Below are 56,203 nucleotides of genomic sequence, written 5' to 3'. Positions count from 1 at the left end.
CGCGGGTCATCTCGAGCGCCACGTCGACGCTGGCGCCGTCCCGCCGGGCGAGACGCCGGGCGATGCGCGCGCCGGCCTGGTTCATGGGCTCGGCGAAGCCGAGCACGTGCCGGGCCGAGAAGAGCGGCGCCAGGGTGCGCCGCTGCAGCCGCCACTCGTCGCCCTCGGCCGTCAGCAGGCCGTTGCCCAGCCCGGGCGCCAGCACGCGGCGCTGGAGGTCATCCTTGCGGTAGTTGGCGGCGTTGTCGACGTAGAGGTAGCGGATGAGGGCGGGGTCGCTGACGACGGTCACGCGGCCGAGCGCGCCCTCGCCCGCCACCACGGGCTGGTGGAAATGCTCGTCGAGCCAGGTCGTGATCGGGTTGGCCCGCACCGCCTTGAGGAAGGCGAACAGGCCCGGCTGCACCCGCATCGGCGGCGGAACGGGGGGGCGGAAGCGCGGGGGCGCCAAGGGAGCAGTGAGTTCCGTCGGGTTCAGGGGCATCCCAATCTCAGCCGGCGCCGGATGGTGCACCGCATCGCGCACCATCGCGCTCGCGCGCCGCACGGGTTAAGTAGGGTCGGCAGACCCACGATCGAAGAGGCCACGATGTCGCCGCACGAGACCCAAGCCGAGACCGCCACCCGCACGGAATCGGACACCTTCGGTCCGATCGCGGTCCCGGCCCATCGCTACTGGGGGGCGCAGACGCAGCGCTCGATCCAGAACTTCCGCATCGGCACCGAGCGCATGCCGGCGCCGCTCGTCCACGCGCTCGGCCTCGTCAAGCAGGCGGCCGCCCTGGTGAACCAGGACCTCGGCGCCCTGGACGCCCGGGTCGCCCAGGCCATCGCCGAATCGGCCGCGGAGGTGGTGGCGGGCCGGCACGACGACGAGTTCCCCCTCGTGGTCTGGCAGACGGGCTCGGGCACACAATCGAACATGAACGCCAACGAGGTCATCGCCAGCCTCGCCAACGAGCGGCTCGGGGGCCAGCGCGGCGGCAAGTCGCCGGTCCATCCCAACGACCACGTCAACCGCGGCCAGTCCTCCAACGACGTCTTCCCCACCGCCATGCACATCGCCGTCGTCCGCGAGGTCCAGGGGCGCCTGATGCCGGCGCTGGCGCATCTCCACGACGCGCTCGACGCCAAGGCGAAGGCCTTCGCCGGAATCGTCAAGATCGGCCGGACGCACCTGCAGGACGCGACCCCGGTCACGCTGGGCCAGGAATTCTCCGGCTACGCCGCGCAGGTGCTGTTCGGACGCGCGCGGCTCATCGCGACGATGCCGGGCGTGCTGGCCCTGGCCCAGGGCGGCACGGCGGTCGGCACGGGCCTCAACGCGCACCCGGAATTCGCCGAGCGCTTCGCCGCGAAGGTCGCGGAGCTGACGGGCCTGCCCTTCACCTCGGCCGAGAACAAGTTCGAGGCGCTGGCCACCCACGACGCGCTCGTCTTCACGCAGGGCGCCCTGACGTCCATCGCCTCGGGCTTGTTCAAGATCGCCAACGACATCCGTCTGCTCGGCTCCGGGCCGCGCTCGGGCCTGGGCGAGCTCTCCCTGCCCGAGAACGAGCCCGGTTCCTCGATCATGCCGGGCAAGGTCAACCCGACCCAGGCCGAGGCGATGACCATGGTCTGCGCTCAAGTTGTCGGCAACGGCACCACCGTGAGCTTCGCCGGCAGCCAGGGGCATCTCGAGCTGAACGTCTACAAGCCGGTGATCGCCAACGCCGTGCTGCAATCGGTTCGGCTGCTCGCCGACGCGGCGGTGAGCTTCGCCGACAATTGCGTCGTCGGCATCAAGCCCAACGAGGATCGGATCGCCGACCTGATGAGCCGCTCGCTGATGCTGGTCACCGCGCTCGCGCCCTCGATCGGCTACGACAGGGCCGCCGAGATCGCCAAGACCGCGCACAAGAACGGCACCACCCTGAAGGAGGAGGCGCTGCGGCTCGGCTACGTCACCGCGGAGGAGTTCGACCGGGTGGTCCGGCCCGAGACCATGCTGGCGCCCGGCGAGGGTTGATCATGGCGGAGATCATCAACCTCCGGCAGGCCCGCAAGGCCAAGGCCCGCGGCGAGAAGGAGGCGCAGGCGGAGACGAACCGGGTCCTCTTCGGCCGGCCGAAGAAGGCGAAGACGTTGGCAGAGGCCAAAAGGGTGATCGAGGTCTCGCGGCACGAGGGGCACAAGCTTGTCGGGCCGGACGCGAAGGAATGAGGTTTGCCGCGCATCGCCCTCCCCCCTCCGCGGGGGAGGGACGCGCCGGCGATGACCAAGGGCATCACCAAGCGCTCGGTAATGATCGCCGGCCACCGCACCAGCGTTTCGCTTGAGGCGCCCTTCTGGGAGGCCCTGCGCGAGATCGCGGCGGCGCGCGGTCAGTCGGTCCAGGCGCTGATCGGCGCCATCGACGAAGGCCGGGGCGGGCAGAACCTGTCCTCCGCGATCCGGGTGTTCGTGTTGGCGGCGGTGCGGCGGCCCGTTGAGTGAACGCGAAATCTGTCGCGCTGTCTCCTACTCCGCCGCCGCCATCGCCCGACGCTCCGCCAGCCCCTCCAGCGCGGCCGGCTTCGGGCCGCCGGTCGCCCAATCCAGCAGCTCCGCCGTGTGGACGATCGGGATGGCCGTGCCCTTCCCGATCTGGGTGGCGCAGCCGATGTTGCCGGTGGCGATGAGGTCCGGCGCCATCCGCTGGATGTTGGCGACCTTGCGGTCGCGCAGGCGCGCCGCGATCTCGGGCTGGAGGATGTTGTAGGTGCCGGCCGAGCCGCAGCAGATATGGCCCTCCGGCACGTCCTTCACGGTGAAGCCCGCGGTCTTGAGCAGGTTCTTCGGCTCGGTGCGGATGCCCTGGCCGTGCTGCATCGAGCAGGCCGAGTGATAGGCGACGACGAGGTCCGTCTCGACCACCGGCGGCATCAGGCCGAGACCTGCCACGTATTCCGTAATGTCCTTAGCGATGCCTGAGACCCGCGCGGCCTTGTCCGCATAGGCGGGGTCGTCGCGGAACATGAAGCCGTAATCCTTGATCGTGGTGCCGCAGCCGGACGCCGTGACCACGATGGCGTCGAGGCCGGCGCCGTCCATCTCGGCGATCCAGGCGTCGATCGTGCGCCTGGCCTGGGCGTGGGACGTCTCGGCCTTGCCCATGTGGTGGGTGAGCGCGCCGCAGCAGCCCTCGCCCTGCGCCTGCACCACCTCGACGCCGTGGCGATTGAGAAGGCGGATCGCGGCCTCGTTGAAATCCGGCCGCAGCACGCTCTGGGCGCAGCCGCGCAAGAGCGCAACGCGGCCGGTGCGCCGCGCCGGCCCGCCCTGGAGCGCGGCGCTGGCCTCCAGCGCCCTTGTGTCGGCGGGGAAGGTGCCGGGCCGGTTGGTCGGGTTGCGGGCCGGCAGCGCGGCAGGGGCGAGGTCGAGCATCGCCGCGAGCCGGTTGCCGACCCGCGGCAGGCGGGCGACGAGCGGCCGGAACGGCTGACCGACCTTCGAGGCCAGCAGCGCCAGCCGGAAGCGGTTCGGATAGGGCAGGATCAGCGACAGCACGCTGCGGAGCACCCGGTCGCTCAGGGGCCGCCGGTAGGTCTCCTCGATATGGGTGCGGGCATGGTCGACGAGGTGCATGTAGTGCACGCCGGATGGACAGGTCGTCATGCAGGACAGGCAGGAGAGGCAGCGGTCGACGTGCTTGACCACCTCGGGCGTCGCCGGCTTGCCGCCCTCCAGCATGTCCTTGATCAGGTAGATGCGGCCGCGCGGGCTATCGAGCTCGTCGCCGAGCAGGAGGTAGGTCGGGCAGGTCGCCGTGCAGAACCCGCAATGCACGCAGGTCCGCAGGATCTTTTCCGAGGCCGCCATGGCGGGATCGGCGAGCTGGGCGGGAGCGAAATTGGTTTGCACGGACGTGCCTCGGCGTTCTTGTCTCGTCTCGTTCTAGGAAAGCCTCTTAGACCACATTCTGTGCCCGAAGGCGCGGCATGAAGGCATGCACCCGGCGGCACGACCGGCCCGACTGCGAGGAGGCCTCATGGGAAAGCAGTTCGATCGCATCGACGAGAACCACCGCGCCTTCATCGCGCGCCAGCGGATCTTCTTCACCGCCTCCGCGACGGCCGATGCCCGCGTGAACGTCTCGCCGCGCAGCACCGAGGCGTTCCGGATCCTCGGGCCGAATGCCTGCGCCTATCTCGACCGCACCGGCAGCGGCAACGAGACGGCGGCGCATCTCCTCGCCGACGGACGCCTCACGGTGATGTTCTGCGCCTTCGAGGGCGCGCCGAGGATCCTGAGGCTCTACGGGCGTGCGCAGATGCTCCCCCGCGGCTCCGCGCCCTACGATGCCCTCCTGGCGGAAGCCTTCGGCGGAACCGCGCCGCGGGGCGCGCGACAGATCCTCCGGCTCGCCGTCGATCTCGTTCAGACGTCCTGCGGATACGGCGTGCCGCTGTTCGACTACGTCGGCGAGCGCGACGGGCTCGAGCGCTGGGCGGAGACGAAGACCGACGCCGAGCTCGAAGCCTACCAGCGCCAGAAGAACAGCCGCAGCCTGGACGGGCTGCCGACCGGATTGTTCGAGGACGCCTGAGAGCTCCCGATCCGCGGGCGCGGTTCAGATCCCGGCATACATCCGTCCGGGATTGAACACGCCCGCGGGATCATGCGCCGCCTTGATCCCGGCGGTGACGCGCATCAGGGGCTCGGGCAGCGGCTCGAAGACCGGCACGGCCGCGCGCACGGCGTCCGGCGCCCGCACCAGCGTCGCGTGCCCGCCCTGCGCCCGCAAGGCCGCGCGCACGGTCGCCGCCCCCGCATCGCCCGCGGCATCGGTGGTAAGCCAGATCAGGCCGCCGCCCCAGTCGTAGTACCAGCGGGCCTCCCGTTCCGCCGTGATCGCGGCCGTCACGGTAGGCCCTCGGGTCGGCGCCGTGGAGAGGCGCCAGATCGCGGCCTCGCGCGGCTCGGCGAGCGGCGCGGCATCGCGGATGTCGGCCCAGAGCGCGGCCCCGGCCTCGCCCTCGACGATCTCGGGTTCGCCGTAGCGGCGCAGCAGGCGGCGCAGCTCCCCCAAACGGTAATCGATGGAATCCGAGAACCCCTCGACCCGCATCAACGTGCGCGCCTCGGGCCCACCGATCCCCGCAGGCAGATGGGCCGCGCCGGTGAGCTCGAAGGGCGAGCCGAGGCCCGCGCTCAGGGCCTCGACCGCGCGGGCATCGTCGAGGCCGGGGAAGGCCAGCGTGGCGACGCGCTCCTGCACCGGCAGGACCTTGAAGGTGACCTCGGTCAGAAGGCCGAGCGTCCCCCAGGAGCCGGCCATCAACTTCACGAGGTCGAGGCCGGTGACGTTCTTCATGACCCGGCCGCCGGACTTGATGGCCTCGCCCCGTCCGTTGACGAAGCGCACGCCGATCAGGCTGTCCCGGGCGGCGCCCGCATTGATCCGGCGGGGGCCGGCATTGTTGACCGCCGCCACCGCACCGAAGGTCGGCTCGCCGGCCGTCCCCATCAAGCGGCGGTGATCCACGGGCTCGAAGGGCAGCATCTGCCCGCGCTCGGCGAGCAGGGACTGGATCTCGGAGAGCGGCGTGCCGGCGCGGGCGGAGACGACCATCTCGGCCGGCTCGTAGAGGGTGAGGCCGCTCAAGCCTCGGGCGGAGAGGGTCGCCTCGTCCTGGGCCGGGCGGCCGATCCCGGCCTTGGTGCCGCCGCCAATGAGCCGCAGGCGCTCCGCGCGGCCGGCCGCCTCGCGCACGATCGCGGCCGCCTCGGCCTCGTCGTGAGGCTCGTATGAACGCATGTGTTTCCGCCCCATGGCGGAGGCTCGACCGGCCCCCTGCCGTCCATCTTGCGGGAATGGAACGGGTTTTCAAGCGCGGTCGGCCCGGACGGACGGGTTCCGCCCGATCCGGGCGGCGAGGAGACGGCGCAGGCCCGCGATGTCGAGACTCCAGGCGAAGACCCCGTAGACGAGGACCCCGAGGGGAAGGCAGATCGCCAGGGCCGCCGCCGGGTCGAGCCCTCGGAAGGGCCACAGGGCCAGGGTCATGGCGGCGCAGCCGAGCGTCGCGGCGGCGAGATCGCGCCAGGGCATCGCGACGCGCTCAGGCCCCGTCAGCGCGCGTAGCGCCAGGGCGAGGGTCGCGACGCTCAGCCCCAGCGTCTGCGCCATCGCGACGCCCGGGGGACCGACGAGGCCGGGCAGGATGACGAGGCCGAGCCCGTTCGCGGCGAGGCCGGCGAGTGCCGCGGCGATCACCGGCGCGGTCTTGCGGCGGATCTGGAAGACGGGGTTGAGGGCGAAGTTGAGGAGCGCGAGGCAGAACAGCCCCGGGATCAGCAGCCCCGCATAGAGCGCGAAGGGCCCGCGATAGGCCTCCGGCACGGCGAGCGCCTGGAGCGCCGGCAGCACCGCCCAGAAGCCCGCGGCGCAGGGCAGCATCAGGGCGAAGACCAATGCTGCGTTGCGCCCGATCTGCGTCTCCGCCGCGGCCCGGCCCTCGTGCTCCTCGGCCCGCACGGCGAGCTGGAACAGGAGGAGGTCGAGCGCCGTGCCGATGGTCCCGAGTGCCCGGGACGTGATGTCGGCCGCGAGCGCGAAGTAGCCGGCCTCCGCGAAGCCCGACTGCCCCGCGAGCACGGCCCGGTTCACGAAGGGCATCAGGCCGTAGATGGCGTTGGCCGCGATCAGCGGCAGCCCGTAGGCGAGGAAGAGCCGCCAGGTCTCGGTGAGGCGCACGCGCAGGACCGGCGCCGCCGGGTCGGAGAGGGGCCCGCGCATCGCGATCACGGCCAGGCCTTGCGCGGCGCCCGCCGCGATCAGCACCCAGATCGGCTGCGGCAGGGCCCATGCGGTGCCGGCCATGAGGATCACGGCCAGCGCGTTCTTCACGGCGACGAGGCGGAAGTAGAGCCCGCCGTCGAAGCGGGCGCGGGCGAGCGCCGCGTGGTAATCGAACAGACCGGTCCCCAGGGCCGCGAGCCCGGCGCCCGTGGCGAGCGCCGCCAGGCCGCCGGACCCGGGGTCGATCGTCAAGGCGCAGAGCGCGCCGACGATTGCGGCGGCGAAGAGGGCGAGCGCCACGCCGGCATAGGCCCGGTCGAGCCCGTGGCGGATCCAGGGTTCCTCCAGGCGGACCCGCCCCGAGTAGAACCGCGTCGCCGAGAGGCGCAGCCATTCGAAGAGCAGGGTGTTGAGCACCACGGCCCCGGCGGCCGCGAGCGCGAAGATCCCGAACGCCTCTGGCCCGAGCAGCCAGGCGATCAGCAGCCCCAGCACGAAGTTGAGGCCCGCGTTGAGGATGAAGGCGGCGATGACGGCCATGGACTCGCGGCGGCTGGATCGGGCGCTCCGGGCGCCCTGCGAGGCGGGTTCTAGCCGACCTGCGCGAAGATTCCCCTAAGCGGTGCCAGGTCCCAAGGGACGTTGCTGCCGGGACATCGGCGTGCCCAGCTCACGGCGATCCGACGGTTCGGATAAAGAGGTTCGTAGGCGGCTAAGTCACCAGGTTGGATGCTTAGGCAGGGAAGGCCCGCGGCAGCAATCCAGAGACGCAGTGGCCTCCGTCCCAGGCGTTAACCTTACTTATCCACTGTATAGCGAGGAAAACTGTGGCCTGAACCGAATCGCTAAACTTTTCACTATCAGCCGTCATTTACGATCGGTTAAGTCTCTCTCAAGCGGCCTGAGTGGAAGGGGCATATTGCACCTGACAGAGCCGTATAGAGTATTGGGGCTTGTTCCGTGAGTTCTACGACAGCACCGCGCGATGGTCTTCGCAGGGTTAAGTCTGCCAAGATCAAACAACTTGCACCACGTGTCTTCTCTGAAACTCCCCTGACCGGCCACGGACCTCGGAACACGCTGGAGATCGCGGTTCCCAGCGCCGAACATCTGCACCTGCAGAGCCAGGTCCACCAAGTTCTGAACCAGTCCGCCGAGCTCATCCAGGCGAAGGGCCACTCGGAGTTCTTCCGCAATCTCGGCGACACCCTCTCCACGCTGAAGTCGGGTGTGGATCAGGAGACGTGGAACACCGTCGTCGTTCCCGCCACCCGGGAGCATCCTCTCGCCGCCCTGATGCAGGAATGCCCGCTCACGAAGCACTCCTTCACGCGTCCGCGCGGCTATCCCGGTGATGCCGGCCTGCTCGACCTCATCTACCGGCACGACAGCGCCCAGGCGCAGGTCGAGGGTTCGACGGAGGCGGGGCGCACGGTCTTCGGCTTCACCGCCGAGGTCTCGGCCTGCGAGGCCGTCCGCCAGCGTCGGAAATGTCTCGCTCAGAAGATCGACCAGGTCGCCCGCGAACGCCCGGGCGCCGAAATGCTCGCGGTCGCCTGCGGGCACCTGCGCGAGGCCGAGCTGAGCCGGGAGCTGAAGCTCGGGCATGTCGGCCGCTTCGTGGCCACCGACCAGGACCCCGCGAGCCTCGACGTCGTGGAAATCTACGCGGGCTCCGTGTCGTCGGCGATCGAGACGCGCAAGCTCAGCGTCCGCGACTTCATCACCGCCAAGCACGGGCTGAACGGGTTCGATCTCGTCTATGCGGCAGGGCTCTATGACTACCTCGACGACCGCCTCGCCGCCCGCCTGACGCGCAAGCTCTTCTCGCTCCTGAAGCCCGGGGGACGCCTGCTCGTCGCCAACTTCCTGAACGGCATCTGGGAGCTGCCCTACATGGAGGCCTACATGGATTGGCACCTCCTGTACCGCTCCGAGGCGCAGATCCGGGCGTTCGCCGGCGAAATCTCCGAAGTGGACATCGCCAGCACGTCCTATTTCGAGGACGATGCGGCCTGCGTCGGCTACCTGGAACTGGTCCGGGCGTGAGAACCTGAGTAGCCGCCCTCGCGTCAGGCACCCACATGCCCGTGGGGGCCTGGAGCGACACGGCTTGAAGAAGCGATCGGGAGGAAAGCTCCTGACCGGCGCCCCGGCTTCGCGTGGAGATCTTTTCCCCATGCCGGTCGACGTACCGGTCGTGACGCGCAGCGGACAAGAAGTCTCCCCCGCGCAGGGGTGAGCGATCGCCGTCGGTGCAGGTCCTGGGCTCCACATCCTGGTTGGAGAAGGTCCGGTCGGTTTCATGCCTCCCCGACGGATCCCCCCGGATCCGCCGCGCCCCTTCAGGCCATCCGGTCAGGCGAGGTCCGCGCATAGCCCGGAAGCTCATGTCCTCCATCAAAGCGATGTAGCGTCGGCCAGTATTGATCCACCGATGTGAGGTCGCAGGCAGGCGTATCCGCTGCGCAGCCGAACACCTTCATGAAATATCAAGGCCTTGCTCCTCAACCTAGAGGTGCCTCCGCGGTCGGAGGGCGCCTGTGCCTGTATTGAAGGAAGCAGACGCGTGCGACCTACCCACGTTCTGTTTCTGCGCTCGGCCGTACATCCTCGTTCGACGACGGCCGAGGTCTTTATTCCCCGATCACACCGCGTCGGTCTGCCGAAGCCTCGATTGCAGCGCGAGAGATGAGATGCGGAGGATCTGGGCTCGACTGCGCCGGCACCGCAACGGCGGCTCCTCCTCCGGACCGGACGGCTCCGCTGACGCGGCCGAGAACCGCTACCGTGTCGAGACCCAGGCCGAGCTCCTCAACGAGACCCTGCAGCTCGCCAATTACTCGGCCGTCACCCATGTCGCCGTCGTCCTGGCGATCGCCTACATGTTCTGGGACAGCGCCTCGCGGGTCTACCTCGCCGGCCTGACCGGCATCGTCTCGCTCATCGTCGCCGCGACCCTCTACACGACCTGGTACTACCGGAACATTTTTCGCGACGCGGTCACCGAGGCGGCGGTTCGAAGCGGATTCTGGATCTCGAAGGGGCTTGCGCTGGCCCTGGGGCTCGCCTGGGCGACGATGCCTGCGCTCCTCATCGCACCCTCGGGCAGCGGCCATCGCATGGTGGCGGTGGCGACCACGGCGGGCCTGATCTCCGACGCCTACGTCGTCGGCCCCATCTTCTCGGTCTCGGTTCTGCTGGCGGCACCGATCGTCATCGGCGGCTTCATCGGCCTCTATGGCTGCGAGGCGCCCTTCGGGGCCTACGTCTCGGTCCTTCTTGGCGTCTACGGCCTGTTCGTGTGCTTCAGCCTCCGACGGATGAGCCTGCTGTCCTACCAGCGCATCCGGCATCGCGTCGTCGTCCAGGACCAGGGCGAGACCATCAACCTGCTTCTCAAGGATTTCGAGGCCGGATCGAGCGACTGGCTGTGGGAGACCGACCGGGACGGACGGTTGCGCCACGTGCCGCAGCATATGGCCGCTACCCTGGGCCGGGACCCCTCCGATCTCCAGGCGCTGAGCCTTGAGGAGCTGCTTCGCGAACACGCCCTCTCAGAGAGTGAGGACGAAGTGGGAGCGGTTCTCTCGGCCATGGCCGCGCGCATCCCCTTTCAGGATCAGGCCGTCCGGCTCGCCGCGCCGGGCGGTGCCTGCTGGTGGAGCCTCAACGGCAAGCCCGCCCATGACCGGCAAGGTAACTTTGCCGGCTATCGCGGTGTCGGCTCGGACACCACCCTGAGCCGGGACGCGCAGGCGCGCATCGCCTTCCTCGCGAGTCATGACACGCTGACCGGGCTGCCCAACCGCACGGCGTTCCAGGACGCGGTTCAGGCCGTCTGTCAGGACGCGCAGGGCGCGCAGGCTGAGACAGCGCTGCTCTGCCTCGACCTCGACGGCTTCAAGGCGGTCAACGACAGCCGGGGACATGCCATGGGCGATCAGCTGCTCCGCTGCGTCGCGCAGCGCCTGACGGCCCTTACCGGTCCGCACGGACGGGTCTTTCGGCTCGGCGGCGACGAGTTCGCCCTCCTCCATCGCACTGGGAGCGAAGAGGATGCCAGGCGGCTGGCCGAGAGCATCGTCACCGAATTGCGCCGGCCCTACCTCGTCGGCGATGCGCATCTCGAGATCAGCGCCAGCATCGGCCTCGCCTACGCGCCTCGGGACGCGCAGGACCCGGCGAGCCTCCTCAGCCGGGCCGACCTCGCCCTGTACAGCGCCAAAGCGGACGGCAAGTGCTGCGGGCGCAGCTTCGACACGTCCCTGGAGGTGCGCGCCCTGCGCCAGCGCCAGCTCGATGCGGACATGCGGATCGCGCTCGAAGCGGGCGAGCTGACGCTTCACTATCAACCGCTGGTCGACATCAGACGGGGGCGCGTCGTCGGTCTCGAAGCCCTGCTGCGCTGGCACAAGCCGGGACAGGGCTGGGTCTCGCCGGCCGAGATCATCCCCATCTCCGAGGCGACCGGCTTCATCGTCGAAATCGGGCGCTGGGCCCTGCGCCGGGCCTGCATGGATGCGCTCGCCTGGCCCGGCCTGTCGGTGGCCGTGAACATCTCCTCGATCCACGTCCGGATGCCAGGCTTCCACGATGAGGTTGCGGCGGTGCTGCGCGAGACCGGATTGGCGGCCGAGCGGCTGGAGATCGAGATCACCGAATCCGTTCTGCTGGATAGGGAGACGGGGGTCCTAGAGACCCTCAAGCGTCTGCGCGCTCTGGGCGTACGGATCGCGCTGGACGATTTCGGCACAGGCTATTCCAGCCTCAGCTATCTCACCGAATTCCCGTTCAATAAGGTCAAGGTCGACCGCTCCTTCGTGCGCGACCTGCAAGACCGCCCGGAGAAGATCGCCATCGTCGAGGCGATCACCACCATGGCGCGAGCCCTCGCGATGGAGGTGACGGTGGAGGGCGTCGAGACCCCGCAGCAATTGACGGTGCTGCGTCTCAAGTGCTGCGACATCGCGCAGGGCTACCTCTACAGCCCGGCGGGACCCGCCGCCGAGATCGCTGATCTCGTTCGAGGGCTGGACGAGGGCCTTGCCTCGGCGACGTCGGACGTGATCCTGCAGGCGGCCGAGTAGAGCAACCGGCCGAGGTAGCCTCCGCGCCTCACGCCGCGTCCGGCAGGCGGTCGAGGAGCTTGTCGAGGGTGATCGGGTAGTCGCGAACCCGCACGCCGGTGGCGTTGTAGACGGCGTTGGCGAGCGCCGCGCCGACGCCGCAGATGCCGAGCTCGCCCACGCCCTTGGCCTTCATCGGGGAGGACATCGGATCGACCTCGTCGAGGAAGATCACCTCCTGGTGCGGGATGTCGGCATGGACCGGCACCTCGTAAGTGGCCAGATCGTGGTTGACGAAGAAGCCGCGCTTCTTGTCGACGGCGAGCTCCTCCATCAGGGCGGAGCCGACGCCCATGGTCATCCCGCCGATGACCTGGCTGCGGGCGGATTTCGGGTTGAGGATGCGCCCCGCCGCGCAGACCGCCAGCATGCGCCGCACCCGGACCTCGGCCGTGTCGACGTCGACACCGACCTCCACGAAATGGCCGGCGAAGGTGGATTGCTGGTGCGACTTGGCGATGTCACCGTACTCGATGCCGTCCTCCGCCACGAGCTCGCCCGCGGCCGCCGCCTGCGCGAGCGGCGTGCCCCGGTTGCCCGCGCGGACCTCGCCGTCGGCGAAGGCCGCGTCCGCGGAGTTGACGCCGAGCCGCTGGGCCACGGCCTCGCGCAGCTTCACGCAGGCCGCGTAGACGCCCGCCGTCGCGTTGTTGGCGCCCCATTGCCCGCCCGATCCGGCCGAGGCCGGGAAGTCCGAGTCGCCGAGGCGCACGACCACCTGATCGAGGGACACGCCCATCATCTCGGCCACGGTCTGGGCGATGATGGTGTAGCTGCCCGTGCCGATGTCGGTCATGTCGGTCTCGACCGTGAGGATCCCGCGCCCATCCAGGCGGACGCGGGCGGCGGATTTCGTCAGGAGATTGTTGCGGAAGCCCGCGGCCACGCCGAGGCCGACGAGCCATTGGCCGTCGCGAACCTGGCCGGGCTTGGCGCTTCGCCGTGCCCAGCCGAACCGCTCCGCGCCGAGCCGCAGGCACCCGACGAGGTCGCGATGCGAGAAGCGCCGCTCCGGGTGGCCCGGATCGACCTGGGTGTCGTTCTTGACGCGGAAGGCGACGGGGTCGAGCCCGAGCCTCTCCGCCATCTCGTCCATGGCGACCTCGAGGGCCATGAGGCCGGGCGCCTCGCCGGGCGCCCGCATGGCGTTGCCCTCGGGCAGGTCGAGCCGGGCGAGGCGCATCGCGGTCAGCCGGTTGGCGCCGGCATAGAGGAGCTTGGTCTGGTCGACGGCGGTCTCGGGCCGGCCCTCGGGGAGGTTGCCCGAGGTGCTCTCGTGCGCGATGGCCGTGATGGTGCCGTCCCTCGTCGCGCCGATGCGGATGCGCTGGATCGTGGCCGGGCGGTGCGTGGTGTTGTTGGCGATGAGCGGACGGGTCAGCGCCAGCTTGACCGGCCGCCGCGCCGCCTTCGCCGCCAGGGCGGCGATCACGGCGTCGGCCCGCACGAACAGCTTGGCCCCGAAGCCGCCCCCGATATAGGGCGAGTCGACCCGGACGTTCTCGGGCGGGATGCCGAGGATCTTGGCGACGCTGCCCTTGCTCCAGGCGATCATCTGGTTGGAGGTCCAGAGCGTGAGCCGGTCGCCCTGCCAGGCCGCGATGGTCGCGTGCGGCTCCAGCATGGCGTGGGTCTCGTCGGGGGTCGTGTAGGTCTCGTCGAGCTTGACGGCCGCGGCCGCGAAGGCGCCCTCGAAATCGCCTACCCGATCCTCGGGCCCGCCGCCGCTGCCCTCCGCGCTGTCCGCGCCGACGGGCTTGGCGGACCGCGCCTCCGCGGCGAGGTCGAAGCGGCCGTCCTCGGGCGCGTAGTCCGGCCGGATCAGGAACGACGCCGCCCGGGCCTGCTCGAAGGTCTCCGCCACCACGACGGCGATCGCCTGATGGTAGTGCTGCACCTCCGCACCGCCGAACAGGTTCGCGGTGTTCATCTTGCCCAGGCCGAGCTTGGGGATGTCGAGGGTGGTCAGGACCGCGAGGACGCCGGGCGCCTTCCAGGCCGCCGCGACGTCCATGCCACGCAGGCGGCCCTTGGCGATGCCCGCGCCGAGCACGTAGCCGTAGGCCTGGTTCGGCACCACGTCGTGCCGCTCATAGGCGTAGGGCGCGGTGCCCGTCGTCTTGTACTTGCCGTCGATCCGGTCGGTGGACCGGCCCACGACCTTGAGCTGATCAATCGGGTTCTGCCCAGCGGGGGTCTCGAACTTCATGGTTCAGGCCCTCGCTTGGGTGAGCGCCGCTCCGAGCGTGCGCTCGGCCAGCTTCAGCTTGTAGGCGTTCTCGTGGGTCGGCTTGGCGCCGGCCAGCAGCCGCTCCGTCACCGCCCTGGCGCCGCGCGGCAGCTCGGCCTCCGCCGCCTCGAGGCGCCAGGGCTTGTGCGCCACGGCGCCCAGCGCGACGCGGCCCGTGCCGTCCGGCTGCACCACCACCGCGACCGAGACAAGGGCGTAGGCGTAGGAAGCGCGGTCGCGCACCTTGCGGTAGACCTGCGCCCCGCCCGGCGGCTTGGGCAGCGTGACCGCGGTGATGAGCTCGCCGGGCTTCAGGGCCGTCTCGATATGCGGCGTGTCGCCGGGCAGCCGGTGGAAATCGGCGATCGGGATCGTCCGCTGGGACCCTTCGGCATCAACGGTCTCCACCGTCGCGTCGAGGACGCGCATGGCCACCGCCATGTCGCCCGGATGGGTCGCGATGCAGGCGTCGCTCGTGCCGATGACGGCGAGCGTCCGGCTGACGCCGTCGATTGCCGAGCAGCCCGATCCGGGCTGGCGTTTGTTGCAGGGCTGCGCCGTGTCGTAGAAGTAGGGGCAGCGGGTTCGCTGCAGCAGGTTGCCGGCGGTGGTGGCCTGGTTGCGCAGCTGCCCCGAGGCGCCGGCCAGCAGCGCGCGGGCGAGCACGGCGTAGTCCCGCCGGACCCGCGCATCGGCGGCGAGGTCGGTGTTGCGCACCAGCGCACCGATGCGCAGGCCGCCCTCCGGGGTCGGCTCGATCCGGTCGAGGCCGAGCCCGTTCACGTCGACGAGGTGCGTCGGCGTCTCGATCTGCAGCTTCATCAGGTCGAGCAGGTTCGTGCCGCCGGCGATGAACTTGGCGCCGGGTCTGCGGGCGACGGCCGCTGCGGCCTCGGCGGGGGTGCCGGGGCGCTCGTAGGTGAAGGCCTTCATGCCTGCCTCCCGGCGATCTCGGTCATCGCCTCGACGATGTTGGAATAGGCGCCGCAGCGGCAGAGATTGCCGCTCATGCGCTCGCGGATCTCGGCGGGGGTGGCCTCCGGCCGGGCGTTCAGGTCGGCGCTGACATGGCTCGGGATGCCGGCCTTGATCTCGGCCAGCACCGCGACGCCGGAACAGATCTGGCCCGGCGTGCAGTAGCCGCACTGGTAGCCGTCGTGCTTGATGAAGGCCGCCTGCATCGGATGGAGGCCGCGCGGGTCGCCGAGTCCCTCGATCGTGACGACCTCGCTGTCCTGGTGCATGACGGCGAGCGTCAGGCAGGAATTGATGCGCCGCCCGTCGACGATCATCGTGCAGGCGCCGCACTGCCCGTGATCGCAGCCCTTCTTCGAGCCGGTGAGCCGCAGGTGCTCGCGCGCCGCGTCGAGGAGGCTCGTGCGGGTGTCGAGCTCGAGCTCGCGCCGCTCGCCGTTGACGGTCAGGGAGACCTTCGCCATCACCGGCCCCTCGGGTCCCGTCCCGGCGCGCGCTGACGATGGCACGCCGGTGGCCGCCGCGCAGGCCGCCGCACCGGCGACAACGTCGCGCCGGCTCAACTCGATCTCTCCGAAGTTCGGCATGGCGTGACCTGGACCTGTTGCAGGGGGCAAGACGGCAAGGGAAGGGCGTGAGGCTCGGGGGAACGCGCCAGGGCGGGAACTTGGTCCAAGCTTGAGGGGCGGGATCGCGTTCCTCTCGGTTCTTGTCGCACCCGGGCGACCTGAAAGGCCGAGACCGGGAAGGCTGCCGCCGGGCGATGACTGAGCGATCCGGTCGGTCTCCCCGCGCCAGATCAGGGCTTGTAGCGGTCCTCGAGCTTGGGACGGTCGGGATCCGGTTTTCCGCCTGCAGGGCGATCGGCCCCGGTGAGGCTGCGGTTGCTCCGGGTGCGGTCCCCGTCCTTGATGTGGTCCGGGCTGCTCTGGCTGGGATGCTCCGGGCTCGTGGCCACGCCGGCACCGGCGAAGCCTTCGGCGCGGTCCTCGCCCTTTCCGTCAGCGGTCATCGGGCACCTCTCGACACGTCCGCGCTGGACCTTGCAGGCAGCCTGCGTCGGGCATGGACGCCGCCCGATCTCTCCGGTCCTTCCACGAGAACCCGGCCGGGACCGGTGTGGTTCAGTGCCCGTCGCCATCGGTTTCGTAGCCTGGGCGATCCTCGTCGGAGGCGGTCAGGAATCATCGGGAGCCCCGGACCGGTGGGGAGCCTGCCGCGGCCCCGAGACCCAGAGCGTCAGGACGAGCAGCACGGCGCCGCTGCCGAGATGGAGCGCGATCTGCCAGGGGGCTGCCCCCGACGACCAGACGAGGATCGTGTCGCAGACCGGGATGACGAGGCTCGATCCCAGGACGATCGAGACGGACCGGCGCGACGCGAGGAAGGCCAGCCCGGCGAGGTAGAGCGCCAGGGCAAGGTCCCGGAACCCGATCGCGCGCAGGTAGCCGTCCGCGAGGCCGCCGGGCGCAGGCAGGCCGAAGATCGCGGCACCCGCCGAGGGCGACAGGACGAAGAGCGCGCCGAGCCCCAGGAAGACGGCCGCGAGGGCGAGGACGGCCCAGAGCCGCGGGTCCGCCTTGGTCAGGCGCCGCGCGCCGAGATCGTGGGGGTGCTCGGTCATCCGGCCTCGATGGTGATGCGTCAGCTCGGGGCCGCGCCCTGGACATTGACCTGCAGCCGGTAGAGCGACCGCGTCGCCGTCATGAACAGGATGTTCCGGCGCGGCCCCCCGAAGCTGACATTCGCGCAGACCTCCGGCAGGCGGATGCGCCCGATCGGCCTGCCGCCGGGCTCCAGCACCACGACGCCGGCGTAGCCGGCCGGCCCGCTCGCCGCGCACCAGAGATTGCCGAAGACGTCGACCTTGAGTCCGTCCGGCCCGCACCGAACGCCCTCGACCACCATGTCGAACAGCCGGCGGCCGCTCGCCAGGCGGTCCCCCTCCACGGTGAAGGCGTGGATGGCCCCGTCGCCGGCGCGCGGCGGCGGCTCGCCGGGCCCCTGACCGGTGCTGGTGACGTAGAGGGTCCTGTGGTCGGGCGAGAAGGCGAGCCCGTTCGGCATCCCGAGCTCGGTCTCGCCCAGCACCTGCGCGACCCGGCCGCAGGAATCCCAGCGGTAGAGACCGGGGCCCGCGCGCGGGGTGCCGGCCGGCGGGAGGGTGGTCTCGATCCCTACGCGGGGGTTGAGCCGGCCGAGGGGGTTGGTCGGCCCGCCGGGCTCGTCGGGCCGGCCCTCGGCCAGATTCGTGCCGTAGGTCGGGTCGGTGAACCAGACGCTCCCGTCCGGATGCGGCACGACGTCGTTGGGGGAGTTGAGGGAGCGGCCCTCGAAGGCGTCCGCCAGCACCCGCCTCGTCCCGTCATGCTCGAAGCGCACGACGCGCCGGTTGAAATGCTCGCAGACGAGCTGGCGCCCCCCGAAATCGAAGGCGTTGCCGTTGCTGTTATAGGAGTCGGCGCGGAAGACCGTGACCGCGCCGTCCTCCCAGAGGTGGCGGTGCTGGCGGCTCCGCCGGACATCGCTGAAGACCAGGTAGCGGCCCATGGCGGACCAGGCCGGGCCCTCGAGCCATTCGCCGCCCGTCCAGACGCGTTCGATCACGGCACTGCCGACGGTCAGGGACCCGAAGGCCGGGTCCAGGGCGACGACGTCGGGATCGGGGAGGAGGATCGGATCGGCCTCGGCACCGAAGCGGCGCGGCGGCTGGCCGACGGGCGCTCCCGTCTCGGCAGCCTCGGCCCGACCGGCCGCCAGGGCGCTCGCACCGAGGGCGACTCCGCCGGCCGCGCCGAGGAATCCGCGCCGGGAGAGCGGGGCCACTCCCGCCGCGTCGACGATCGACGGGTGGCGAGAGGGGCTGTCGGCGGGATCGGTCATGGCCATGCAAACCTCCGGCGGGGCGTTCAGATCCGGGCCTCGGAGATGCTGCCGGCACTGTGACGGTATCGTCACGGCACAAACCGTCGGAACCCAGGGTTTCCCCTTCGCCGGGGCCGCAGCGCAAGACGAGGTCGAAGGTGACGCCAAAATCCGCCGCGATCCTTGCCGGGGCCGGCTGCGCCGTGATCGGGCCGACGGTGGCCCATGCCTTCACGGCCGATCCGACGGACCAGATCATCCTGTCCTCGCTCATCGCAGGATCGGTGGTCGTGACGACGCTGATCCTCGGACTGCGATCCTGGGAGGATTAGGGCGAGACGGAACCGTTGCGCGAGCAAGCCAAAGGATCGCCCGCCGCAGCGGATGCCGGGCGGGCGAGGCGGGGAGAATACGCATCCGGCCAACCCGTGATGGCCGGAGATGTTCGAGACCGCTCGGGGCCCACGGCCCCGATCCTCGCCCTCAATGCTTCATCAGGCTCTCGAAGCTCTCCTCCGGCCCGAGCCTGTCGGAAAACCGCGCGAGGCGGCTCAGGCTCGGCTCGGTGAGGCCGCCGGCATTGGCGTAAGCGGCCAGGGCGAAGCTCACCAGCAGCTCCGCCTCCTCGGGCGTGACCGCCCGGCCGCTCAGCACGCTCGCCGCGCCCCGCACCGCGTGGACCGCTTGGCGGAAGGCCGGATCGCCCTTCAGCTCCTCCAGACGTGACTTCACCCTTCTCTCCGTATGGTCGCAGCCTCGACGCGCCGGATGCCCGTCGGCGCCGTCACCTCAGATACCCATCGGCCCCATCCGCCGGCCGGGCCGGGCGGCGAGGGCATCCGGATGCCGGTTCATCTCCGCCTCGATCGGTGGAGCCGCAACGGTTCGATCTGCCATAAGTCGGGGGCTCCTCGCCCTCGTGCACAACCAAGAGGATGCAGGCCGGGTTCTAAGGCGCCCCCAGGCGGGGACCAGCGGACGGCGCGTAACGGTCGAGCGGGTTCGGCCGCCCGGGCGCGTGACGCCCCACGCCTCGATAGCTTCCGGCGAGGGTCGAAACCACGTCGCATGATAGGAACGTCGATCGCCGCCCTCGGCGGCCCGGGCTTCAGCCGGGGCCGCCGGTGTGATCGGGCGGCGCGGGGCTCCTCAGGCGCTCCAGGGTCGAGAGGGCGTCGCCGGTCGCGGCGAAGGCCGCCGTGTTGTCGAAGATGCACCAGCCACGGCGCCCCCGCGCCGCATCCGCCGCCAGGCGGTCCGCAATGACGTCGAGCCTGCGCGGCCCGTAGGCCGAGTAGTAGATCGTCGGCGAGCCGTGCAGCCGGTCGTAGCGCCATTCGCGCCAGCCGCCGGGCTCGCCGGCGCCCGGCACCGGGGCGGGATCGGCCGCCACCCGGGCGATGCGCAGATCCGCCAGGAGCCCGTCGACGGCCGGTTCGAACCAGCTGGCGTGACGGGGCTCGCAGGCGATGTCGCCGGCGAAGGCGGCCCGGAACGCCCGCAGGAAGGCCGGGCTCGTCGGATCGTCGAAGCGCAGGCTCGGCGGCAGCTGGAGCAGGAGCGGGCCGAGCTTGGGGCCGAGCCCGGCAACCTCGCCCAGAAATCCTTCGAGCAGGGCCTCGGCGTCCCGGAGGCGCCGCTCGTGCGTGATCGTGCGCAGAACCTTGACGGCGAAGCGGAAGTGCTCGGGCACCGTCGCGGCCCATCGCTCGTAGGTCGCGCGGCGGTGCGAGCGATAGAAGGACGTGTTGATCTCCACCGCGTCGAAGCGTCCCGCGTAGCGCGCGAGGTGGCTCCCGAGGGGCGGGAAGGCCTCGGCATAGGCCTTGGGCACGCTCCACCCGGCGGTTCCGATGGCGATCAAACTGTCGAGTCTCGCGTTGAGGGTGCGGCGGAGCGGGGCCCGGCTTCAGGCGGCGAGGCGCGGCTTGGCGCCGAGCGCCTCCTCGACCGTGCCCTCGCCGTCGAGATAGCCGTGGCGCTTCGGGTTCGGCATGATCAGCGAGGCGACGAAGGCGACGGCGAGCAGCGCTGTCACGTACCAGAAGAAGGCGGTCTCGTTGCCCGCATCCTTGAACCAGAGGGCGACGTACTCGGCCGTGCCGCCGAAGGTGGCGTTGGCGAGCGCGTAGGAGAGCCCGACGCCGAGCGCCCGCACCTGGGTCGGGAACAGCTCCGCCTTCACGATGCCGCTGATCCCCGTGTAGAAACTGAGGATCACGGGCCCCGTCGTGATCAGCCCGAAGGCGAGGTACGGGTCCTTGTTGGTGGCGAGAAGGGTCATCACCGGCACCACCATCAGGGTGCCCAGGCCGCTGTAGAGCAGCATGTTCGCCTTGCGGCCGATCCGGTCCGAGAGCGCGCCGAACACGGGCTGGATCGCCATGTAGACGAGGAGCACCAGGGTCATCACCTGCGAGGCGACCGTCTTCTCCATCCCCGCGGTGTTGACGAGGTATTTCTGCATGTAGGTCGTGAAGGTGTAGAAGCTCAGCGAGCCGCCAGCCGTGAAGGCGAGCACCACGCAGAAGCCACGCCAGTGCTTGAAGAGCTGGCGGAAGGTGCCGGCCTCCTCCCGGTCGCCGCCCTGCTCCATCGTCTCGGCGAGCGAGCGCCGCAGGTAGAGGGCGACGATGGCCGCCAGCGCGCCCATGACGAACGGGATGCGCCAGCCATAGGCCCGGAGCTGGTCGGCCGTCATCACCGCCTGGAGCGTCACGAGCACCAGGGAGGCGAGGAGCTGCCCGCCGATCAGCGTGACGTACTGGAACGAGGCGTAGAACCCGCGCTGGCCCTTGAGCGCCACCTCGCTCATGTAGGTGGCGCTCGTGCCGTACTCGCCGCCCACCGAGATGCCCTGCAACATGCGGGCGAGGAGGAGGAGCACCGGGGCGGCCGTGCCTACGGTCTCGTAGGTGGGCAGGACGGCGATGGCGAGGGAGCCGGCGCACATCATCAGCACCGAGATCACCATCGAGGTGCGCCGCCCGAGCCGGTCGGCGATGCGCCCGAACAGCCAGCCGCCGATGGGGCGCATGAAGAAGCCCACGGCGAAGATGCCGGCCGTCTGCAGCAGATGGCTCGTGGTGTCGCCCTGCGGGAAGAAGGCCGGGGCGAAGTACAGGGCGAAGAAGGCGTAGCAGTAGAAGTCGTACCACTCGACGAGGTTGCCCGACGAGGAGGCGACGATCGCCTTGATCCTTCGGCGTCGGTCCGCGGCGTCCTCCCCGGCGGAGGCTGCGGTCCCGATCGAATCCGGCATCGTCTTTCCTCCCGATGTCTGCGCGGCATCGCCGCCGGCCCGTCGCAATGCATCTCGCCGGGCCCGCGTCGCGCTCGGTCTCACGGCCTCGGCTCGGACCTATTTCCGGCGGTGGAGGATGCGGACCAGGCGCCCGGCCGCATCCATCACCGGAGAAGCGGATCCCAGGGCACCAGCACCTCGCGGTAGCCCTCGGCCGTCTTCTCCAAGTGCGCCACCGCCGGGAAGGGGTAGTGGAAGCCCTGGAGCAGGGACCGCTCGGCCGCGATGCGGTCGTAGACCTTGCGACGTGTCGCCTCCGCCATCGCCGGATCCTGATCGAACATGACGTGCCAGCCCGGTTGGCGTGCGAAGAGCACGGGCACGTTGGTGATGTCGGACTGCACGAACAGGCTCTTGCCGCCCGAGGCGAGCAGGAACGAGGTGTGGCCGGGCGTATGGCCCGGGGTGCCGAGGGCCGTCAGGCCGGGCGCGATCTCCCGGTCCCAGGCGTAGGGCGTGACCTTGCGGCCGAGCGCGTCGAACACGCGGCGATTGTTCCGGAAGAGGTCCTGCAGCCGGCCGGCCGGCGCCCGGCTCATGGCGCCGTCGTCCATCCAGTAGGCCCATTCCGCCTCGGGGACGAGGATCTCGGCCTTGGAGAAGGCCGGCTTGCCCTCCGGCGTCAGGAGGCCGTTCACGTGGTCGCCGTGGAAATGCGAGATGACGACCGTGTCGATGGCCGCGCGGTCGAGGCCGGCCGCCGCGAGGTTGGCTCCGAACTGGCCGATGGCGCCCTTGCTGGTCTGGAAGGCGGCCTCGCCATTGCCCGTGTCGATGACGATGCGTCGGCCGCCCGTCTCGATCACCAGGGGCGTGTAGGGCACCGACAGGGTGGCGCCGTCGCGGAAATCGGCGACCAGGGCCGCGGAGACCGCCTCGCGCGGGGCATTGGTGACGAAGCGCTCGGGCAGCGGGAAGGTGTTGACCCCGTCCGTCACCGGCATCACCGTGACCTCGCCGACGCGGTAGCGGTAGAAGCCGGGCGCCTGGCGCGGGCCTGGGCCGTCCGAGGCCTCGGCGGGGCCGGTCCCCTGCTTCGCGAGCGTGGCCGCGGCGAGCGTGCCGACGAGGACGGTCCGTCGCGTCGCGTGCATGTCTTTCCTCCAGCAAATGCGCTTCGTGCCCGCAGACCTAGCGCGGCAGGGCCGGAAGGCAGCGCCGCCGGCGCAGGTTGTTGCGCCCTCATCGAAGCCGGGCCCTCGCTTCCACCTGAACGAATGCGGCGCCGCGCGGTTGGCCTGTGACGGGATCACGATCGGCGCGGGGCGGACGATGTCGCGATTTGAGGGCAAGACGGTCGTCGTCACGGGCTCCGGCTCCGGGATCGGCGCGGCCACGGTGCGGCGGTTCGCGCGAGAGGGCGCCTGCGTCGTGCTCAACGGGCGGACGCGGGAGAAGCTCGATCGCGTCGCGGCCGATCTCGATCCGGCGCGCACCCTGGTTCAGGCCGGCGACGTCTCGGATGGGGCCAGCGCCGAGACGCTCGTCTCGGCCGCCGTGTCGCGGTTCGGCCGGCTCGACGTGCTCGTCAACAATGCGGGCGTCGCGCCGACCGGACCTTTCCTGGAGACCCCTGTCGAGGATTGGCGGAAGGTCATGGCGATCGACGTCGACGGCGTCTTCCATTGCACCCGCGCCGCCCTGGCGCATCTCCTCGAGACGAAGGGCTCGATCGTCAACGTCTCGTCGGTCTCGGGGCTCGGCGGCGACTGGAACATGAGCTTCTACAACGCGGCCAAGGGCGCGGTGACGAACCTGACGCGCTCGCTGGCGCTGGAGCTCGGCGGGAAGGGCGTGCGGGTCAACGCGGTCAACCCGAGCCTCACCTTCACCGAGCTCACCGCGGGCATGAAGGACGATGCCGCGCTGATGCAGAAGTTCGCCGATCGCATCCCGCTCGGACGCGGCGCCGAGCCCGAGGAGGTGGCCGACGTCATCGCCTTCCTGGCGAGCCACGACGCACGCTTCGTCAACGGCGTGAACCTGCCCGTCGACGGCGGCCTCATGGCCTCGAATGGCCAGCCGCACCAGGCCTGACCCTGAGACCCGCCCTCGCCGCAAGAGATTCGGAGCTAGGGGTTCGCATGAAGGCAGAGATCCTGGACCTACGCCTCGTCCACGAGGGCTGGAGCCGGTTCGGCGTGGCGCGGGTCAGGCTCGCGGACGGCACGGAGGTCGAGCGCGAGATCGAGGACCACGGCAACTCCGTCGGCATCCTGCCCTACGACCCGGTGCGCGGCGTGGCCGCCCTGGTGCGGGAGCTGCGGGTGCCGGCCCTCTACGCGACCGGTGCGCAGACGCAGCTCGAGGCCCCCGCCGGCCTCATTGAGGAGGGCACGCCCGAGGAGAACGCCCGGCGCGAGGTGCTGGAGGAGACGGGCATCGCCCTGGGGGATCTCGAACCCGTGGGCACGACCTATTCCTGCGCGGGCATCTCGACGGAGCGAATCCACCTCTACCTCGCCGCCTATGACAGGGCCGAGCGCGTGACCGAGGGCGGCGGGGCCGAGGGCGAGCACGAGAACATCCGGGTGGTCGAGATGCCCCTCGCCGAGCTCGCGGCGCGGGCCGATCGCGGCGAGCTGACCGACCTCAAGACCCTCACGCTCGCCCTCGCCCTGAGGGCGCGGCACCCTGAGTTGTTCTAGCGCCGGGCACATTTCGAGAAGGACCAAAGATGGCCGAATACGAGGCGGGCTACCTGCAGGCGCTTACGGAGGTGCGGACGAAGGTCCGCGAGATCGGCGACGGCCAGGAGGGATCGCCTCCGCTGTCGCAAATCCTGGCGTTCCTCGACGGGATGATCGCGACGGGCAAGGAACGCCACGCGGGCCGGGCGGCGGAGGATGCGCCGGACCCGCTCAGCGGCAGCTTCTAGGCTCAAACCATCATCCCGCACGGCGATGTCCGGTGTAGCGACAAGGAGACCCGATGCCCCGCGAACGTGTCGTGATCGCCAGGGACGGAACGGAACGGACCTGCATCTAGGCCTATGCCGGCCTCAAGGACGCGCCGGAGAGCGTGACGGCAAAGCTGAGCGGAGCGGATGGCAGCCTGCCCGTCACCTGCACGCCGCGCAGCGGCGCGCAATCGGTGCGCCTGCAGCTTCCCGGTGACTGGGACGAGCGCCTGTCGGACGACGACCTCGTGCGGGCGATCGAGGATGCCGGGACCTGACGGGATGGTCGATGCCGCCCACGGCGTCCGGACGAACAGGCCGAACCATCGCGGCACCACCGTCATTGAGCGGGAGCAGGCCGCGCCGGCCCGCCTGGGACAAGGGATAGGCAAGGGTAGGCATGTCTGAGATTCCTCGCGATCCCCACCCGGACGCGACCCTGGCGCTCCTCCGAGAGGGCTACGGCTACATTCCGAGCCGCTGCCGGGCCTACGGATCCGACCTCTTCGCGACGCGGCTGATGCTGAAGAGGGCCGTGTGCATGACGGGGCCGGGGGCCGCCGCCCAGTTCTACAGGGCGGACCAGCTCACCCGCCGGAACGCCCTGCCGCGCGTGTCCTTCGCCCTGATCCAGGACAACGGCAGCGTCATGGTGCTCGACGGCGAGGCGCATCGCCGCCGCAAGGCGATGTTCCTCAGCCTTATGGGCCCGGCCGCCGCGCGGCGCCTGGCCGAGGCGACGGCGCGGCACTGGCGCCGCGCGGCCGCCCGCTGGGCGACGATGGATCGCGTCGTCCTCTTCCACGAGGCCCATGTGCCGTTCTGCGCGGCGGTCTGCGAATGGGCCGGCCTGCCCCTGACGCAGGCAGAGGCCGAGCAGCGCGCGGGCGAGTTCGAGGCGATGGTCGAGGGCACGGGCTCGGTCGGCCCGCGCAACTGGCGCGGCCACGCGCTGCGCGCCCGGACCGAGCGCTGGATGCGCGAGACGATCCGGCAGGTGCGGGCCGGAACGCGCGAGGCCCCCGAAGGCAGCGCGCTTCAGGTGATCGCCCGTCACGTCGATGCGAACGGCGAGCCCCTCGACGTCACCATCGCGGCGGTCGAGCTGATCAACGTCCTGCGTCCGACCGTCGCCAACGCCCGCTACCTCACCTTCGCGGCCCATGCCCTGCACCTCTACCCGGAGACGCGGGAGGCCCTGCAATCCGGCGACGCGGCGGCCGTCGAGCGCTTCGTGCAGGAGGTGCGCCGTTTCTACCCCTTCATTCCCTTCATCGGGGGCCGCGTGCTGGCCCCCTTCGCCTTCCAGGGCCACGACTTCGCCGAGGGCGATTGGGTGCTGATGGACCTCTACGGCACGAACCGCGACCCGCGGACCTGGGAGAGCCCGGACGACTTCCGGCCCGAGCGCTTCGAGCGGTGGAACCGGGACCCCAACAGCCTCATCCCGCAGGGCGGCGGCGAGCCCGAGGCCGGCCATCGCTGTCCGGGCGAGTGGATCACGATCGAGCAGATGAAGGCGGTGGTGCCGATCCTCGCCCGCGAGATGCGGTTCACGGTGCCGGAACAGGACTTGACGATCCCGCTCGATCGCATCCCGGCCATGCCGCGTGACGGATTCGTCATGACGCAGGTGCGTGTCTAGCAAGGACAACCGCTTCAGGCGGCCTGTCGAGCCTCCCAGGCGGCGATCAGCTGCGCGGATTTCGCTCGGGCCCGGTCGACCTCTTCCCGGACGCGCTGGAGCTGCGACGCGGGCTGCGATCCGTCGGGGGGCGCGGTCTGACAGGTCTGTTCCAGGGTCCGGCAGGCCTCCGAGAGCGCCGTGAAGCCGAGCATGCCTGCCGTCGAGATCAGGGCGTGCGCGTCGCCCATGACGCCCTGCCACCCCGCCGCATCGGCCGGGGCCTCCGCCAGGCGGTTGTCGAGCTCGGCCACGAACCGCCGCAGCATCGTGGCGAGGCGTGCCGGGCCGATCATCTCGCCCAGATCGTCGAGGACGGTGCCGTCGTGGCCAGAACCGCCGGCGGGGCCGGCCTCCGGACCCGCCGACCCGGTTCCGGCCCAGTGCGTGACGAGGGCCCGGAGGATCTCGGGCACGAAGGGCTTCCCGATATGGGCGTCGGCGCCGGCGAGGCGGCACCGCTCGACGTCGCGAGGCAGGACGTTCGCCGTCATGGCGATGATGGGCAGCTCGGCATGGGCGCCCCCCAGCCCTCGGATGCGCCGGGTCGCCTCCAGCCCGTCCATGACCGGCATCTGCACGTCCATGAGAACGAGGTCGTAGCGGTTGCGCATGACCGCATCGACGGCGATCGCGCCGTCGGGGACCACGTCGACGCTGTGCCCCCACCGGGTGAGCATCGCCACGGCCAGTTCCTGGTTCATCGCGACGTCCTCGGCCAGGAGGATGTGCGCACCCGTCTCCGAGGCCGACGATTGCGCGGACGGGCTCGGCGACGCCGCGTCCGCCGCGACCTCCGCGACGGGAAGGTCGAGGGTGAAGGTGAACGAGGAGCCCTCCCCCTCGGTGCTGTCGACCCGGATCGAACCGCCCATCATCTCGATCAGGCTCTTGCAGATCGAGAGGCCGAGGCCGGTGCCGCCGAACTGCCGGGCCGTCGAACCGTCCACCTGGCTGAAGCGCTGGAACAGGCGGTGCCGCTTGTCGGCCGGGATGCCGATGCCGGTATCCATCACCGTGAACCGGACCCGGGCGAGGCCGTCGCGTCGGCCCTCGTGGTCCACGTACAGCCAGACCATGCCCTTGGCCGTGAACTTCACGGCGTTCGAGAGCAGGTTCAGCAGAACCTGGCGCAGGCGCGCCTCGTCGCCCAGGAGAACCTCGGGAACCTCGGCGTCGACCTCGACATGCAGCGCGAGGCCCTTCGCCGCCGCCTGCTCGCGCAGCAGCATGGCCGCGTGCTCGACGAGGTGGCGCGGCGCGAACGGATGGAGGTCGAGTTCGAGGCTGCCGGCCTCGAGCTTCGAGACGTCCAGCACGTCGTTGACGATGGACAGGAGGGTGGTGCTGGCGGCGTGCACGAGGCGGGCGTAGTGCTGCATGGTCGGCAAGGCCATGTCCCCGCCCTCGGCCATCAGGCCCGAGAAGCCGATGATGCCGTTGAGCGGCGTGCGCAGCTCGTGGCTCATGCTGGCCAGGAACTCGCCCTTGGCCTCGGCGGCCGCCTCCGCCGCCTCCTTGGCCGCCCGCAGCTCCTCCGACTGGCGCTGGCGCTCCGAGGCGTCGCGCACGGCGCTGAGGATGCCGGTCGGGGCACCCGTCGCCTTGTCCCGCACCAGGTTCAGCTTGGCTTCCACCCAGACGTAGGTCCCGTCCTTCCGGCGCAGTCGGTACATCTCGGAGACCTGTTCGGTCACCCCGTCGCGCAAGCGGTCGAAGGTGCCGGCGAGGATGTGCGCGTCCTCGGGGTGGCTCATCGCGGCTGGGTGCGTCCCGACGAGTTCCTCCGGCTCGTATCCGAGGAGCGCCCGGCTCGCGGGCGAGACGTAGCGGCGCACGCCTTCGACGTCGGCCAGGACGATCATGTCCGTCGCGGCCTCGGCGAGCAGGCGGTAGCGCCCCTCGCTCTCCATCAGGGCGTCCTCCGCCATGCGCCGCGCCGTGACGTTGCGGGAGGTGGCGATCACCCGCTCCTCGCTGGTTCCCGGAGACACGAGGGCGAAGGTCGCCTCGGCCCAGATCCAGTGCCCCGCCTTGTGCCGCACGCGGTGGGTGCTGGTGACGCTGGGAGTGTCGCGCGTCAGCGTCGCGTACTCGGCCTGCACGCGATCGAGATCGTCCGGATGCACGTAAGCCGACGGCAGCATTCCCGCGAACTCGTCCGGCGCCCATCCGGCTACCTTGACGGAGGCCGGCGACACGTAGCTGCGGCGGCTCTCGAAGGTCGGCTTGACCGCGATCATGTCGCTGGAATTCTCCGACAGGAGGCGATGGAGCGCCTCGCTCTCCGCTAGGGCCTCCTCGCTCCGGCGGCGCTGCGTCAGGGCGCGGGCCAGCGCAAGCAGGGCGACGACGACGACGAGCGTGAGCCCGCCCGCGATGCCGCCCTGCATCCAAACGGCCTGGCGCCATCCCGCGAGCGCCGTGTCGCGCGCTTGCGTGGCGCTGACATAGAGCGGGTAGGAGGGCACGAAGCCGAGCGCGAGGACGCGCTCGATCCCGTCCGTGGATCCGGCCGACCAGAACGGCCTCGTGTCCTTGGGCTGGACGTAGCGCTTGTAGTTCTCGGTGGCGGCGTAGTTCTTCCCGATCAGCGCCGGGACGTGCGGCGCCCGCACCAGAAGGGTTCCGTCGGAGCGCCAGAGGCCGAGGGTGGAGTTCGGCCCGAGGTCGAAGCCATCGAAGACCGACTGGAAGGCCGATGCCTTCAGGGTCGCCACGATGACGCCGGCGAACGAGCCGTCGGCATGGTTGATGCGCCGTGCGATGGGGAGGATGGGAAGCTTGGTCCGGCGCCCCGTGATCGGCGAGCCGATGAACAGGGTCCCGTTCGGGTCGTCGCGGAGCTTCTGAAGGTAGTCGTGGTCGCGCCGATCCGTGGATCGGGCGGGAAAGCCGACGGCCTCGTGGAGCGCGTCGCCGTGGGCATCGAGGATGAGGATGTTGGTCAGATCGTTGGACTGGGCCAGCTTGTCGCGAAGCGCGGCGTGAATGGTCTCGGGCGAGAGGCTTCCGGTGGGCGAGCCCGCGAGGGAGACCACGGCCTGCAGGAAGGTGTCGACGGTCTCGACCGTACGGGCGGCGTGCTGCTCCAGGGCGCGGACGGTGTTGGCGGTGTTGACTTCGGCGGCGTGCAGCTCCTGCCCGCGCTGCTGGTAGAGGCTGCCCGCGACGAGTGCCGGGATCCCGAGGCCGACCAGGACGGCCATGACCTTGAGGCCGCCGCCCAGGCCCAGCCTGCTTCCCGAGGGTCCGTTCGACAGCATCGTCCCGACTTGTCCAAGGTGCCTGGAACGGAACGCCCGTCCGGAATGAGCCGATAGGAGCACGAAACGATGAACGAAACTCGTGCGTGCATGCCCGGGGCATGCGGCGGCGACGCGCCTCAGCGGTCCCGCTCCGCCCTCAGAACCAGCCCTTCACACGGAAATACGCGAGTGGGATCAGCGCGCTGATCAGGATGAGGGCGAGCGCGTAAGGGTAGCCCCAGGCCCAGTCGAGTTCGGGCATCGCCTTGAAGTTCATGCCGTACATCGAGGCGATGAGGGTGGGCGGCACGCCGACGGCCGAGACCACGGTGAGGACGCGGAAGGTGTTGTTCTGCTCGACGTTGATGAGCCCCAGCGTCGCGTCGAGGAGGAACTGGACGTTCTCCGACAATCGGATCTCGAACTCGTCCAGCGAGGCGATGTCGCGCCGGATCGTCTCGAAGCGGGGCTCCAGCTCGGCGCCGAGGATCGTCTCGCACTCGCCTGCGACGAAGGGCAGGATGCGCTCGAGGCCGAGCAGGCTGGAGCGGATCTTGCCCAGCGCCTTGCCGCGCCGCCCGATGCTCCGCAGGATCCGGCGCAGGGCCACGTCCCGGCGCCGGGGCACCTTCGGGTCGAACTTGCCCGCGCCGGTCTTCACGTCGAAGTCGAAGATGCGCGTCGAGAGGGCGTCGAGGTCGGCGCCCATTTCCTCCAGGGCATCGGCGAGGCTGTCGACGAGCTCCTCCATCAGGAGCAGGAAGATCTCCGTGCTGGTGGCGCAGGCCGCGTCGCCCTCGCCGATCCGCTTCTTCACCTCCGCGAAGGCGCGCAGCTCGTGGAAGCGCACCGTGACGAGGTGGTCGCGCGTGATCACGAAGCCCAGCGGCTTGAGCCCCGAATCCACCTTGTCGAAGGTGATCATCGGGGTGGAAAGCGAGAGCCCGTTCCTGAGGCGGCGCAGGCGGCTCGAATTCTCGACCTCGCTCAGCGCCTTTCGCGAGGGGACGCGCAGGCCCGTCGCCGCTTCGACGGCGGCGGCCTCGTCGGCGCTCGGATCGTTCAGGTCGATCCAGATGGTGTGCGCGGGCAGGGGCTGCCGCTCGGCAAGGCCGCCGGCATCGACGTGGCCCTGCGGGCCCTGAAGGCTGATCATAAAGGAAAATTCCGTCCCGGGCGTCGGCCGGAGAAAATCGCACCTGTTCCCAGGGTGCGACACTCTTGACTCGGATCGCGGGCGAGCCTAACTCCCGCCGGGCTTTGGCACTCGCCGCTCGAGAGTGCTAACAGTCCGGCTTGAGCGCGCAGTCGCGCCGTATCAACGCCATCCCTGAATTCGAAGCAAGAGGGCAGCTCATGAAGTTCCGTCCGCTGCACGACCGTGTCGTCGTCCGCCGTATCGAGGGCGAGGAGAAGACCAAGGGCGGCATCATCATCCCGGATACCGCCAAGGAGAAGCCGCAAGAGGGCGAGGTCATCGCCGTCGGTCCCGGCGCCCGCGACGAGGCTGGCCGCATCAACGCGCTCGACGTCAAGGCCGGCGACCGCGTCCTGTTCGGCAAGTGGTCCGGCACCGAGGTCAAGATCGACGGTCAGGATCTCCTGATCATGAAGGAATCCGACATCATGGGCGTCGTCGCCTAGGGGTCGGTCGCACCGCTCTTTCCTATTCCCAGCCCTTCGACGGTGCCGTTACCCGGCGCCTCGGGGCGAATCGCATGAGGATCTGACACATGGCAGCGAAAGAAGTCCGCTTCGCCTCCGACGCCCGCGAGAAGATGCTGCGCGGCGTCGACATTCTCGCCGACGCGGTGAAGGTGACGCTCGGCCCCAAGGGCCGCAACGTCGTCATCGAGAAGAGCTTCGGCGCGCCGCGCATCACCAAGGACGGCGTCACCGTCGCCAAGGAGATCGAGCTCGCCGACAAGTTCGAGAACATGGGCGCCCAGATGGTGCGCGAAGTGGCCTCGAAGACCAACGACATCGCCGGTGACGGCACCACCACCGCGACGGTGCTGGCCCAGGCGATCGTGCGCGAAGGCGCCAAGTACGTCGCCGCCGGCATGAACCCGATGGACCTCAAGCGCGGCATCGATCTGGCCACCTCGGCCGCCGTGAAGGACATCACGAGCCGCGCCAAGAAGGTCGCCTCGTCCGAAGAGGTCGCCCAGGTCGGCACGATCTCGTCGAACGGCGACAAGGAAATCGGCGAGATGATCGCCCATGCCATGCAGAAGGTCGGCAACGAGGGCGTCATCACCGTCGAGGAGGCCAAGACGGCCGAGACCGAACTCGACGTCGTCGAGGGCATGCAGTTCGACCGCGGCTACCTCTCCCCGTACTTCATCACCAACGCGGAGAAGATGGTCGCGGAGCTCGAGGACCCCTACATCCTCATCCACGAGAAGAAGCTCTCCTCGCTGCAGGCCATGCTGCCGGTGCTCGAGGCGGTCGTCCAGACCGGCAAGCCGCTCGTCATCATCGCCGAGGACATCGAGGGCGAGGCGCTCGCCACCCTCGTGGTGAACAAGCTGCGCGGCGGCCTCAAGGTCGCGGCCGTCAAGGCGCCGGGCTTCGGCGATCGCCGCAAGGCGATGCTCGAGGACATCGCGATCCTCACCTCCGGCCAGATGATCGCCGAGGACCTCGGCATCAAGCTCGAGAACGTCACCCTCCCGATGCTCGGCCGCGCCAAGCGGGTCCGCATCGAGAAGGAGACCACCACGATCATCGACGGTTCGGGCGAGAAGTCCGACATCGAGGCCCGCGTCGGCCAGATCAAGGCGCAGATCGAGGAGACCACCTCGGACTACGACCGTGAGAAGCTCCAGGAGCGCCTGGCCAAGCTCGCCGGCGGCGTCGCGGTCATCCGCGTCGGCGGCGCGACCGAGGTCGAGGTCAAGGAGAAGAAGGACCGCGTCGACGACGCGCTCAACGCCACCCGCGCTGCGGTGGAAGAGGGCATCGTCCCCGGCGGCGGCACCGCCCTGCTGCGCGCCCGCGAGGCCGTCCGCGTCCTCAAGAGCGACAACCCGGACGTCCAGGCCGGCATCAAGATCGTGCTGAAGGCCCTTGAGGCCCCGATCCGCCAGATCGCCGCCAATTCCGGCGTCGAGGGCTCGATCGTGGTCGGCAAGATCACCGACAACACGGACTCGATCACCTACGGCTTCAACGCCCAGACCGAAGAGTACGTGGACATGATCCAGGCCGGCATCGTCGACCCGGCCAAGGTCGTTCGCACGGCCCTGCAGGACGCGGCCTCGGTCGCCGGCCTGCTCGTCACCACCGAGGCGATGATCGCCGACGCTCCCAAGAAGGAGAGCGGCGGCGGCGGCATGCCCGGCGGCGGCGGCATGGGCGGCGGCATGGGCGGCATGGACTTCTAAGTCCGGCCTCCCAAGACCGACGAAACGAGGGGTCGCCGAGAGGCGGCCCCTTTTTCGTTCGTCGTCGCGCAGAGATTTGCATGGCATGCGGAGACTTTGACTTTTGTGTACACAAACGCCATCATTTTCCGGTGACCAAAGCGATAGCCGGATTTGACTGGGATGACGGGAATCGCGAGCACTGCCAGAAGCATGGCGTGTCGCTGGAGGAGATCGCGTCCGCCCTGTTGGGACCCCTGTACCGCTTTCCCGACCCAGGACATTCGAACGCCGGGACGCGGTGGAGAGCGATCGGGCGGACCGCCGCAGGCCGCCACGTCTTCGTCGTGTACACCATGAGGAACAAGGCAGGCCGGATATAAATCCGCGCCATCAGCGCCCGCTTCATGCATGACAAGGAGATCGAGTATTATGAGAAAGCCGCCTCTTCCCACTTTCGCGACTGACGATGAGGCTCGGCGGTTCGTTGAAACCGCCGATCTGACCCAGTTCGACCTGAGCGGTGGCGAGCGGGTCCAGTACGAGTTCCAGGCGAAGGACGCCAATGTCCACCTGCGGATGCCGCAGCCGCTTCTCGATGCCGTGAAGGCCGAAGCCGGACGGGCCGGCATGCCCTATCAGCGCTTCATCCGGCAGACTCTCGAGCGGGCGCTCGCCGCGGGGCAGCGCCACCGGGTCTGAAGGCCGCCGGTTTGACCGTGCTGAGGTCCGCCGGGCGTGGCTCCGCGACGGCCTGCTTTCGAGCCGCTGCGCGGCGATGGGAACGCCGATGAATGACGGGCCTTGGCTATTTGACGGCGACGCGCACGCCACGCCGAGGCTGAGAAAGCAAGCCCCGGCAGGGCGCGTGAAGGTGATCGCAATGCCGGCAGGACCAAGCCGGCCAGTTGTCTGCACTGGCTGATCCGCTCAACCCGCCGGGCCCGGGCCGGTTCGGCAGATCCGGGGCGACTGCCTCATCAGGACCGAACCCTAGGCGGCCGAGCTGAGCCTGACGTCAATGAAGCGCAGAGCATCGAGGGCCGGGAGGGGCTGACTGAACAGGAAGCCTTGGACCTCGGTGCAGCCCTCGCTGCGGACCTGATCGAGTTGCTCCCTCGTCTCGACGCCCTCCGCCGTGATCGCGATGCCCAAATGGGTGCCGAGACCCACGACGGCCCTCACGATGGCGGCGGCATCCGGATCGCCGATCTCGCGGATGAAGGAGCGATCGATCTTGATCTTGTCGAACGGGAACTGCCGAAGGTAGCTCAAGCTGGAATAGCCCGTCCCGAAATCGTCGAGCGCGATACGCACGCCCAAGCCACGCAGGCGGTGCAGGCAGGCGACGACCGCCTGGGCGTCCTGCATCAGCACGCTCTCCGTGATCTCCAGTTCCAGCCGTCTCGCTGGCAATCCGGAAGCCGACAGGGCGTGCATCACGCTCTGCTCCAATCCGGGTTGCTGAAACTGGATCGCCGAGACGTTGACCGCGACGCTGAGGTCGTGCGGCCAGGAGGCAGCCTCGCGGCAAGCCTCGCGCAAGGCCCAGGCGCCCAGCGTGGTGATCAGGCCGGTTTCCTCGGCCAGGGGAATGAAGTCCGCGGGGGAGACCATGCCGCGCACGGGATGCTGCCAGCGCAACAGGGCCTCGAAGCCGACCGCTTCATCGCTCGCGAGGTCGATGACGGGCTGGTAGTGCAGCACGAAGTCGCCGCGCTGCAAGGCGTCCCGCAGATCGAGTTCGAGATTGGTGCGCTTGGCGACCATCGCATCCATCCCCGCCTCGTAGAACCGAAACGTGTTCCGCCCGGTCGACTTGGCCTTGTAGAGGGCGATGTCTGCATTCGTGAGCAGGCTGTCCGTGTTCTCGACCTCCGCCGACGCGAGGGCGATGCCGATGCTCACCCCGATGCTGACGGTGACGCCGTCGATATCGAAAGGTCGGCCCAAGGCCCCGATCAATCGCTCTGCTGCCAGGCTCGCGGCCTGCGGGTCGTTCACCCAGGACAGGATGATCGCGAACTCGTCGCCGCCAAGGCGCGCCACGGTATCGACGTCGCGCGCCTCCGCGGTCAGCCGCTCGGCGACCAGCGCCAGCAGCTTATCGCCTGCCGGATGACCGAGCTTGTCGTTGACGGCCTTGAACCGGTCGAGATCGCAGGCGAGCACCGCGAAGCCGTTGCCGTGCCGCTTCGCGTTGGCACGCTCCTGACTCAAACGGTCGCGGAACAGCAGCCTGTTGGGCAGCCCGGTCAAGGCATCGTGCGTCGCCATATGCGCGATCTGCAGCTCGGCCTCCTTGCGCGCCGTGATGTCGCGCAACGAGGCGACGTAGCCGTCCCTCTGGCTCGTCACGGCTTCGCGGGTGACGCTGAAGGAGATCTCGACCCAGATGTCGACGCCGTCCTTGCGCCGATAGCGCTGGGCGGTGACGGCTTGCTCGACCCGCCCGCTCGTCAGATCGCGCAGGACGCGCGCATAGGCCTCCGCGTCATCGGGATGAACGAAGCGGAGGGGCCGAGTTCCGATGAGCTCCTCAGGCTCGTAGCCCAGGACGTTCCTGACCGCGGGCGACACGTACTTGTGCGTTATGTCGGAATCGCACCAGATGATGACGTCCGTCGTGTTCTCGGCCAGCAATCGGAAGTGAGCCTCCGCGGCGCGGGCGATCTTCTCCTTCTCGTACAAGGTCTGGTTCGCTTCGGCGAGCGCTGCCGCATGCAGGCGGTCCCGTTTCAGGGCGCGCAGCCGCAGCGCCAGAAGGGAGAGGAGCAGGGCCGTGATGCTCAGGCCGGCCACGATCGCGAGGCGCTGCTCGTCCCAGAAGGGAAGCATGACCTCCTCCAGCGACTTGCCCACGGTGACGATGAGAGGCAGCGAACCGACCGTCCGGTAGCCGAAGACCCGGGTCACCTGGTCGAACGGGCTTTGCAGCTCGTAGGTGCCGGTGGGGGCGTGCGCGAGGTGCGCGAAGACGCCCTTGCCCGCGTTGAGCGATGCCACGTTGCGCTCGTACATGTCCTCGATCTGCGGGTAGCGCGCCCGGATGTAGCCGTCGTAGCCGAACAGCCCGATGCTGCCCTGCGATCCCACATCCACGGCCTTGAACTGGTTCGACAGGTAGTTGGGGTCGATGGAGGTGACGATCACGCCGGCGAAGCTGCCGTCGCGACGGTTGAGGCGACGCGCCGTCTGGAGCACGTATCGGCCGGTGAAGCGGCCCCTGACGGTGCGATCGACGTAAAGCCCGGGATTCGGGTCGGCCGAGAGCGCCTGGAAGTAGGCACGATCCCGAACGTGGAAGGTCGCAAGGCCGGGCGCCGGAGGCGTGCGCGACGCTTGCAGCTCGCCAGCCGCGTTGTACATCGAGACCTGGGTGGTCAGTCCTTCGAGCGACGTCGAGCGCCTCAGCCAAGCAGCGAAGTCGAAAGCCTCAGGATCGTTCTGGTAATCATCGACAATGAAACGCATCACCTGATCGACGCCGACCAGCAGGCGCTCGACGTGCTTCTCTACACCGATCGAGATATTCGTGACGTCGCGATGCGTCTGCTCACGAATGGTCTGCTTGAGAGAATGCAGATGGTAACCGAGAACCGCCCAGACCAGCGATATGGCGATGAACGTCGCGAGAATGAGCCCATCCTTCGACCATCCGGGCGCAGATGGTCTGGCGGAATTGATATGTCCACTTTCCTCAGTCGATCGTGCAGTTCGATTGAACACGAATGTTGAGCCCTGGTGATCGATCTGTGGTTGCGCACAACCATCAGGCACGCAAGAGCCTAGATTCCTACACACCAAAGAGCTTACAAACCGTTGTCCTGCCTCCCGGGTGTGGGTCGACACCCGAGGACGACCATGGGATCGGCACGGTCCTCACTCGCCCTTCTTCTTCGCCTTCTTCGGCTTGGGGTCGTGGTCCTTGCCGTCCCACGCGGCGGCGAAGGCGGCGCTGCCGAGCGCGCGGGTGACCTTGGGCGTCTTCGGCGCCACCGCCCTCGCCGCTCCCGATGCAACCGAGCCTTTCGCGGCGGGCTCGGCGTCCGTCGCAAGCGCCGCGAGGTGCCGACGGGGCCAGTCGGCGGGGGCGGTCTTGAGGTCCGGGTGGTGCTTGTCGAGCCTCGTCACGAGGCTCCTCGCCTCGGCCTCGGTGAGCCCGTCGAGGATGAGGGCGAAGCGCTCCGCCCCGAGGGTGTCGCGGATACGGCGCAGGCCCGGCAGGCCGAGGCTCTTCGCCTTGAGCTGCTTCACGACCAGCGCGCGGCCGGTTCTGGCGACCTCGGCGCGGATGTCAGGGAAGACGTCGGGCCGCGCCGTGATGGCCTGGAACACCGCGTAACCATCCACATCAAGCGCCATGAAGAACCTCCTTCACTTCCGCGACGAGGGGGATGAGGACGCTGGTGACGTGGATGCCGTACTTGCCCGAGAAGGTCGGCGGCGCCTCGTGCGGCGTCAGGGCGTCGGCCAGGGCCGCGGCCTGCGGGATCCGCGTGGCCAGCAGCCGGAAGCCGGCATCGGGCGCGGCGGCCTCCGCCTCCAGGCGCGCCACGGTCTGCTGCTGCTGGCGGACGCTCTGCTGGAAGCGGGTCACGAGCACGTGCGGGAGGCGCCGGGGCGCGATCCGGCTGGCGCGCTTGCTCGCCTGCCCCCAGACCGTCTGGATGAAGGCGTCGAGGCCCCAGGTCGAGAGGTGGTCGGCGATGGAGGTGACGAGGACGAGGTCCGAGCCCCGCACCGCGATCTCGGTCATCGGCGAGATGCCCGGCGCGCAGTCGAACAGGATGTAGTCGTAATCCTGGCCAAGCGGCACGAACTCGTCCTGGAACACCTTCCAGAGCTGGTTCTCGATGGCGTGCATCGAGAAGCGCTTGTGGGTCAGCTCGTAGATGAGCTCGCGCTCGACGAGGCGCAGGTAGGGGCCGGCCGGCAGCAGCGACACGGCCAGCGGCGCGTTCTGGTGCGTCGTCAGGCTGACATCGGCGCGGATGCGCGGGGCCAGCAGCGGCTTCTCCTCCTTGAGGAGCTTGAGGGCGAGATAGGCTTCCAGGGTGCGGCCCTTGGCGATCATCTCGCTGAGGATCGTCTCGCCGGCGAGGCAGACGGAGACGCTGGCCTGCGGGTCGAGATCGGCCACGAGCACGCGGGCGCCGTCGGCGGCGAGTGCCTCGGCCAGCATCACCACGGTCGTGGTCTTGCCCACCCCGCCCTTCATGTTGGCGACCGCGATCAGCTTGCCGGTCATGAGCGCGATTCCTTCAGGCGCGGGTCCCTCACCGCCGCCTCCCGCCGGGATCGGTGGGCGTCAGCTCGGCCTCGGCGCGAGCGCCCCCTCGCGAGTGCGGGTTCCGGCGCCCGAAATCGATGCGAAGGGTCCGGGCCGGGGCCTCTCGGGCCGTGCCGTCGGCCCCCGCCCTCGGCTCGAAGGGCGTGTCAGCCTGTGCGGCGAGATCCCTGGTTTCGGCGCTGCGTGCCATTGAGCCGGCGCTTGGTGCCTGATGCTTGCGCAGCCCCCCCGGCTGCCCCTTGCTACAAGCGTAGCGCGAATGCGGACGGTTGCCAGCGAAAAACCGGGCCGGCCCGGTTCTACCCGAGGAAAGGCCTCTCAGCCGTCCCGGCGGCCGCAGCGCACGTAGGTCGAGGCGCCCTTGCCGCTCGACCAGGTGAGGCGGTCGCCGTCGACGACGAGGCGGACCTGCGAGGACCAGCGACGGCCGCGCTCGCTGCACTCGGCGGCCATGGTCCAGGCGTTGCCGGCCCGGCGCCCGTCGCGGAAGGTGCAGAGGGTGCGGCCGGCCTTGGCGCTGGTCTCGGTGATGGTGGCCGGCAGGAAGCCGCGCCGGCGCGAGGGCGCGTTGCAGGCCGCCCCCGTAGGCCCCCAGACGCCGACATAGTCCGAGCGCTCGGGCGGAGCGACGGCCACTGGCGCGACGGTGGCGGCCGCGGTGGTCGCCGGCGCGATCGCCTCATCGCCGATGCTCGCGACGCGGCGCACCGGCGCCGCCTCGGCCGCGGGGGCCTGAACCGGGCTTGCGGCCGGATCGCGCCAGGGCGTGGCGGCGACGATCACGCGCGGCGGCTCGGGCGGGAACTTCAGGACCGGCGGCGGAACCGGCTCCGCCTCCGCGCGTTCCTGGTGCGTCGCCGGCCGCATCGGCACGTCCTCGGTCAGGAAGACGGCGCTGTAGCCCAGGAGCGCGCCCCAGCCCGCCGCGAGGAGCAGCGGCACGACGATCCAGCGCGAGGACCCTTTGGGCGCCTCCGCCGGAGCGTCGATGACGGCTGGAAGATTCAGCGTCCCGTCGAGCCCCTGCCCCATCGCCATCCCCCTCCTCCAGGCTCAGCGGCCGAAGATGCCCTTGAGGAACTGCGCGGTGCGGTTGCGCTTCTTCTTCCGCTCCAGCTCGGCGGCGTCCTTCACCCAGGCCACCTGCACGACCCGGCGCTCGCCCTCGAAGGGCTCGTGGCCGTGCCAGGAATTGTCGGCCCGCAGGAAGGCGAACATCGTGCCCATGGTGGGCGGCACCTCCACGGCGAAGGGCTCGTAGTTCCGGCCGTCGTAGAGCACCCGCAGCCGCCCGGCCGCCGGGGCGTCCCAGGCGTCGTTCATGTAGACGAGCAGGGTGAGGACCTTCGAGGGGCCGTCCGTATGGATCGAGCCGTACTTGAGCTGCGAGCGCTTCATGATCGTGGTGAGGCGCGGGCAGGAGACGAGGTCGATGCCGAACTTTTCGCCGAGGATCGCCGAGAACTCGTCGCTCTCGAGCTCGTCGATCAGCGCCTTGAAGCGGCCCTTGAGCGCGACCTCGTCGACGGTGAGGTAGCCGGGCTTGGCGATGGCGGGAAAGTCCTGCCGGATGGCGTCGATCGCCTCGGGCTTCAGGACGTCCTTGCCGAGCATGTAGCTGTAGGGCTCCCGCGACAGGGGCGCGGTGCGGACAGCGTCGACGTTGAGGATCGAAAGGCCAGACATTGAGGTAATTCTCGTCCCGTCAAGCGGCACGGACCCGAATCGATATCCCGTCCGCAGGTGAATGGCGAGCGCCTTTTTGGGCACACCGACGTGGATAGACTCGCCGATTGCGGCGGACAGTGGGCAGGGACCGGGCGAGGACTTTCCGCGGCGCACCGGAACTGCCATGCTTAGGCCGTTGAAACCCAAGAACGGCCTCGGAGCCCCGTGACACGTCGGCCCGTCCTCGCCCTGACCCTCTGCCTCGCCTTCGCCGTGCCGGCGCGGGCTCAAAATCCTCTCCCGATTCAGCGGATGGTCTGCGCCGAGGTGATGGCGCTGGTGAAGCGCGAGGGCGCGATCCTGCTCGCGGCCGGGGGCCCGGGCCTGGAGCGCTTCGTGCGCGACCGCAGCTTCTGCGACGTCACCGAGGTGGCGGAGCTGCGCCTGGTGCGCACCCGCGACAATCCGGAATGCCCCGTGGGCTACCGCTGCCGCGAGCTCGGCGTCAACGACTGGGACTGGCAATAGGGCGACTGGGTCGCGGGGGGCGGCCTGCGGCCCCGCCACGATCTCGCCATGAGCCGTCGTCAATGCCGCCCGATGGGCGCGTCGCGACGCGCCGCTGGCTGAAGATCCTGGCTGAAGACCCGGAAGGAGACGTGCGTGGCCGTATTGAGGACGGGCCTCGGCCTGCAGGCCGCCGTCACGGCGGTCTTCGCGCTCCTGCTGCTCCTGGCGCCCGGCGAGGCCGCGCCCCCGCTCTACGTGTCGCTCAGCGGGTTCGCCATGGCGGGCATCCTGCTCGCCTCGGGGCGGCTCTCGGCCTTCCTGACGGTCTTCGTCACGGTCTACGGCCTCGGATACCTCTTCCTCGCCGGCGCCAAGCTGGCGGCGGCCGCGGGCCTTCTGCCCCCGACGCTCGCCGCCCTCCTGCCGCCGGACTTCGCGGCCACCGGCGCGGTGGTCTTCGCCGGCATCGTGCTGGCGATCTCCCGTCTGGAGCCGATCCAGGCGATCACCCGCATCGCCGACCCCTATTTCGCGACCCGCGAGACGCCCAACGACGAGATCGGGCCGTTCCGGTTCTTCGGCGCCAGCGAGGGCCGGATCGGCCAGCGGCTGCTCGCCTTGTCCATCCTGATCACCTTCGCGCAGGTCGCCCTGCAGCTGCGGCTCAACTTCTGGTACCGCGACCTCTTCAACGCGCTGCAGGAGTACAACGCCGAGGCCTTCTGGTACCAGCTCGCCTGGATCTTCGCCCCGCTCGCCACGGTGTGGGTGATCATCGGGATGCTCGACGTCTTCGTCGACGAGATGCTGCACCTGCGCTGGCGGACCTGGCTGACGCGCAGCCTCTACGAGCGCTGGCTCGGCGCCGGCACGCATTACCGCATCCCCTTCACCGGCGAGGACGCGGACAACCCCGATCAGCGCATCCAGGCCGACGTCAACCTGTTCATCCGGCAGACGACGTCGCTCTCGATCCGGCTGCTGTCGCAGGCCGCCACCCTCGTCTCCTTCATCGTGATCCTGTGGGGCCTGTCGCGCGATTTCGTGCTGCCCTTCACGGACACGGTCGTGCCGGGCTTCCTCGTCTGGCTCGTCATCGCCTACGCGGTAATCGGCACCTGGCTGACGCACCTGATCGGGCGCCCCCTGATCGCCCTCGACTTCAACCAGGAGAAGGTCGAGGCCGACTTCCGCTTCTCGCTCGCCCGCAACCGCATCTACACGGAGCAGATCGCGCTGCTGCGCGGCGAGCGCGCGGAGGCCGTGCGGCTCAAGAGCCTCTTCGGCGCCGTGATCGCCAACTACATCGGCATCACCTACCGGCGGATGAAGCTCGGCAGCTTCACCCTGTCCTACAGCCAGATCAGCGTGGTGTTCCCCTACATCCTCGCCGCCCCCTCCTACTTCCTCAAGAAGATCACCCTGGGGCAGTTCCAGCAGACCGGGAACGCCTTCAGCAACGTCCAGTCCTCGCTGTCCTTCTTCATCAGCGCCTACACCACCATCGCCGCCTACCGCGCCAACACCAACCGCCTGTCCTCGTTCAAGCGGGCCATGACCAAGGCCGAGGCGCTCAACGCCGCCGGCTACGGCCTCGTCCAGGGCAACGAGACGCGGGGCGACGTCACGGCGGCGGGGCTGACCCTGGCCCTGCCCGACGGCCGCGAGATCGTGGCGGCCGATCACCTCGCGCTGACGAAGGGCGCGGCGACGCTGGTCACCGGTCCCTCGGGCTCGGGCAAGTCGACCCTGTTCCGGGCCATCGCCGGGATCTGGCCCTTCGGCCAGGGGCGCATCGACGTGCCCGCCGGGCAATCGGCGCTGGTGCTGCCGCAGCGGCCCTACATCCCGCAAGGGAGCCTGCGCGGCGCCGTGGTCTATCCCAACACCACCGACCAGTTCCCGGACGAGGCGATCCGCGAGGCGCTGATCGCCGCCCAGCTGCCCCAGCTCGCCGACCGCCTCGACGAGGTCGACGTGTGGGATCAGCGCCTCTCGGGCGGCGAGCAGCAGCGGCTCGCCATCGCGCGCGCGGTGCTCGCCAAGCCCGAATGGCTGTTCCTGGACGAATCGACGGCGGCCCTCGACGAGCCGAGCGAGGCCGGCATCTACCGGATGCTGCGCGAGCGCCTGCCCGGCACCACCATCGTCTCGATCGGCCACCGCTCGACGCTGCACGACCTCCACGACAAGCGCCTCGACATGCAGAAGGCCAAGGACGGCCGCTTCGTGCCCCGCGAGCTGCCGGCCCCCGTCGCCGCGGAGTAACGCGGGTCCCGGATGATCGCCTCGGTCGTGCGGCTCTCTCCTCCCCCTTGTGGGGAGGAGGCAGGAGGTGGGGGTGGCTGGGTGACCCTGCCGCTCACCAGGCGGGACCACCCTCACCCCGAACCCCTCCCCACAAGGGGGAGGGGACGCGCCATACCGACTTGATCATGCGGAGGCCGTAAAGGAGCAGCTACCGCAGAAAGCTCACCGCCACCGGCACCAGGATCGCGGTGAGGAAGGCGTTGAGACCGAGCGCGATGCCGGCGAAGGTGCCGGCGACCTCGCTGACCTGGAAGGCTCGGGCCGTGCCGACGCCGTGGGCGGCAAGCCCCGCCGCGAAGCCCCGAGCGCGCATGTCGCGCAGGCGAAGCAGGTTGAGGATCGGCGTCACCAGGATCGCCCCGGTCATGCCGGTGAGCATGACGAGGACGGCGGCCAGCGTCGGATCACCCCCCAAGCCCTCGACGATGCCCATGGCGACGCCGGTGGTCACGGATTTCGGGGCCATCGCCACGACGACCTCGCGGGGCACGCCGAGCGCCAGTCCCAGCGTCACCGCCGAGACGATGGCGACGAGGGAGCCGACGAGGAGGGTCGCAAGCATCGGGAGCAGCGCACGCATCACCGTGGCGCGGTAAGCGTAGAACGGGAAGGCCAGCGCGACGGTCGCTGGCCCGAGCAGGAAGTGCACGAATTGCGCGCCCTCGAAATAGGTGGCGTAGGGCGTGCCCGTGAGCGCCAGGATGCCAGCCGTGAGGATGACGGCGAGGAGCACGGGGTTGGCGATGGGGTGCCGGTTGGTCGCCAGCGCGATGCGGTCGGCGACGAGGTAGGCCGCGAGCGTCACGGTGAGCCAGAGCAGTGGCGTGCGCGAGAGATAGACCCAGACCGCGAAGTCGCCGCTCATGGGGAACTTTTCGGTGGGCCCGAGCCGAGGCGCCGGGCCACCGCCTCGAAGGTGAGGGCGGCGGCCGAGAGGGTGAGCACCGTCGAGACGAGGACCACGCAGAGAATCGCGGCCCCGTGCGCGGCGAGCACGTCGAGGCGCCCGACGATGCCGGTGGCGGCCGGCACGAACAGGAGCGAGAGGTTGGCGAGCAGCCCGCGCCCCGTCGCCTCCAGGCCGCCGTCGGTGAGCGGCGCCGGCAGCAGGCGCGCGGCCGGGCCGGAGTGGCGGTCGCGCAGGGCCAGGAAGCCGATGAGCAGGGCCATGCCGATCAGCGGCCCCGGCACGGGCAGGCCGGCGCCGCGCGCCAGGCCCTCGCCGAGGAGCTGGGCCAGCAGGATCAGGGTGAGGCTGACGATCACCGCGCGAGCCTCAACCCGCGGCGGCCTCGCCCGTCTGCGCGCCGGCCCCCGTCCGCGCCCGGTCGATGGCCGCCTCGTCGAGGCCGAGCAGCCCGCCGAGGCGCCAGACCAGGGCGTCCTCGAACTCGTCGAGGGCGCCGTCGGCGCCCGCCACCGCCCAGGCCATGCCGAGCAGCCGCATCCGCTCCTCGGGCCCGGCATCGTGACCGATCGCCTCGACCAGGGCGGACATGTCGCGGGTCTGCGCGTCGACGGCCGAGGCGCGCGCGATGAGCCGGTCGGCCTCTCCGCGGGACACGGAGAAGCGGCTCTCCACGAACCGGGCTAGGCGCTCGGCCTCGGCCGGGGCGAGCATGCCGTCGGCCCGGGCGACGTGGACGAGGAGGGCGATGGCCGCGAGCCCGGCATCGTCCTCGTCGGCCACCGCACCGGGCGAGGCTGCGGTCCCGAAGACATCGTCGGCATAGGCCCTGAGGCGTGCGAGCAGCGACATGGAGGGAATCTCGGACCAGCAACGCCGCCACCCTTCCGGCCCCGGCGCGACACCGTCAAGCTGTCGCCGCATTCCCCGGTGCCCCGCCGCACCTTCGCCCGGGCCTCGCCTCGCCTTGCCATCGGCGGGCCGGGCGGATATGACCCTGACCCCAACGATCCCCCGCGCAACCCTTCCGCGCCGCCGGGAATCGCGCCGCACTAGCTCAGCTGGTAGAGCACCTCATTCGTAATTAGCGGGTTAGCCGCAAAAAGCGAAGCGGGCTCAATGAGTTGACTGGGCGGAATGAGTTCTAGTATGGCCTTAATAGGGTCAGATGCCGCAATAGCTCAGCTGGTAGAGCACCTCATTCGTAATGAGGGGGTCGGGGGTTCGAATCCCTCTTGCGGCACCACCACTTAACCCTGGTCTTCACAGCGACTTGGCCAAGGTGGAGCCATCCGTCCTGCAAGCCTCGGTAGCCTTCCTGTCACGCTCTGGTCACAGCGGCGAGACAAAGCATCATCGCTACGCTCAGGAAGCGGAACGACAAGTGGCAAGCCCAGGTACGCCAGAAGGGTCAGCCCGCGGTCAGCCGCACGTTCATCCTCAAAGCCGACGCTCAAGCCTGGGTTAGGCAGATGGAGCTACAGGGCGAGAGGGCAGACCTCCTAGTCAAGGCTCCTACCCCTACCAGCAAAACGCTGCGTGAGGTCGTAGTCCGTTATCGGGATGAGGTCAGTCCCGGTAAGCACAGCGGTAAGAACGAAGCGACCTTCCTGAACGCCTTCCTTCGACACGGATTAGCTCAAGCCAAACTCAGCAGCCTCACCTCTGAGCAGTGTGCGGCTTACCGCGATGAATGGCTTGCCAGGGTCGGTCAGGAGAGAGTTAGCCGTCCTTCGGCACTGCCCTAGAGATCGCCGTGGGTGAATGGGGGGTCAACCTTCCGATCAACCTGTTCGGGCGCCACTTGCGACCTGTCTCCGTCCCCTGAGCCTTCTCTATCTTGAACACGGGCGAAATCCTCACCGAGGGCGCGGATCTGCTCCAACGCGTGATGTGTGAGTTCGTCGTTTGAGCGGCCCTCAACGGGTACGGTCACCGACCCTGTGAGCCGTCCAGCACTCGTCAAAAGCGTGAAGTTGAACCTGCCTAACGGCTTCGTCGGACGATGAAGTGTGGCTGTGCCCTGATGTGCCTCCGCGATCCGCCGTGTCGGGCCGATGCGGCCAGGCACTCGCTGCGGTTTCAGCTTGACCATAACTCGTACGGTTGCGGACACTACGTCCGCGAGATGCGCGGCGGCACGCGTGTACGAACGGTATAGTCGCCATGTTATTGTGCGAGGCTGAAATGACGGATGCTGGCCCAAGCACAACTCGTTGGCGAAGGGGAGCCGTTCGGCTCCTGGCGCTCGCTGCTCGACCTGTACGCAAGTCACAAGGACGCGGTGGAACCGTCATCGAGGCCTACCGCGGATATGGGACGAGCGAGGAGATCTTCCTGATCGGACGCGTGTTCCGGCAGTCTCATCCAGATCGCCAGGTGAGCCCTAACGCCATCCGCGCGAACTTGCGCAACATCGTGCGGCGCATCCGCCGGAGAAAGGTCACCGGAGCGAGTGTGACGGCCCGCTTTGGCAGGGCTGAGGTTTCCGTCGTGACGGACCGAGATGGTTACTTCCGGGTCCACCTGCGTGCGCACAGTGTGCCCTCCAGCAACTCAGCCTGGCACCCCGTCTCACTCACGCTTGATGGTGAACCGCCGGTCAACGTCCTGGGGCAGGTGTACATCCCACCCGCGACCTGCCGCTTCGTCGTGATCAGCGACATCGATGACACGATCATGCACACGGGCGTCGCCAACAAGCTCAAGATGCTCTGGCGCCTGTTTGTGGCTGACGCCGACAGTCGCGTCGCGTTCCCCGGTGCAGCGGCCCTGTGCCAGGCATTTCACGTCGGCGTGACCGGGGCTGAAGCCAACCCCATGCTCTACGTGTCTCGCGCTCCTTGGGGCATCTACGACATGCTCGGCGAGTTCTTCCAGCAACACGAGATCCCGGTCGGACCAGTCCTGTTCTTACGGGAATGGGGCCTCTCCTGGCGTCATCCACTGCCGCGCAAGGCTGAGGATCACAAGCACCAGCTCATCAGCCATATGCTATCGCTCTACCGTGACCTGCCGTTCGTGCTCATCGGCGACAGCGGCCAGCACGACCCTGAGGTCTACGCCAAGATCGTGTCGGACCACCCAGGCCGTGTGCTCGCCGTGTATGTTCGCAACGTTTCGCGTGATGCCGGACGCATCGGCGAGATCGAGCACCTCGCGGCCTCGATCGCGACGGCCGGTAGCAGCCTCGTGCTCGCTGCGGACAGCATGGCCATCGCCAAGCACGCCGTCCGCCTTGGTCTGATCGCGCCTGATCGTCTCGGTGCGGTGTTAGGCGAGCAGTCGGCCGTGGATGACAATCAGATGGTGGGCGAGACTCGGCGGCTTGGTGGCTCAACCACCGCAGCAACCTCGCAGAAGGTTGAAAGCGGAGAGTTGGCGAGCGTTCTTGAAGACGCTGCAGACAGGCCGCTCAACGTGATCATTGAGGCCGCTGATCGTGGCCGACCGGGCACGAAAGATTACGTTCGGGACAAGCAGGATAAATCGCCGACATAACGCCGCGCTCATTTCAGCGCCCACCGTGACTAAGAAGAACTTGGAAATTCTCGTCGAGGAAGTGCAGCTTCTCATCGACGTAACCGACGAGATGATGGACGCTGCCGTGGGGAGCCTTTAATCACCACGGCAGCGTCGAGACCTTAGCGCGTTTGAGGGACGCTCAGGCCGCCTCTGCCATTGGAGCCGGGCTCGGCGCATCCATGGCACGCATGTACACATCGAGCAGCGTCTCGTGCTCGTCACGCTCGTCCTGATCGAGTTTGCGCAGCTTCAGGATCTCTTTGAGGATTTTTACGTCCAGACCCTCACTCTTAGCCTCCAAGAAGATCTCTTTCTTGGCCTCCATGAGATCCTTGATCTCCTCCTCGACCTTCTCGACGCGCTCGATGATCGAGCGGATACGGTCGCCGGCAACTCCAACGGTGTCGATGGTGTCGGGCATGCTCTCTCCTTGGGCTAACCCGACACGCAACCTCGTGGGTTTGGGTAAGCGAGAGGTTAAGGTGACCCGCGGGATGTGCGTTGAGCCACCAGCAATCTATGGAGCGTCACGCTTGCCGCCGTTGCGCCTTTCCGAACTCACCTGCTACATGGCCTTGGCTCACGGCTGAGAGTTGGGCCTTCCGAGACAATCTCGTGAGCAGTTGCGTTTCGCCGGGCCGGGTCTTCACGGCTGGCGGCACTTTGGCCGGTCTAGCCCTGGTCGACTACTTAGCTAGGCGGCGTGCCGGCAGGGAGCGCGGCACACAGTGTCCGCGGGGCCAACTCGCGGCAGCCCTGCGGAACCTTGCTCGCTTCTCTCAGAAAATGAAGAAGTCGGACGCGCTCAGGGTCGAGGGCAGGCCCGTGCTCAGTTGCGCAAAGGCGAACGCTTCCTGAGAGCCCGAGCCGTCGGGATCGTAGAAGAGCATGTTGTTCCAGGTCGAAGCGACGATGCGGTCGCTGGAGTCGAGCCCTGTCGCGTTATAATTGTCGACGATGCGGAATGCGCTGTCGTCGAGGGTCCCGAGCGCGAGCGTCTGGAATACGGCGTTGTCGAGCCGGATCGTGTCGTCGACCGGCTGGAAGTCGCTGATCCTGTCAAAGTTTCCGGAGAGAGCCGGATTGGCGTCGAACAAGAAGGTGTCCGCGCCTACCCCGCCGGTCATGACATCCTGACCCTTGCCACCGATCAGCGTGTCGTTGCCGGCGCCACCGCTGAGAACGTCGTCGCCGTCGCCGCCGTCGAGGCGGTTGTCGACGCTGCTGCCGGTGATGCGATCGTCGAAGCGACCACCGTCGACGTTCTCAATCGAGATCAGCTCGTCGGTCCCCTCGCCAACGTAATAGTAGCCGCTGCCGACGTCCCAAATCGCCTCCTCCTGGAGCCCGGTCCCGTTGGCGAGGTTGACAGTAACGCGGCCGTGAAAGCCGCTGTAATCAACCCGGTCGGTGCCCACGCCGCCATCCATCTTGTCGACGCCGTGAATGTCGGAGAAGACGTCGTTGTTGTCCCCACCGTACATCCGGTCGCTGCCGTAGCTCCCGTTGAGCTTGTCAGAGCCCGCACCGCCCCAAAGGTCGTCGACGCCGAAACCGCCGTCGAGGGTGTCGTTGCCCTCACCCCCGTGGAGGTTGTCGTTACCCTCGCCGCCGTACAGGATGTCGTTACCGTCCCGGCCAGTGAGCATATCGTTGCCCTTGTAGCCGTAGATGACGTCCTGCTGATCTGTGCCGACGAGCGTGTCGTCGAGCCAGAACCAGTTTTGATCGCCCTTGATCGTAGCCATGATGCGCCTCGTCAGGTTAGGGCGCCGAACCGCTCGGCGTCTTGAGGCAGATCATGGCGGGGTCAGGCATTACCTTCTGTGATGCAGATCACACAGGCCCGTGACGCGTCGTTGACGGAGGCCTGAAGCTGGTGCCGGTCTACAGCCTAACCACCCAACGAAGTTCGGATTCACCGCAGGCAACGTATGTCGAGGCCCTGTTTCCGGCCGCGAATGCCGATGCGTATGACCGGCCCGAGGGGAACATCATTGAGGGACGCGGGCAGACCAGACAGCAGATCTGCTGATAGGACGGCCCGAACACCCTCGGTCTTGGCCACCTCGAGAAGGCGGCTTGCAACGTTCACAGTGTCACCAGTGGCAGTGATATGTTGATTATGAGCGCCACCGAGACGCGATACCACGACTTGCCCGGCATGGGCGCCAATGCGCAGGCCGATGTTGAGGCCGCGGCTAGTGAGCCAGGTTTCCAATGCAGCAGAGAGGGCAATTGCTGCCTGCAACGCGCGATGTCCATCGTCGGGCCGCGGCTCAGGCAAGCCAAACAGGACCATAGCGCCGTCGCCCATAAAGCTGGTCACCGAGCCATCGTGAGCGCTCGCCACCGCCTCTACGCCAGCATGCATCTCCTTCAAAAGGGCTTGGGTCCGCGCCGGTCCGAGCTGTTCGCCGAGCCCAGTGAAGCCGGAAAGATCGACAAAAAGCACGGCAGCGCGCTGCTCACGCGGTGTGGCAAGGTAGTCTGGATCGTGTGCCAGCCGATCGGCAATTAACGGCGGATGAAACCGCAGGAGTGCGTCCCGGGCTCGCTCCAATCGAAGCCCGAGAACTCGGTCGAGCCAAATCCGGCTGCTGAATGTGAGCGCAACCGGCGGAGCAAAGGCTGCAAAGGGTAGAGCGAGGGCAAACCACAGCCCGTACGCAAATAACACGGCGTTTAAGCAGACAGCTCCTGCCAAGAGCAAGCCGGCAATTCCAAGTCCGATCCGGTCGATCGAGAGCAGGAGGATTACGACCAACGGCAAAATCATGGCTACTGCGACATCGATCTGGCGGATGGTTGTATTTCTTGTCAGGGCGTCGCCTCGGACGAGATGTGCGATGCCAGTCGCCAGCACCTCGACGCCTGGCAGTAGTGGATCGAAGGGCGTCGGCATGGTGTCGCCGCTACCGAAGGCGGTAGCACCCACGACGACAATGCGGTCCTTGATTTTGTCTTCAAAAGTTCCGTTCACGACGGCGTCGGCACTCACCGTGTGGATGCTCCCCTGCGGACCGTAGAAGCGCAGAGCGAGTGAGGCCCCTAAATCAAGCGGCGTCTCGACTTCACCGATCCGAATGAAGTAACGCTCCCAGGCGAGATCACGGCCAAATCGCGCGGCGACAAGGGAGAGCGAAAACTGAAGGGCGCCATCGGCGGCTGTAAGCAGAGGCAGGTGCCGGGGGGTGCCACCATGATCAGTGGCAACGTTGACGAGGCCGAGGCGGGTCGCCTGCGCCAGGGCAGCAATCGGTCGGGAGAGCCTGTCCGCCACGGGCAAGTCAGCGAAAGGACCTGAGCTGGCGCGTTGTTCAGGGCCGGCCCGCGCGAAAGTGGCTGCCATAGCGATCACGGAGGGGCCGGAGGCAAGAGCCTCAGCGAGTTCGCGATCCGCCTCGGGCTCGCTTGCGTCGAGGAAGAGGATGTCGATAGCGATCGCGCGCGGCTGAGCCGCCATAAGCTTGCGGATCAGCTTCGCAACGACCTGCCTCGGCAGCGGGTAGGTTCCCGCGCTTGCCACGGTGGCATCATCGATGGCCACGACCACTACATCTTCCGGCGCTGGACGTGGCCCTGCGAGGAGAAAGCGCAGATCGGCTAGGGGCGCCTCGATCCGGTCGAGAGGCGAGGCGCCGCCGCTCAGGTGCGGCAACGTCAAGACGCTGCTCCAGGCTAAAGACAGTATAATGCCTACCAATGATAGGATCGCCCGAGCACGGGCAGGGTCGCGCATTGCGGTCCCCGTCAGCGACCGAAGCGTACCATCAGGCTCATGCGGCGCGCGGCCGTCCACGGCTTGATCTCAAGGGGGGCGCGACCGGGGGAAACGTCAGTACCGTCCCCCGATTTCAGTACCACCACTGGGCCGCCACTTGCCCTGTTAACAGCAACGCGCCCGGTCTCTACGAAGACTGCCGTACCCGAGGAGGTCACGTCCACCGCCCAAGTCGTGCCACGCACGGAGGCGACCGCGTGTGGCGAAAGAACTTGGAAGCCGCCGCGTGGGCGAGCATCATACTCGATCAAAAGGCCTTTGGCTTTGAGCTCGATCGCCTCCGGCCGCCCATCTCGGTTTCGGTCGATCAATCGGTACGCTGCGCCCGGCTCGGCCGTGATGCGGGAGCCGCCTGAGCATTCGAGCACCTCCCGTGGCGGATCAGCGTAAGTGGTGCTAATGCAGCCTTCCGCGTAGGCCTGCGTGCAAGACAATGCCATGCTTACAGCGCCAACCATCAGAATGGCCAAACGTCCGAAGCCGTGCGTTCCTAATGGCTGATACGCCCACATGACGCAGACCCTCAAGAGACATCCATCACAAGGCAGCCGGACGCGCTTCAGGACTAGTGTTGTTTATGGTTTCTCGCTTCGCAAGATTTTCCTTCATGTCCCCTCATCAGAAATACCGACGCGTGCCAATCTCTGAGGAGTGAGGAGAGTAATCCGCCCTCGGCTGAGCCCTACGATACCTGCTCGTTTCCACACCTGCAGGTGACGGTTGACGCTCTCGCGGGTGGCACCAACGAAACTCGCGAGATCCTCCTGCGAGATTTCAATCTCGTTGCCGTAGTCAATCGCGAGGCTGAGGAGGCGCCGGCCGAGACGCCGGTCGAGAGGCAGAAAGGCCGTATCTTCGGCCTGAGTACTCATCCAGCGGATACGAGCGCAGAGTAGCTCTATCACCTGGACCGCCACGCTGGGCTGACGTGCCAAAAGGGCGAGGAAATCACGCCGCAGAACGACAAAAAGATCCGTGGGTTCGCTCGCGATTGCGGTGGCCGTGCGCGACTGCCCATCGAGGAGTGCTACCTCACCAAACACATCACCCGAGCCGAGCAGGTTAAGCGTCAGGTTCTGGCCATCCGCCTTATCAGTGGTGATACGGACCTGTCCCCGCCTGATTGCATACAGCGCATCTCCCGGATCGCCCTTGAGAAACAGCGTCTGTCCCGCTTCTAACCGACGTGTGATGCACAGCGCCGCAATGGACGATAGCGCCTCCGGCCCAAGGCTAGCGAAGAAGGTGTTTGCGGCCAGCAAGCGCCCGAGATCAGGGAATGGCATCGTCATTTCAAGCGAGACGCAGCCTTGTGTAATTTGACCTAAGGAATGCAGCGAGCAACGCCAGAAAGGTTAAGTCAACGGCCGAGCACGGAGGAAGCGCCGATCAAGCTCCTGGGTGTCAGAAGGCGCCCCTCGCAAGACCTTCCTTGGGCTGTGATCCCAGGTGCAGTTTGGGCGCCGATCAGCGTGCTAAAGGTTTGTCCGAAAACGAGCGGGTGGATCTCGTTGGATGCGGATCACACCTTGTGAAAGCAGTACGTTTCACTACTAGTGTATCTACTTCTTGTTGTCGCTCAGTGCAGGAGTGACTACCGATGTAGGTCCCGCCACGCCGGAGGAGTATCCGAAGAAGCAGTCGGCGGATTGGAGAGGGCTGTTGCCTTATAGACGCCGATAGCGACAGCACGTGCCAACGTGTTGGCCGCCGCGTCCCCGATTCGGGCAAGATCGCCTATCGGATCCTCCAACGGCACTTGGCCTGTCGATATGGCAAAAACCACGTCGCCGTCGAGCGGCGTGTGGACGGGATGGATGGCACGGGCAAGCCCATTCTGTGCCATCACTGCAAGACGACGCGCTTGCGCTTTTGTCAGCCGTGCGTCCGTCGCGACTACGGCGAGGGTGGTATTGGCACCGGGGAGAATGACCCTTGGCCAAGTGAACGCTGTCTCCAGCATACTGCTCGGGAAGCCAAGGCCACCAAACTCCTCCCCCTGCTCATAAGGGGCGGCCCAGAAGTGTGGCCCTTCTCCAACGGTGACCCGGCCGAAGGCGTTGACGACCACGAGCGCCCCCACTTTCGCGGAAACACCCGAGACGTCTGCCGAAGCCGAACCAAGGCCGCCCTTCAGGTTCGCGGTACGCGCGCCAAGGCCCGCCCCGACCGAGCCCAGCGCGAAGTCCTCGCCCGCCGCACAGGCCGCCGCGTAGCCCAACTCGCGATAGGGAGGATAGCGGCCCCAAGCCTTGTCGCCGCCGTTGAGCAGATCGAACAGGATTGCACCGGGCACGATCGGTACCCGCGCAGCGCCGACCGGAAACCCGCGCCCTAACTCCGCGAGACGGGCCACGACGCCCGCCGCGGCGTCAAGTCCAAAGGCCGAGCCTCCCGAAAGCACAAGGGCATCGATGCCCGCGACCGTACGCTCGGGATCGAGAAGATCGGTCTCGCGGGTGCCTGGTCCGCCCCCGCGCACGTCAACACTCGCGACCACAGGCTCGTCGAATACAAGCGCGCTGACGCCGGTCGCTTGCCCAAGATCATGCGCGTGACCCACCCGAATGCCAGGGATGTCGGTGATCAGTGTGCGCACCATCCAGGGCTTTCCGACACGGGGGGTCACGATGTGTCAGTGTGGAGGCCGGATGAAAGATTTCATAGGGTCCTCCGCCCTGCAGTCGCTATCTATCTAATCCGGTCCGAAAATGTGGTCAGCTCAGATTGCTTCATGATCACCGAGAGGCTTGTCACGAGCCCGCGCGACCCAGATCAGCAGTAGCACTTGGAACGGTCAAGCGGGACTACACGTCTCAGCGATCCCGTAGGCGTCCTCGTAGACGCCTGAACCGTTCGGCCCTCAAAGGTTCAAAACGGCCCCGGCGCGACGCTGTAGTCCAACTGTAGCGTCTCTCGGGTTGCCGCCGGTAAAAACATTTCGTCCCCACTCTTACGGACTTTCCGCGGACCGACGACTGTTACGATGGCGTCATTGCGAGCGTAGCACAGCTCAGCGCCAATGGGGACGCCGAGCACAGTGAAAACGAGGTTGGGCCGCCGGGCCCGCAACGCGCGGGTTGCCCCGAGCTCCTGTTCGGAGATGGCCGAGGGCTGGGCCTCTACGGTGCGCGTGGCATCCTCGACGTGAAGCAGACGCAGGATAGCTAAGGCTTGCTCCGACTCGATGCGGAAGAACTCACGGCGGGCGTTCACTCGCTGAGGACCGAAAGCGATGTGCAAGGCCTGCTCGACCTGCGCAGGGTCAGCGACCCGATCAGCAGCGTTCACCCATTGTCTGGTGCAGCCTCGGCCAAAGCATTTCCGGCGCAGAGTTCGGAGAGCTCAACCCTTCCAGTTCTTGAGGGCGGCAAAAGGGCTGGCCGCGGGGTCTGGCTGCGGTGGGTTCAGCCCTGCTTCCACCTGCGTTACTGCGTCGATGATCGAGTAAGTGGAACCGTTCGGCAGCCTACCGCCAGCGGCATCTCGATGCCCACCACCACGGAACCGTTGCGCGCCCTCAAGTGCGGTGCCATCGCACGATCGGAATGACAGAGAGCCTGAGCGTTGCACGTTGACAAGCCGCCTCGCGCGTCCGCTTGCCATGACAAGGTCCGACACGCGCTGGAACGTGCCCGCGTCAAGACCAAACGACAGCAGGGACTTGTCCGACAACTCACGAAAGAGCGTGTCTGAGCGGGCAAGTGCCCGGGCGATCCGCATCCGTGTCGTCAGGTGCGGATCGTCGTCCGGCTCGTCACGCAGCAGCTTGTCGACAATCTCGGCGCGAAGCGTCACGGCGCGGCGCTCCACTTCCGCGGGCGCAGCGTCGGCCCGCAGGAGCGCAGCCACGGCGAGGAGCAGGTCCGACACGAAGCAGTCGTGCCAAGGGTGGCCAATCGGCACCACATTGGCCACGTTGTCCCAGAACACCTCATCGAGGGCGAGGCCACCGGCAAACGCCGGATCGGCCTTGCGCCAGAGGTCCAGGGCCTGCACGGCCTTGATCAGGGCCTGCAAATCTTCACGACGGTCGGCCTCGATGTCGCGCGTGGCAAACAGGGCCCGATGCTCATAGGTCATTCGGGTGGAGCAGCACCCTTCGTCGATCAACACGGTGACGTTGGGATCACCGAGGTCGAACCGCAGCAAGGTGGTCGGCTGAAGCTCGACGTCGGGCGCAAGATCGTGCCGTCGAAGCTGCTCGATCGAGGAGGCGTGATGATCGAGCACGATCAGCCGGTGCTGAGCGTCTGCTGCGCGGGTGCGGTTCATCGCTCCGAACCGGCGCAAGAAGATGACGGTGGGTTCCTCGAGGCCGATGTCTGTGATGAGCAACGTCTCAGGCGTACGAGTACGGCCCAGCCGCTTCAGCTCGTCGTCTAGGACAGGTCCGACATCGCTGTAGCGTGAGACGTGCACGATCCGGCCGGGGTCGGCGAAGGCTGCGGCAACGGTTGCAGCCCCGTACCCGTCGAGGTCGTGATGGGTGATCTGGGTCAAAGCCATGGGCGACCCTTACGCCCCAAGCGACTGCCGAAGCTACAAGAGAGTCAAAGGCGTGCAGAGCACTGCGTCAACGCTTCACCAATCCTGGCCCTACGTCCGGTGTGTACGGTGCTAGCGGGTACTGGCGGTGAACCATCCGGTGGCTGCGCCTGCCTACTTGCACGCTGGAACTCAGACTGGATCGGGCGTCATCGAAGCCATCGGTTGGCCACCAAAACAGGGAACTTTGGCCATTGGAAAACCGACTGAGCTGAGCAACTGCCGTGAGCACAAGCTTCAGAGTTGTCCATAATAAAACTTCCCCCGCGGCTTGATCTTGGAACCCAATTCGCTGAACGCTTGATCTATAGAAATCAGCGAAGAAGGTTCATCATGATAGACAACATCGAGACGCAATCAGTTGAGCAGGATGATACGGTCGAGCTAACAACGCAGATCGTCGCCGCATACGTATCCAACAACTCGGTCCCGGCCTCCGGCCTCGCAGACCTGATCCTGTCCGTTCACACAGGATTGCTCGGGCTCGGAAAGCCGCCGGCGTCGGTTGGAGAGAGCGTGGCGAAGGCTACACCGGCGCAGATCAAGAAGTCGATCGGGGATGAGGGGCTGATCAGCTTCGAGGATGGCAGGTCCTACAAGTCGCTGAAGCGCCACCTCTCAAGCCGTGGCCTGACACCGGAAGGCTACCGGGCCAAGTACGGTCTGCCCTCCGACTATCCAATGGTCGCGCCGAGCTACGCTAGGCAGCGCTCCGAACTCGCTCGCAGCATCGGGCTTGGGCGGCAGCGCCAGAGGGCTGAGCCGAAAAGCGCTGACGTCGTTGAGACCGTCACCGACGCACCCAAGGCCCGCGGCGGCCGGCGCAAGGCAACGGCTTCTACTCCCGCGCCGAAGACACGCGGCCGAGCAAGCAAGGCTGTTGCTGCCGCTGAGTAGAGCCGTCGGGTCAGGCTAATCGCCTGACCCGTATTGGCCGCTGAGCGTGCTGCTCTGTTCCAGACACGCATGAGCGAAGTGGCAGATGGTCCTCGCCGCGGCGACAGCCTTCGACCTAGTAGGAGCCTTCTGCTGATTTCACCAAGGCTGAATGTCTGATACGGGTGGAAAGCGCACGTTACCCCTCCGTCCAAAAGCGGACGTTCCGCCTCTGACCTGAACTTGCCGCGAACGCGCGGCTGCACGGTCCTTGGAAGCGGACGTTCTCAGATCGCATGACTGCGGACTGGCAT

The 56,203-nt window shown here is 68.2% G+C and carries 53 protein-coding genes and 1 tRNA gene (1 of these 54 cut by a window edge); 21 read left to right on the top strand and 33 right to left on the bottom strand.

All coding sequences use genetic code 11. From position 1 onward, the window contains the following. A protein-coding gene (locus MFF55_RS19660; RefSeq protein ID WP_238245799.1) for a cytochrome P450 crosses the window boundary here: on the bottom strand, nt 1-484 show its 5' portion. It extends 935 nt beyond the left edge of the window; 484 of the gene's 1,419 nt are visible here — the first part of the coding sequence; its start codon is at nt 482-484; its stop codon lies off the left edge, out of view. A 105-nt stretch (nt 485-589) separates the two neighbouring features. On the opposite strand from MFF55_RS19660, the gene fumC reads away from it, so the two are divergent. The 3 genes from fumC to MFF55_RS19645 are packed head-to-tail and all read left to right on the top strand — an operon-like array spanning nt 590 to nt 2,478. Continuing rightward, nucleotides 590-2,011: a class II fumarate hydratase gene (gene fumC / locus MFF55_RS19655; RefSeq protein ID WP_238245798.1), complete on the top strand. Its 1,422-nt coding sequence runs from the start codon at nt 590-592 to the stop codon at nt 2,009-2,011. Nucleotides 2,012-2,013: 2 nt separating this feature from the next. Beyond that, nucleotides 2,014-2,205, top strand: a complete 192-nt coding sequence (locus tag MFF55_RS19650) for a DUF4169 family protein (RefSeq protein WP_238245797.1) — start codon at nt 2,014-2,016, stop codon at nt 2,203-2,205. 51 nt (nt 2,206-2,256) lie between these two features. Next, the gene (locus MFF55_RS19645; RefSeq protein WP_238245796.1) at nt 2,257-2,478 is read left to right on the top strand and encodes a ribbon-helix-helix domain-containing protein; all 222 of its coding nucleotides are present in this window, start codon (nt 2,257-2,259) and stop codon (nt 2,476-2,478) included. A gap of 24 nt (nt 2,479-2,502) precedes the next feature. Here the strand turns inward: MFF55_RS19645 and glcF are convergent, their stop codons facing one another. Further along, nucleotides 2,503-3,885, bottom strand: coding sequence for a glycolate oxidase subunit GlcF (glcF, locus tag MFF55_RS19640; protein ID WP_238245795.1), 1,383 nt, complete (start codon nt 3,883-3,885; stop codon nt 2,503-2,505). 127 nt (nt 3,886-4,012) lie between these two features. Here glcF and MFF55_RS19635 point away from each other — a divergent pair, with 127 nt between their 5' ends. Then, the gene (locus MFF55_RS19635; protein ID WP_238245794.1) at nt 4,013-4,570 is read left to right on the top strand and encodes a pyridoxamine 5'-phosphate oxidase family protein; all 558 of its coding nucleotides are present in this window, start codon (nt 4,013-4,015) and stop codon (nt 4,568-4,570) included. Between the two features lie 24 nt (nt 4,571-4,594). Here the strand turns inward: MFF55_RS19635 and MFF55_RS19630 are convergent, their stop codons facing one another. After that, nucleotides 4,595-5,782: an FAD-binding protein gene (locus MFF55_RS19630; protein WP_238245793.1), complete on the bottom strand. Its 1,188-nt coding sequence runs from the start codon at nt 5,780-5,782 to the stop codon at nt 4,595-4,597. A 69-nt stretch (nt 5,783-5,851) separates the two neighbouring features. Beyond that, nucleotides 5,852-7,306, bottom strand: coding sequence for a lipopolysaccharide biosynthesis protein (locus MFF55_RS19625; protein ID WP_238245792.1), 1,455 nt, complete (start codon nt 7,304-7,306; stop codon nt 5,852-5,854). Between the two features lie 420 nt (nt 7,307-7,726). Between MFF55_RS19625 and MFF55_RS19620 the strand changes: the two genes are divergently transcribed. Beyond that, a complete protein-coding gene (locus tag MFF55_RS19620; RefSeq protein WP_238245791.1) occupies nt 7,727-8,815 on the top strand; it encodes a class I SAM-dependent methyltransferase in 1,089 nt (362 codons plus the stop codon). A gap of 647 nt (nt 8,816-9,462) precedes the next feature. Then, nucleotides 9,463-11,856 (top strand): putative bifunctional diguanylate cyclase/phosphodiesterase, encoded by a 2,394-nt coding sequence (locus tag MFF55_RS19615; protein ID WP_238245790.1) that lies wholly within the window; start codon nt 9,463-9,465, stop codon nt 11,854-11,856. A gap of 28 nt (nt 11,857-11,884) precedes the next feature. Here the strand turns inward: MFF55_RS19615 and paoC are convergent, their stop codons facing one another. From paoC to MFF55_RS19585, 6 genes are all read right to left on the bottom strand, one after another. Continuing rightward, a complete protein-coding gene (gene paoC / locus MFF55_RS19610; RefSeq protein WP_238245789.1) occupies nt 11,885-14,104 on the bottom strand; it encodes an aldehyde oxidoreductase molybdenum-binding subunit PaoC in 2,220 nt (739 codons plus the stop codon). A 3-nt stretch (nt 14,105-14,107) separates the two neighbouring features. Continuing rightward, a complete protein-coding gene (locus MFF55_RS19605; protein ID WP_238245788.1) occupies nt 14,108-15,058 on the bottom strand; it encodes an FAD binding domain-containing protein in 951 nt (316 codons plus the stop codon). Beyond that, on the bottom strand, nt 15,055-15,687 hold the full coding sequence (gene paoA / locus MFF55_RS19600; protein ID WP_238245787.1) for an aldehyde dehydrogenase iron-sulfur subunit PaoA: 633 nt from the start codon (nt 15,685-15,687) through the stop codon (nt 15,055-15,057). Before paoA ends, MFF55_RS19605 begins: the two co-directional genes overlap by 4 nt. A 212-nt stretch (nt 15,688-15,899) precedes the next feature. After that, nucleotides 15,900-16,112: a hypothetical protein gene (locus MFF55_RS19595; protein ID WP_238245786.1), complete on the bottom strand. Its 213-nt coding sequence runs from the start codon at nt 16,110-16,112 to the stop codon at nt 15,900-15,902. A 165-nt stretch (nt 16,113-16,277) separates the two neighbouring features. Beyond that, a complete protein-coding gene (locus tag MFF55_RS19590) occupies nt 16,278-16,724 on the bottom strand; it encodes a DUF4267 domain-containing protein (protein ID WP_238245785.1) in 447 nt (148 codons plus the stop codon). A gap of 20 nt (nt 16,725-16,744) precedes the next feature. Continuing rightward, the gene (locus MFF55_RS19585) at nt 16,745-17,989 is read right to left on the bottom strand and encodes an SMP-30/gluconolactonase/LRE family protein (RefSeq protein ID WP_238245784.1); all 1,245 of its coding nucleotides are present in this window, start codon (nt 17,987-17,989) and stop codon (nt 16,745-16,747) included. 134 nt (nt 17,990-18,123) lie between these two features. Between MFF55_RS19585 and MFF55_RS19580 the strand changes: the two genes are divergently transcribed. Continuing rightward, complete coding sequence (locus MFF55_RS19580) at nt 18,124-18,297, top strand: hypothetical protein (RefSeq protein WP_238245783.1); 174 nt, start codon at nt 18,124-18,126, stop codon at nt 18,295-18,297. Nucleotides 18,298-18,448: 151 nt separating this feature from the next. Here the strand turns inward: MFF55_RS19580 and MFF55_RS19575 are convergent, their stop codons facing one another. From MFF55_RS19575 to MFF55_RS19560, 4 genes are all read right to left on the bottom strand, one after another. Beyond that, the gene (locus MFF55_RS19575) at nt 18,449-18,697 is read right to left on the bottom strand and encodes a hypothetical protein (protein ID WP_238245782.1); all 249 of its coding nucleotides are present in this window, start codon (nt 18,695-18,697) and stop codon (nt 18,449-18,451) included. A gap of 376 nt (nt 18,698-19,073) precedes the next feature. Then, entirely contained in the window at nt 19,074-19,829 is a 756-nt protein-coding gene (locus MFF55_RS19570) for a DUF72 domain-containing protein (protein ID WP_238245781.1), read from the bottom strand. 45 nt (nt 19,830-19,874) lie between these two features. Then, nucleotides 19,875-21,227, bottom strand: coding sequence for an MFS family transporter (locus MFF55_RS19565; protein WP_238245780.1), 1,353 nt, complete (start codon nt 21,225-21,227; stop codon nt 19,875-19,877). Nucleotides 21,228-21,373: 146 nt separating this feature from the next. After that, the gene (locus tag MFF55_RS19560) at nt 21,374-22,363 is read right to left on the bottom strand and encodes an MBL fold metallo-hydrolase (protein ID WP_238245779.1); all 990 of its coding nucleotides are present in this window, start codon (nt 22,361-22,363) and stop codon (nt 21,374-21,376) included. Between the two features lie 178 nt (nt 22,364-22,541). On the opposite strand from MFF55_RS19560, the gene budC reads away from it, so the two are divergent. The 5 genes from budC to MFF55_RS19535 all read left to right on the top strand — a co-directional run bounded on the left by budC (nt 22,542) and on the right by MFF55_RS19535 (nt 25,813). Next, the gene (budC, locus tag MFF55_RS19555) at nt 22,542-23,306 is read left to right on the top strand and encodes a meso-2,3-butanediol dehydrogenase (RefSeq protein ID WP_238245778.1); all 765 of its coding nucleotides are present in this window, start codon (nt 22,542-22,544) and stop codon (nt 23,304-23,306) included. A gap of 47 nt (nt 23,307-23,353) precedes the next feature. Beyond that, entirely contained in the window at nt 23,354-23,917 is a 564-nt protein-coding gene (locus MFF55_RS19550; RefSeq protein ID WP_238245777.1) for an NUDIX domain-containing protein, read from the top strand. A 29-nt stretch (nt 23,918-23,946) separates the two neighbouring features. Then, nucleotides 23,947-24,147 (top strand): hypothetical protein, encoded by a 201-nt coding sequence (locus tag MFF55_RS19545; protein ID WP_238245776.1) that lies wholly within the window; start codon nt 23,947-23,949, stop codon nt 24,145-24,147. A 143-nt stretch (nt 24,148-24,290) separates the two neighbouring features. Then, nucleotides 24,291-24,446, top strand: a complete 156-nt coding sequence (locus MFF55_RS19540) for a hypothetical protein (protein WP_238245775.1) — start codon at nt 24,291-24,293, stop codon at nt 24,444-24,446. Nucleotides 24,447-24,568: 122 nt separating this feature from the next. Then, nucleotides 24,569-25,813, top strand: a complete 1,245-nt coding sequence (locus MFF55_RS19535) for a cytochrome P450 (RefSeq protein ID WP_238245774.1) — start codon at nt 24,569-24,571, stop codon at nt 25,811-25,813. 14 nt (nt 25,814-25,827) lie between these two features. Here MFF55_RS19535 and MFF55_RS19530 read toward each other — a convergent pair whose 3' ends face one another. Then, on the bottom strand, nt 25,828-29,118 hold the full coding sequence (locus tag MFF55_RS19530) for a PAS domain S-box protein (protein WP_238245773.1): 3,291 nt from the start codon (nt 29,116-29,118) through the stop codon (nt 25,828-25,830). Between the two features lie 139 nt (nt 29,119-29,257). Further along, entirely contained in the window at nt 29,258-30,256 is a 999-nt protein-coding gene (locus tag MFF55_RS19525) for a magnesium transporter CorA family protein (protein ID WP_238245772.1), read from the bottom strand. 200 nt (nt 30,257-30,456) lie between these two features. On the opposite strand from MFF55_RS19525, the gene groES reads away from it, so the two are divergent. From groES to MFF55_RS19505, 4 genes are all read left to right on the top strand, one after another. Next, nucleotides 30,457-30,744, top strand: coding sequence for a co-chaperone GroES (groES, locus tag MFF55_RS19520; protein ID WP_238245771.1), 288 nt, complete (start codon nt 30,457-30,459; stop codon nt 30,742-30,744). 89 nt (nt 30,745-30,833) lie between these two features. Continuing rightward, nucleotides 30,834-32,489 carry a chaperonin GroEL gene (gene groL / locus MFF55_RS19515; RefSeq protein WP_238245770.1) on the top strand — a complete coding sequence of 552 codons (1,656 nt, stop codon included), beginning with the start codon at nt 30,834-30,836 and terminating at the stop codon, nt 32,487-32,489. A gap of 80 nt (nt 32,490-32,569) precedes the next feature. After that, the gene (locus MFF55_RS19510; protein WP_238245769.1) at nt 32,570-32,851 is read left to right on the top strand and encodes a BrnT family toxin; all 282 of its coding nucleotides are present in this window, start codon (nt 32,570-32,572) and stop codon (nt 32,849-32,851) included. A 49-nt stretch (nt 32,852-32,900) separates the two neighbouring features. Next, nucleotides 32,901-33,170, top strand: coding sequence for a BrnA antitoxin family protein (locus tag MFF55_RS19505; RefSeq protein WP_238245768.1), 270 nt, complete (start codon nt 32,901-32,903; stop codon nt 33,168-33,170). Between the two features lie 291 nt (nt 33,171-33,461). Here the strand turns inward: MFF55_RS19505 and MFF55_RS19500 are convergent, their stop codons facing one another. From MFF55_RS19500 to MFF55_RS19475, 6 genes are all read right to left on the bottom strand, one after another. Next, nucleotides 33,462-35,942, bottom strand: a complete 2,481-nt coding sequence (locus MFF55_RS19500; RefSeq protein ID WP_507763050.1) for a bifunctional diguanylate cyclase/phosphodiesterase — start codon at nt 35,940-35,942, stop codon at nt 33,462-33,464. Between the two features lie 408 nt (nt 35,943-36,350). Further along, nucleotides 36,351-36,833 (bottom strand): hypothetical protein, encoded by a 483-nt coding sequence (locus tag MFF55_RS19495; protein ID WP_238245766.1) that lies wholly within the window; start codon nt 36,831-36,833, stop codon nt 36,351-36,353. Beyond that, entirely contained in the window at nt 36,823-37,719 is an 897-nt protein-coding gene (locus MFF55_RS19490; protein ID WP_238245765.1) for a ParA family protein, read from the bottom strand. The genes MFF55_RS19495 and MFF55_RS19490 overlap by 11 nt, the downstream gene beginning before the upstream one ends. Before the next feature lie 28 nt (nt 37,720-37,747). Next, a complete protein-coding gene (locus tag MFF55_RS19485; protein WP_238245764.1) occupies nt 37,748-37,951 on the bottom strand; it encodes a hypothetical protein in 204 nt (67 codons plus the stop codon). A gap of 128 nt (nt 37,952-38,079) precedes the next feature. After that, complete coding sequence (locus tag MFF55_RS19480; protein WP_238245763.1) at nt 38,080-38,799, bottom strand: peptidase inhibitor family I36 protein; 720 nt, start codon at nt 38,797-38,799, stop codon at nt 38,080-38,082. Between the two features lie 15 nt (nt 38,800-38,814). Further along, nucleotides 38,815-39,447 carry a 2OG-Fe(II) oxygenase family protein gene (locus MFF55_RS19475; protein WP_238245762.1) on the bottom strand — a complete coding sequence of 211 codons (633 nt, stop codon included), beginning with the start codon at nt 39,445-39,447 and terminating at the stop codon, nt 38,815-38,817. Nucleotides 39,448-39,654: 207 nt separating this feature from the next. On the opposite strand from MFF55_RS19475, the gene MFF55_RS19470 reads away from it, so the two are divergent. Continuing rightward, on the top strand, nt 39,655-39,957 hold the full coding sequence (locus MFF55_RS19470; protein WP_238245761.1) for a hypothetical protein: 303 nt from the start codon (nt 39,655-39,657) through the stop codon (nt 39,955-39,957). A 135-nt stretch (nt 39,958-40,092) separates the two neighbouring features. After that, entirely contained in the window at nt 40,093-42,207 is a 2,115-nt protein-coding gene (locus MFF55_RS19465; protein ID WP_238245760.1) for an ABC transporter ATP-binding protein/permease, read from the top strand. 190 nt (nt 42,208-42,397) lie between these two features. On the opposite strand, the gene MFF55_RS19460 is transcribed toward MFF55_RS19465, so the two are convergent. From MFF55_RS19460 to MFF55_RS19450, 3 genes are read right to left on the bottom strand one after another with little or no spacing between them, the layout of a single operon-like run. Then, nucleotides 42,398-43,114, bottom strand: coding sequence for an LrgB family protein (locus MFF55_RS19460; protein WP_238245759.1), 717 nt, complete (start codon nt 43,112-43,114; stop codon nt 42,398-42,400). After that, nucleotides 43,111-43,515 carry a CidA/LrgA family protein gene (locus MFF55_RS19455; protein WP_238245758.1) on the bottom strand — a complete coding sequence of 135 codons (405 nt, stop codon included), beginning with the start codon at nt 43,513-43,515 and terminating at the stop codon, nt 43,111-43,113. The genes MFF55_RS19460 and MFF55_RS19455 overlap by 4 nt, the downstream gene beginning before the upstream one ends. A gap of 10 nt (nt 43,516-43,525) precedes the next feature. Continuing rightward, nucleotides 43,526-44,008 carry a tellurite resistance TerB family protein gene (locus MFF55_RS19450; RefSeq protein WP_238245757.1) on the bottom strand — a complete coding sequence of 161 codons (483 nt, stop codon included), beginning with the start codon at nt 44,006-44,008 and terminating at the stop codon, nt 43,526-43,528. A 318-nt stretch (nt 44,009-44,326) separates the two neighbouring features. Between MFF55_RS19450 and MFF55_RS19445 the strand changes: the two genes are divergently transcribed. Both MFF55_RS19445 and MFF55_RS19440 read left to right on the top strand, forming a co-directional pair. After that, nucleotides 44,327-44,402 (top strand) — tRNA-Thr (locus MFF55_RS19445). A gap of 941 nt (nt 44,403-45,343) precedes the next feature. Then, nucleotides 45,344-46,657, top strand: a complete 1,314-nt coding sequence (locus tag MFF55_RS19440) for an App1 family protein phosphatidate phosphatase (protein ID WP_238245756.1) — start codon at nt 45,344-45,346, stop codon at nt 46,655-46,657. 163 nt (nt 46,658-46,820) lie between these two features. On the opposite strand, the gene MFF55_RS19435 is transcribed toward MFF55_RS19440, so the two are convergent. The 8 genes from MFF55_RS19435 to MFF55_RS19385 form a co-directional block, all read right to left on the bottom strand. After that, nucleotides 46,821-47,102 (bottom strand): DUF2312 domain-containing protein, encoded by a 282-nt coding sequence (locus tag MFF55_RS19435; RefSeq protein ID WP_238245755.1) that lies wholly within the window; start codon nt 47,100-47,102, stop codon nt 46,821-46,823. A 358-nt stretch (nt 47,103-47,460) separates the two neighbouring features. Next, the gene (locus tag MFF55_RS19430) at nt 47,461-48,429 is read right to left on the bottom strand and encodes a calcium-binding protein (protein WP_283206773.1); all 969 of its coding nucleotides are present in this window, start codon (nt 48,427-48,429) and stop codon (nt 47,461-47,463) included. A 170-nt stretch (nt 48,430-48,599) separates the two neighbouring features. After that, nucleotides 48,600-50,423, bottom strand: a complete 1,824-nt coding sequence (locus MFF55_RS19410; RefSeq protein WP_238245754.1) for a CHASE2 domain-containing protein — start codon at nt 50,421-50,423, stop codon at nt 48,600-48,602. An 11-nt stretch (nt 50,424-50,434) separates the two neighbouring features. Next, nucleotides 50,435-50,905 carry a FecR domain-containing protein gene (locus MFF55_RS19405; RefSeq protein WP_238245815.1) on the bottom strand — a complete coding sequence of 157 codons (471 nt, stop codon included), beginning with the start codon at nt 50,903-50,905 and terminating at the stop codon, nt 50,435-50,437. Between the two features lie 165 nt (nt 50,906-51,070). Further along, the gene (locus MFF55_RS19400; protein WP_238245753.1) at nt 51,071-51,757 is read right to left on the bottom strand and encodes a Crp/Fnr family transcriptional regulator; all 687 of its coding nucleotides are present in this window, start codon (nt 51,755-51,757) and stop codon (nt 51,071-51,073) included. A 302-nt stretch (nt 51,758-52,059) separates the two neighbouring features. Beyond that, the gene (locus MFF55_RS19395; RefSeq protein WP_238245752.1) at nt 52,060-53,067 is read right to left on the bottom strand and encodes a P1 family peptidase; all 1,008 of its coding nucleotides are present in this window, start codon (nt 53,065-53,067) and stop codon (nt 52,060-52,062) included. Between the two features lie 269 nt (nt 53,068-53,336). After that, complete coding sequence (locus MFF55_RS19390) at nt 53,337-53,756, bottom strand: GIY-YIG nuclease family protein (protein WP_238245751.1); 420 nt, start codon at nt 53,754-53,756, stop codon at nt 53,337-53,339. 54 nt (nt 53,757-53,810) lie between these two features. Beyond that, entirely contained in the window at nt 53,811-54,974 is a 1,164-nt protein-coding gene (locus MFF55_RS19385) for a dimethylmenaquinone methyltransferase (RefSeq protein WP_238245750.1), read from the bottom strand. A 372-nt stretch (nt 54,975-55,346) separates the two neighbouring features. Between MFF55_RS19385 and MFF55_RS19380 the strand changes: the two genes are divergently transcribed. Further along, a complete protein-coding gene (locus MFF55_RS19380) occupies nt 55,347-55,910 on the top strand; it encodes a Ros/MucR family transcriptional regulator (RefSeq protein WP_238245814.1) in 564 nt (187 codons plus the stop codon). Nucleotides 55,911-56,203: the final 293 nt, after the last annotated feature.

The organism is Methylobacterium iners, from assembly GCF_022179305.1.
GTDB lineage: Bacteria > Pseudomonadota > Alphaproteobacteria > Rhizobiales > Beijerinckiaceae > Methylobacterium > Methylobacterium iners.
The sequence above is the reverse complement of the archived record's forward strand: the minus strand, read 5'-3'. Positions and strand labels throughout refer to the sequence as shown.

Coding starts and splice junctions, on each gene's coding strand:
- fumC (WP_238245798.1), top strand. CDS start 590: ATGTCGCCGCACGAGACCCAAGCCGAGACCGCCACCCGCACGGAATCG.
- MFF55_RS19650 (WP_238245797.1), top strand. CDS start 2,014: ATGGCGGAGATCATCAACCTCCGGCAGGCCCGCAAGGCCAAGGCCCGC.
- MFF55_RS19645 (WP_238245796.1), top strand. CDS start 2,257: ATGACCAAGGGCATCACCAAGCGCTCGGTAATGATCGCCGGCCACCGC.
- MFF55_RS19635 (WP_238245794.1), top strand. CDS start 4,013: ATGGGAAAGCAGTTCGATCGCATCGACGAGAACCACCGCGCCTTCATC.
- MFF55_RS19630 (WP_238245793.1), bottom strand. CDS start 5,782: ATGCGTTCATACGAGCCTCACGACGAGGCCGAGGCGGCCGCGATCGTG.
- MFF55_RS19625 (WP_238245792.1), bottom strand. CDS start 7,306: ATGGCCGTCATCGCCGCCTTCATCCTCAACGCGGGCCTCAACTTCGTG.
- MFF55_RS19615 (WP_238245790.1), top strand. CDS start 9,463: ATGCGGAGGATCTGGGCTCGACTGCGCCGGCACCGCAACGGCGGCTCC.
- paoC (WP_238245789.1), bottom strand. CDS start 14,104: ATGAAGTTCGAGACCCCCGCTGGGCAGAACCCGATTGATCAGCTCAAG.
- MFF55_RS19605 (WP_238245788.1), bottom strand. CDS start 15,058: ATGAAGGCCTTCACCTACGAGCGCCCCGGCACCCCCGCCGAGGCCGCA.
- paoA (WP_238245787.1), bottom strand. CDS start 15,687: ATGCCGAACTTCGGAGAGATCGAGTTGAGCCGGCGCGACGTTGTCGCC.
- MFF55_RS19595 (WP_238245786.1), bottom strand. CDS start 16,112: ATGACCGCTGACGGAAAGGGCGAGGACCGCGCCGAAGGCTTCGCCGGT.
- MFF55_RS19590 (WP_238245785.1), bottom strand. CDS start 16,724: ATGACCGAGCACCCCCACGATCTCGGCGCGCGGCGCCTGACCAAGGCG.
- MFF55_RS19585 (WP_238245784.1), bottom strand. CDS start 17,989: ATGGCCATGACCGATCCCGCCGACAGCCCCTCTCGCCACCCGTCGATC.
- MFF55_RS19565 (WP_238245780.1), bottom strand. CDS start 21,227: ATGCCGGATTCGATCGGGACCGCAGCCTCCGCCGGGGAGGACGCCGCG.
- MFF55_RS19560 (WP_238245779.1), bottom strand. CDS start 22,363: ATGCACGCGACGCGACGGACCGTCCTCGTCGGCACGCTCGCCGCGGCC.
- budC (WP_238245778.1), top strand. CDS start 22,542: ATGTCGCGATTTGAGGGCAAGACGGTCGTCGTCACGGGCTCCGGCTCC.
- MFF55_RS19550 (WP_238245777.1), top strand. CDS start 23,354: ATGAAGGCAGAGATCCTGGACCTACGCCTCGTCCACGAGGGCTGGAGC.
- MFF55_RS19545 (WP_238245776.1), top strand. CDS start 23,947: ATGGCCGAATACGAGGCGGGCTACCTGCAGGCGCTTACGGAGGTGCGG.
- MFF55_RS19535 (WP_238245774.1), top strand. CDS start 24,569: ATGTCTGAGATTCCTCGCGATCCCCACCCGGACGCGACCCTGGCGCTC.
- MFF55_RS19530 (WP_238245773.1), bottom strand. CDS start 29,118: ATGCTGTCGAACGGACCCTCGGGAAGCAGGCTGGGCCTGGGCGGCGGC.
- MFF55_RS19525 (WP_238245772.1), bottom strand. CDS start 30,256: ATGATCAGCCTTCAGGGCCCGCAGGGCCACGTCGATGCCGGCGGCCTT.
- groES (WP_238245771.1), top strand. CDS start 30,457: ATGAAGTTCCGTCCGCTGCACGACCGTGTCGTCGTCCGCCGTATCGAG.
- groL (WP_238245770.1), top strand. CDS start 30,834: ATGGCAGCGAAAGAAGTCCGCTTCGCCTCCGACGCCCGCGAGAAGATG.
- MFF55_RS19510 (WP_238245769.1), top strand. CDS start 32,570: ATGGCATGCGGAGACTTTGACTTTTGTGTACACAAACGCCATCATTTT.
- MFF55_RS19505 (WP_238245768.1), top strand. CDS start 32,901: ATGAGAAAGCCGCCTCTTCCCACTTTCGCGACTGACGATGAGGCTCGG.
- MFF55_RS19500 (WP_507763050.1), bottom strand. CDS start 35,942: ATGCGTTTCATTGTCGATGATTACCAGAACGATCCTGAGGCTTTCGAC.
- MFF55_RS19495 (WP_238245766.1), bottom strand. CDS start 36,833: ATGGCGCTTGATGTGGATGGTTACGCGGTGTTCCAGGCCATCACGGCG.
- MFF55_RS19490 (WP_238245765.1), bottom strand. CDS start 37,719: ATGACCGGCAAGCTGATCGCGGTCGCCAACATGAAGGGCGGGGTGGGC.
- MFF55_RS19485 (WP_238245764.1), bottom strand. CDS start 37,951: ATGGCACGCAGCGCCGAAACCAGGGATCTCGCCGCACAGGCTGACACG.
- MFF55_RS19480 (WP_238245763.1), bottom strand. CDS start 38,799: ATGGCGATGGGGCAGGGGCTCGACGGGACGCTGAATCTTCCAGCCGTC.
- MFF55_RS19475 (WP_238245762.1), bottom strand. CDS start 39,447: ATGTCTGGCCTTTCGATCCTCAACGTCGACGCTGTCCGCACCGCGCCC.
- MFF55_RS19460 (WP_238245759.1), bottom strand. CDS start 43,114: ATGAGCGGCGACTTCGCGGTCTGGGTCTATCTCTCGCGCACGCCACTG.
- MFF55_RS19450 (WP_238245757.1), bottom strand. CDS start 44,008: ATGTCGCTGCTCGCACGCCTCAGGGCCTATGCCGACGATGTCTTCGGG.
- MFF55_RS19440 (WP_238245756.1), top strand. CDS start 45,344: ATGACGGATGCTGGCCCAAGCACAACTCGTTGGCGAAGGGGAGCCGTT.
- MFF55_RS19435 (WP_238245755.1), bottom strand. CDS start 47,102: ATGCCCGACACCATCGACACCGTTGGAGTTGCCGGCGACCGTATCCGC.
- MFF55_RS19430 (WP_283206773.1), bottom strand. CDS start 48,429: ATGGCTACGATCAAGGGCGATCAAAACTGGTTCTGGCTCGACGACACG.
- MFF55_RS19410 (WP_238245754.1), bottom strand. CDS start 50,423: ATGCGCGACCCTGCCCGTGCTCGGGCGATCCTATCATTGGTAGGCATT.
- MFF55_RS19405 (WP_238245815.1), bottom strand. CDS start 50,905: ATGGCATTGTCTTGCACGCAGGCCTACGCGGAAGGCTGCATTAGCACC.
- MFF55_RS19400 (WP_238245753.1), bottom strand. CDS start 51,757: ATGACGATGCCATTCCCTGATCTCGGGCGCTTGCTGGCCGCAAACACC.
- MFF55_RS19395 (WP_238245752.1), bottom strand. CDS start 53,067: ATGGTGCGCACACTGATCACCGACATCCCTGGCATTCGGGTGGGTCAC.
- MFF55_RS19385 (WP_238245750.1), bottom strand. CDS start 54,974: ATGGCTTTGACCCAGATCACCCATCACGACCTCGACGGGTACGGGGCT.
- MFF55_RS19380 (WP_238245814.1), top strand. CDS start 55,347: ATGATAGACAACATCGAGACGCAATCAGTTGAGCAGGATGATACGGTC.